The sequence below is a fragment of the uncultured Tateyamaria sp. genome, from assembly GCF_947503045.1.
Taxonomy (GTDB): Bacteria; Pseudomonadota; Alphaproteobacteria; order Rhodobacterales; family Rhodobacteraceae; genus Tateyamaria.
The window spans coordinates 1-54,863 of sequence record NZ_CANNCF010000001.1; the positions used below are offsets into that span (position 1 = coordinate 1).

At 61.8% G+C, this 54,863-nt stretch carries 57 protein-coding genes (1 of these 57 running past the window's edge); 23 read left to right on the forward strand and 34 right to left on the reverse strand.

The window, feature by feature from the left end:
• The 4 genes from Q1A89_RS00005 to Q1A89_RS00020 form a co-directional block, all read right to left on the reverse strand.
• The coding region (locus tag Q1A89_RS00005) for a hypothetical protein (RefSeq protein ID WP_299721879.1) at window positions 1-285 on the reverse strand (285 nt) is incomplete at its 3' end.
• Between the two features lie 48 nt (window positions 286-333).
• Complete coding sequence (locus Q1A89_RS00010) at window positions 334-1,233, reverse strand: HNH endonuclease (protein WP_299721882.1); 900 nt, start codon at window positions 1,231-1,233, stop codon at window positions 334-336.
• Window positions 1,234-1,335: 102 nt separating this feature from the next.
• The gene (locus tag Q1A89_RS00015) at window positions 1,336-1,632 is read right to left on the reverse strand and encodes a hypothetical protein (RefSeq protein WP_299721885.1); all 297 of its coding nucleotides are present in this window, start codon (window positions 1,630-1,632) and stop codon (window positions 1,336-1,338) included.
• Window positions 1,633-1,636: 4 nt separating this feature from the next.
• Entirely contained in the window at window positions 1,637-2,059 is a 423-nt protein-coding gene (locus Q1A89_RS00020) for a helix-turn-helix transcriptional regulator (RefSeq protein ID WP_299721888.1), read from the reverse strand.
• Between the two features lie 366 nt (window positions 2,060-2,425).
• On the opposite strand from Q1A89_RS00020, the gene Q1A89_RS00025 reads away from it, so the two are divergent.
• Window positions 2,426-3,520 carry a tyrosine-type recombinase/integrase gene (locus Q1A89_RS00025; protein ID WP_299721891.1) on the forward strand — a complete coding sequence of 365 codons (1,095 nt, stop codon included), beginning with the start codon at window positions 2,426-2,428 and terminating at the stop codon, window positions 3,518-3,520.
• A gap of 215 nt (window positions 3,521-3,735) precedes the next feature.
• Here the strand turns inward: Q1A89_RS00025 and Q1A89_RS00030 are convergent, their stop codons facing one another.
• The 5 genes from Q1A89_RS00030 to ilvD all read right to left on the reverse strand — a co-directional run bounded on the left by Q1A89_RS00030 (window position 3,736) and on the right by ilvD (window position 8,632).
• Window positions 3,736-4,422: a D-lyxose/D-mannose family sugar isomerase gene (locus tag Q1A89_RS00030; RefSeq protein ID WP_299721894.1), complete on the reverse strand. Its 687-nt coding sequence runs from the start codon at window positions 4,420-4,422 to the stop codon at window positions 3,736-3,738.
• 620 nt (window positions 4,423-5,042) lie between these two features.
• Window positions 5,043-5,414, reverse strand: a complete 372-nt coding sequence (locus tag Q1A89_RS00035; RefSeq protein WP_299721897.1) for a hypothetical protein — start codon at window positions 5,412-5,414, stop codon at window positions 5,043-5,045.
• Between the two features lie 13 nt (window positions 5,415-5,427).
• Window positions 5,428-6,201: a DUF6478 family protein gene (locus Q1A89_RS00040; RefSeq protein ID WP_299721900.1), complete on the reverse strand. Its 774-nt coding sequence runs from the start codon at window positions 6,199-6,201 to the stop codon at window positions 5,428-5,430.
• An 84-nt stretch (window positions 6,202-6,285) separates the two neighbouring features.
• The gene (locus Q1A89_RS00045) at window positions 6,286-6,888 is read right to left on the reverse strand and encodes a hypothetical protein (RefSeq protein ID WP_299721903.1); all 603 of its coding nucleotides are present in this window, start codon (window positions 6,886-6,888) and stop codon (window positions 6,286-6,288) included.
• Window positions 6,869-8,632 carry a dihydroxy-acid dehydratase gene (gene ilvD, locus Q1A89_RS00050; RefSeq protein WP_299721907.1) on the reverse strand — a complete coding sequence of 588 codons (1,764 nt, stop codon included), beginning with the start codon at window positions 8,630-8,632 and terminating at the stop codon, window positions 6,869-6,871. Before ilvD ends, Q1A89_RS00045 begins: the two co-directional genes overlap by 20 nt.
• Window positions 8,633-8,799: 167 nt before the next feature.
• Between ilvD and Q1A89_RS00055 the strand changes: the two genes are divergently transcribed.
• Genes Q1A89_RS00055 through Q1A89_RS00070 form a run of 4 tightly spaced genes read left to right on the forward strand, consistent with a single transcriptional unit; the run spans window position 8,800 to window position 15,047 of the window.
• A complete protein-coding gene (locus Q1A89_RS00055) occupies window positions 8,800-11,874 on the forward strand; it encodes an ABC transporter transmembrane domain-containing protein (protein ID WP_299721910.1) in 3,075 nt (1,024 codons plus the stop codon).
• Window positions 11,871-12,776: a CPBP family intramembrane glutamic endopeptidase gene (locus Q1A89_RS00060; protein WP_299721913.1), complete on the forward strand. Its 906-nt coding sequence runs from the start codon at window positions 11,871-11,873 to the stop codon at window positions 12,774-12,776. The genes Q1A89_RS00055 and Q1A89_RS00060 overlap by 4 nt, the downstream gene beginning before the upstream one ends.
• A 58-nt stretch (window positions 12,777-12,834) precedes the next feature.
• Window positions 12,835-13,770 carry an acetyl-CoA carboxylase, carboxyltransferase subunit beta gene (gene accD, locus Q1A89_RS00065; protein ID WP_299721916.1) on the forward strand — a complete coding sequence of 312 codons (936 nt, stop codon included), beginning with the start codon at window positions 12,835-12,837 and terminating at the stop codon, window positions 13,768-13,770.
• The gene (locus tag Q1A89_RS00070) at window positions 13,767-15,047 is read left to right on the forward strand and encodes a folylpolyglutamate synthase/dihydrofolate synthase family protein (protein ID WP_299721919.1); all 1,281 of its coding nucleotides are present in this window, start codon (window positions 13,767-13,769) and stop codon (window positions 15,045-15,047) included. The genes accD and Q1A89_RS00070 overlap by 4 nt, the downstream gene beginning before the upstream one ends.
• Here the strand turns inward: Q1A89_RS00070 and zapE are convergent.
• Window positions 15,044-16,099 carry a cell division protein ZapE gene (gene zapE / locus Q1A89_RS00075; protein WP_299721922.1) on the reverse strand — a complete coding sequence of 352 codons (1,056 nt, stop codon included), beginning with the start codon at window positions 16,097-16,099 and terminating at the stop codon, window positions 15,044-15,046. The genes Q1A89_RS00070 and zapE overlap by 4 nt on opposite strands.
• A gap of 137 nt (window positions 16,100-16,236) precedes the next feature.
• Between zapE and Q1A89_RS00080 the strand changes: the two genes are divergently transcribed.
• Window positions 16,237-17,478 carry an MFS transporter gene (locus tag Q1A89_RS00080; protein ID WP_299721925.1) on the forward strand — a complete coding sequence of 414 codons (1,242 nt, stop codon included), beginning with the start codon at window positions 16,237-16,239 and terminating at the stop codon, window positions 17,476-17,478.
• On the opposite strand, the gene Q1A89_RS00085 is transcribed toward Q1A89_RS00080, so the two are convergent.
• The 7 genes from Q1A89_RS00085 to mbfA all read right to left on the reverse strand — a co-directional run bounded on the left by Q1A89_RS00085 (window position 17,475) and on the right by mbfA (window position 23,215).
• Window positions 17,475-18,386 (reverse strand): alpha/beta hydrolase, encoded by a 912-nt coding sequence (locus Q1A89_RS00085; protein ID WP_299725995.1) that lies wholly within the window; start codon window positions 18,384-18,386, stop codon window positions 17,475-17,477. The genes Q1A89_RS00080 and Q1A89_RS00085 overlap by 4 nt on opposite strands.
• Window positions 18,386-19,297, reverse strand: a complete 912-nt coding sequence (locus Q1A89_RS00090; protein ID WP_299721928.1) for an ornithine cyclodeaminase — start codon at window positions 19,295-19,297, stop codon at window positions 18,386-18,388. The genes Q1A89_RS00085 and Q1A89_RS00090 overlap by 1 nt, the downstream gene beginning before the upstream one ends.
• Entirely contained in the window at window positions 19,294-19,914 is a 621-nt protein-coding gene (locus Q1A89_RS00095; RefSeq protein WP_299721931.1) for an HAD-IA family hydrolase, read from the reverse strand. The genes Q1A89_RS00090 and Q1A89_RS00095 overlap by 4 nt, the downstream gene beginning before the upstream one ends.
• Entirely contained in the window at window positions 19,911-20,360 is a 450-nt protein-coding gene (locus Q1A89_RS00100; RefSeq protein ID WP_299721934.1) for a YaiI/YqxD family protein, read from the reverse strand. Before Q1A89_RS00100 ends, Q1A89_RS00095 begins: the two co-directional genes overlap by 4 nt.
• Window positions 20,357-21,187 (reverse strand): S-formylglutathione hydrolase, encoded by an 831-nt coding sequence (fghA, locus tag Q1A89_RS00105; RefSeq protein ID WP_299721937.1) that lies wholly within the window; start codon window positions 21,185-21,187, stop codon window positions 20,357-20,359. The genes Q1A89_RS00100 and fghA overlap by 4 nt, the downstream gene beginning before the upstream one ends.
• Window positions 21,188-21,266: 79 nt before the next feature.
• Window positions 21,267-22,211 carry an AEC family transporter gene (locus Q1A89_RS00110; RefSeq protein ID WP_299721940.1) on the reverse strand — a complete coding sequence of 315 codons (945 nt, stop codon included), beginning with the start codon at window positions 22,209-22,211 and terminating at the stop codon, window positions 21,267-21,269.
• Between the two features lie 29 nt (window positions 22,212-22,240).
• A complete protein-coding gene (gene mbfA, locus Q1A89_RS00115; RefSeq protein ID WP_299721942.1) occupies window positions 22,241-23,215 on the reverse strand; it encodes an iron exporter MbfA in 975 nt (324 codons plus the stop codon).
• 139 nt (window positions 23,216-23,354) lie between these two features.
• Between mbfA and Q1A89_RS00120 the strand changes: the two genes are divergently transcribed.
• Together Q1A89_RS00120 and Q1A89_RS00125 are read left to right on the forward strand one after the other, a co-directional pair.
• On the forward strand, window positions 23,355-23,972 hold the full coding sequence (locus Q1A89_RS00120) for a TetR/AcrR family transcriptional regulator (RefSeq protein ID WP_299721945.1): 618 nt from the start codon (window positions 23,355-23,357) through the stop codon (window positions 23,970-23,972).
• Between the two features lie 96 nt (window positions 23,973-24,068).
• Window positions 24,069-25,727 (forward strand): DNA polymerase Y family protein, encoded by a 1,659-nt coding sequence (locus tag Q1A89_RS00125; protein WP_299721948.1) that lies wholly within the window; start codon window positions 24,069-24,071, stop codon window positions 25,725-25,727.
• Between the two features lie 317 nt (window positions 25,728-26,044).
• Here Q1A89_RS00125 and Q1A89_RS00130 read toward each other — a convergent pair whose 3' ends face one another.
• From Q1A89_RS00130 to paaI, 5 genes are all read right to left on the reverse strand, one after another.
• Window positions 26,045-26,944, reverse strand: coding sequence for a hypothetical protein (locus Q1A89_RS00130; protein WP_299721951.1), 900 nt, complete (start codon window positions 26,942-26,944; stop codon window positions 26,045-26,047).
• Window positions 26,945-26,947: 3 nt separating this feature from the next.
• Window positions 26,948-27,511 (reverse strand): acyltransferase, encoded by a 564-nt coding sequence (locus Q1A89_RS00135; protein ID WP_299721954.1) that lies wholly within the window; start codon window positions 27,509-27,511, stop codon window positions 26,948-26,950.
• A gap of 3 nt (window positions 27,512-27,514) precedes the next feature.
• The gene (gene rffA / locus Q1A89_RS00140; protein WP_299721957.1) at window positions 27,515-28,657 is read right to left on the reverse strand and encodes a dTDP-4-amino-4,6-dideoxygalactose transaminase; all 1,143 of its coding nucleotides are present in this window, start codon (window positions 28,655-28,657) and stop codon (window positions 27,515-27,517) included.
• A gap of 70 nt (window positions 28,658-28,727) precedes the next feature.
• A complete protein-coding gene (gene paaK, locus Q1A89_RS00145) occupies window positions 28,728-30,026 on the reverse strand; it encodes a phenylacetate--CoA ligase PaaK (RefSeq protein WP_299721960.1) in 1,299 nt (432 codons plus the stop codon).
• Window positions 30,023-30,457, reverse strand: coding sequence for a hydroxyphenylacetyl-CoA thioesterase PaaI (paaI, locus tag Q1A89_RS00150; RefSeq protein WP_299721964.1), 435 nt, complete (start codon window positions 30,455-30,457; stop codon window positions 30,023-30,025). Before paaI ends, paaK begins: the two co-directional genes overlap by 4 nt.
• Before the next feature lie 116 nt (window positions 30,458-30,573).
• On the opposite strand from paaI, the gene Q1A89_RS00155 reads away from it, so the two are divergent.
• Entirely contained in the window at window positions 30,574-30,921 is a 348-nt protein-coding gene (locus Q1A89_RS00155) for a DUF2794 domain-containing protein (RefSeq protein ID WP_299721967.1), read from the forward strand.
• Window positions 30,922-31,132: 211 nt separating this feature from the next.
• Here Q1A89_RS00155 and Q1A89_RS00160 read toward each other — a convergent pair whose 3' ends face one another.
• The 3 genes from Q1A89_RS00160 to Q1A89_RS00170 all read right to left on the reverse strand — a co-directional run bounded on the left by Q1A89_RS00160 (window position 31,133) and on the right by Q1A89_RS00170 (window position 33,816).
• Window positions 31,133-31,921: an NlpC/P60 family protein gene (locus Q1A89_RS00160; RefSeq protein WP_299721971.1), complete on the reverse strand. Its 789-nt coding sequence runs from the start codon at window positions 31,919-31,921 to the stop codon at window positions 31,133-31,135.
• Window positions 31,918-33,297, reverse strand: a complete 1,380-nt coding sequence (locus tag Q1A89_RS00165) for a M17 family metallopeptidase (protein WP_299721974.1) — start codon at window positions 33,295-33,297, stop codon at window positions 31,918-31,920. Before Q1A89_RS00165 ends, Q1A89_RS00160 begins: the two co-directional genes overlap by 4 nt.
• A gap of 138 nt (window positions 33,298-33,435) precedes the next feature.
• Window positions 33,436-33,816, reverse strand: a complete 381-nt coding sequence (locus tag Q1A89_RS00170) for a hypothetical protein (protein WP_299721977.1) — start codon at window positions 33,814-33,816, stop codon at window positions 33,436-33,438.
• 169 nt (window positions 33,817-33,985) lie between these two features.
• Between Q1A89_RS00170 and Q1A89_RS00175 the strand changes: the two genes are divergently transcribed.
• The 3 genes from Q1A89_RS00175 to Q1A89_RS00185 are packed head-to-tail and all read left to right on the forward strand — an operon-like array spanning window position 33,986 to window position 35,958.
• Complete coding sequence (locus Q1A89_RS00175) at window positions 33,986-34,636, forward strand: carbonic anhydrase (RefSeq protein WP_299721980.1); 651 nt, start codon at window positions 33,986-33,988, stop codon at window positions 34,634-34,636.
• Window positions 34,637-34,663: 27 nt separating this feature from the next.
• Window positions 34,664-35,641, forward strand: coding sequence for a sodium-dependent bicarbonate transport family permease (locus tag Q1A89_RS00180; RefSeq protein WP_299721983.1), 978 nt, complete (start codon window positions 34,664-34,666; stop codon window positions 35,639-35,641).
• A gap of 5 nt (window positions 35,642-35,646) precedes the next feature.
• On the forward strand, window positions 35,647-35,958 hold the full coding sequence (locus Q1A89_RS00185) for a transcriptional regulator (protein ID WP_299721986.1): 312 nt from the start codon (window positions 35,647-35,649) through the stop codon (window positions 35,956-35,958).
• A gap of 247 nt (window positions 35,959-36,205) precedes the next feature.
• Here Q1A89_RS00185 and Q1A89_RS00190 read toward each other — a convergent pair whose 3' ends face one another.
• From Q1A89_RS00190 to Q1A89_RS00205, 4 genes are all read right to left on the reverse strand, one after another.
• Window positions 36,206-36,412, reverse strand: a complete 207-nt coding sequence (locus tag Q1A89_RS00190; RefSeq protein WP_299721989.1) for a hypothetical protein — start codon at window positions 36,410-36,412, stop codon at window positions 36,206-36,208.
• A gap of 285 nt (window positions 36,413-36,697) precedes the next feature.
• Entirely contained in the window at window positions 36,698-38,314 is a 1,617-nt protein-coding gene (locus Q1A89_RS00195; RefSeq protein ID WP_299721991.1) for a DUF4139 domain-containing protein, read from the reverse strand.
• A gap of 117 nt (window positions 38,315-38,431) precedes the next feature.
• Window positions 38,432-39,454: an aspartate-semialdehyde dehydrogenase gene (locus Q1A89_RS00200; RefSeq protein WP_299721995.1), complete on the reverse strand. Its 1,023-nt coding sequence runs from the start codon at window positions 39,452-39,454 to the stop codon at window positions 38,432-38,434.
• Window positions 39,455-39,521: 67 nt separating this feature from the next.
• A complete protein-coding gene (locus tag Q1A89_RS00205) occupies window positions 39,522-40,694 on the reverse strand; it encodes an MFS transporter (protein ID WP_299721998.1) in 1,173 nt (390 codons plus the stop codon).
• Window positions 40,695-40,803: 109 nt separating this feature from the next.
• Here Q1A89_RS00205 and Q1A89_RS00210 point away from each other — a divergent pair, with 109 nt between their 5' ends.
• The gene (locus Q1A89_RS00210) at window positions 40,804-41,934 is read left to right on the forward strand and encodes a DUF3095 domain-containing protein (protein ID WP_299722001.1); all 1,131 of its coding nucleotides are present in this window, start codon (window positions 40,804-40,806) and stop codon (window positions 41,932-41,934) included.
• On the opposite strand, the gene Q1A89_RS00215 is transcribed toward Q1A89_RS00210, so the two are convergent.
• The 3 genes from Q1A89_RS00215 to Q1A89_RS00225 form a co-directional block, all read right to left on the reverse strand.
• The gene (locus Q1A89_RS00215) at window positions 41,931-42,707 is read right to left on the reverse strand and encodes an HpcH/HpaI aldolase/citrate lyase family protein (protein ID WP_299722004.1); all 777 of its coding nucleotides are present in this window, start codon (window positions 42,705-42,707) and stop codon (window positions 41,931-41,933) included. The genes Q1A89_RS00210 and Q1A89_RS00215 overlap by 4 nt on opposite strands.
• Window positions 42,708-42,862: 155 nt before the next feature.
• A complete protein-coding gene (locus tag Q1A89_RS00220; RefSeq protein WP_299725998.1) occupies window positions 42,863-43,537 on the reverse strand; it encodes a hypothetical protein in 675 nt (224 codons plus the stop codon).
• A gap of 1 nt (window position 43,538) precedes the next feature.
• Window positions 43,539-43,820: a hypothetical protein gene (locus Q1A89_RS00225; protein WP_299722007.1), complete on the reverse strand. Its 282-nt coding sequence runs from the start codon at window positions 43,818-43,820 to the stop codon at window positions 43,539-43,541.
• Between the two features lie 163 nt (window positions 43,821-43,983).
• Here Q1A89_RS00225 and Q1A89_RS00230 point away from each other — a divergent pair, with 163 nt between their 5' ends.
• From Q1A89_RS00230 to Q1A89_RS00265, 8 genes are all read left to right on the forward strand, one after another.
• A complete protein-coding gene (locus Q1A89_RS00230; RefSeq protein WP_299722010.1) occupies window positions 43,984-44,481 on the forward strand; it encodes a hypothetical protein in 498 nt (165 codons plus the stop codon).
• A gap of 198 nt (window positions 44,482-44,679) precedes the next feature.
• Complete coding sequence (locus Q1A89_RS00235) at window positions 44,680-45,270, forward strand: ribonuclease HII (protein ID WP_299722013.1); 591 nt, start codon at window positions 44,680-44,682, stop codon at window positions 45,268-45,270.
• A 112-nt stretch (window positions 45,271-45,382) separates the two neighbouring features.
• Window positions 45,383-46,483: a site-specific DNA-methyltransferase gene (locus Q1A89_RS00240; RefSeq protein ID WP_299722016.1), complete on the forward strand. Its 1,101-nt coding sequence runs from the start codon at window positions 45,383-45,385 to the stop codon at window positions 46,481-46,483.
• 147 nt (window positions 46,484-46,630) lie between these two features.
• Window positions 46,631-47,983 carry an adenylate/guanylate cyclase domain-containing protein gene (locus Q1A89_RS00245; protein ID WP_299722019.1) on the forward strand — a complete coding sequence of 451 codons (1,353 nt, stop codon included), beginning with the start codon at window positions 46,631-46,633 and terminating at the stop codon, window positions 47,981-47,983.
• Between the two features lie 388 nt (window positions 47,984-48,371).
• Window positions 48,372-48,854, forward strand: coding sequence for a hypothetical protein (locus tag Q1A89_RS00250; protein WP_299722022.1), 483 nt, complete (start codon window positions 48,372-48,374; stop codon window positions 48,852-48,854).
• Between the two features lie 92 nt (window positions 48,855-48,946).
• Window positions 48,947-49,396: a gluconate 2-dehydrogenase subunit 3 family protein gene (locus Q1A89_RS00255; protein ID WP_299722025.1), complete on the forward strand. Its 450-nt coding sequence runs from the start codon at window positions 48,947-48,949 to the stop codon at window positions 49,394-49,396.
• Entirely contained in the window at window positions 49,387-51,015 is a 1,629-nt protein-coding gene (locus Q1A89_RS00260; protein ID WP_299722028.1) for a GMC family oxidoreductase, read from the forward strand. The genes Q1A89_RS00255 and Q1A89_RS00260 overlap by 10 nt, the downstream gene beginning before the upstream one ends.
• A gap of 101 nt (window positions 51,016-51,116) precedes the next feature.
• Window positions 51,117-51,515 (forward strand): cytochrome c, encoded by a 399-nt coding sequence (locus tag Q1A89_RS00265; protein WP_299722031.1) that lies wholly within the window; start codon window positions 51,117-51,119, stop codon window positions 51,513-51,515.
• Window positions 51,516-51,519: 4 nt separating this feature from the next.
• Here the strand turns inward: Q1A89_RS00265 and Q1A89_RS00270 are convergent, their stop codons facing one another.
• Both Q1A89_RS00270 and mutY read right to left on the reverse strand, forming a co-directional pair.
• Window positions 51,520-52,656: an alkane 1-monooxygenase gene (locus Q1A89_RS00270; RefSeq protein WP_299722034.1), complete on the reverse strand. Its 1,137-nt coding sequence runs from the start codon at window positions 52,654-52,656 to the stop codon at window positions 51,520-51,522.
• A gap of 76 nt (window positions 52,657-52,732) precedes the next feature.
• Window positions 52,733-53,776 (reverse strand): A/G-specific adenine glycosylase, encoded by a 1,044-nt coding sequence (gene mutY / locus Q1A89_RS00275; RefSeq protein WP_299722037.1) that lies wholly within the window; start codon window positions 53,774-53,776, stop codon window positions 52,733-52,735.
• An 84-nt stretch (window positions 53,777-53,860) separates the two neighbouring features.
• Here mutY and Q1A89_RS00280 point away from each other — a divergent pair, with 84 nt between their 5' ends.
• Together Q1A89_RS00280 and Q1A89_RS00285 are read left to right on the forward strand one after the other, a co-directional pair.
• A complete protein-coding gene (locus tag Q1A89_RS00280) occupies window positions 53,861-54,382 on the forward strand; it encodes a DciA family protein (protein WP_299722040.1) in 522 nt (173 codons plus the stop codon).
• A protein-coding gene (locus Q1A89_RS00285) for a DsbA family protein (RefSeq protein ID WP_299722043.1) crosses the window boundary here: on the forward strand, window positions 54,379-54,863 show its 5' portion. Its footprint extends 214 nt past the window's final position; the window shows 485 of its 699 coding nt (coding positions 1-485); the start codon lies at window positions 54,379-54,381; its stop codon lies off the right edge, out of view. The genes Q1A89_RS00280 and Q1A89_RS00285 overlap by 4 nt, the downstream gene beginning before the upstream one ends.

Here is a 54,863-nt window from a genome sequence, read left to right on the forward strand (position 1 = left end):
CGTTTCGGTCCCATAGTCGGTCTCCTTTGTTGCAGTAAATGCTATCAAAGGAGCGGCATCAAACCGCGACAGATCCATACGGACCGAGGAATTTGGACGATCGACGCCATGAGTTTGGCGTCTAGCCATATGACCAAACAGCGAGCTCAAGAGTTCATTTTTGCGCGAGAAACGGAGGCCTTGGCTGCCGCTGATTTGGATATTCTTAAGCGTGCACTTGATCGCTAAGAATAGCTGCAAGACACTACAAAAGAAGAGTGTTTCCAGCGGATACGCGGCATCCAACGGCGAACATTCGTTGCTCTATCGGCCGATACTCTCTGAGTTGTGAAGCTATTGCTTGAAGCAATTCTCTCGATGCCAGACCACAAATTCTGTTCTAGGCTGGTTGGCCAGACGCTGAGGTGACAAAAGTCTTCCGGACGCATTGATCATAGCTGTTACGGCTTCTAGGTCGTTGCTTTGCCTCGACACGAGTATGGAAAGATCATCGGCAAGCCCGATCAGGCCTCTGTCAAACATCCAATGCGCGGTTCCGGATAAGGCTAACCCATTGCTCACGATATCAGGGCCGTCACTTTCTACCGGCCTGATATGGGCTGCCTCTACCTCAGCACGCCCGCCGCCATTAATCAGGCGCAGTCCTGTAATCGCGCAACGTTCGCCATAAGCGCGAAGAACATTTTTTCTGAAGTTGCGGTCGCGCACGGCACGGTTGGTCAACTGGTTGACGCGATCCCGCGCTGCAAGATGCTGAAAGGGTTCCTGCGAGTCTTGGAGTCCGGGCATCTGGCTTGTCGGATCTACCCGAGGTAGAAAATCATCGTCTTGGCCAAGCCCACGCTCCACGATCCGGGCGAAATCCTCTGCCGAGAGTGGCCGTACCGCAGCCTGAGCACGTCCGGAAATGTTCCCTAGATCATTCAAGACGCCTTGCTCAACGATGCCGTCAGTATCGCGGAATGGAACCGGGTCGCCAAAGTCGAGATAGGTCCCGGGTTCGATGACGGCCAGATACATATCTGAGCTGCGCGGATCCTCGATGATTTCTTGCACCTTAGCGACGGCAAAGTAGCCTTTGGTATTTTTTACTTTGGTGGGTTCAAGGTAGACGATCCAGTCGCCTTCACACTGCTGAACACGCGTCAGGTATTTTTTAGGGAACTGGTATCGTTCCGATGGGACGTCATCGTAGACAGAGTCTGTCCTGTGGATGAACACCCCGAACGTCACGCGAATTGGCCTCCCCGGCAGACAGGTTGGAGCCAAGACTTAATCGCATTGGACCGTTCCCCGCATGCCTGAAGAGCTGTGAAGCAGCGTTTTGTGTTTTGCTCACTCAGCAATCAAACGTTCCATTTTTTTGCTCGCGAAATGCAAGGTCAGAACTGAGCCGGTCAGCAATGGAACGAGAGCGCCCGCCACGGCAACACAGACGATCAGGCATGCTGTGAACCAACTGAAGTCGGTGCCGTTGGTAAAAAGGCTGAAATGAAGAAAGCCCGCCAGATACAAGGCGCTGACGCCCACATATACATCGTACAGAGGAGATAGCGGGTCGATAGCAGATCGTTGCGCTCGTTCCAAAGCCGCCCGGCGGATACGCTTCCAGCTTTCGCTTGGTTTTTGCATTTGCTTACTCCCTTACAAGTTCGATCCATGTGTGAACGTCATCGTCGGTTACTTCACGCCCTTCTATGTGTGACTGGTACCAGCGGGCGACGATGGCCCCGCGTTTCTCGCTTTTGATTTTGATGGCTTCCTCGTTGAGATGTTGATCGAGCGAGGTCTCAATCCTCTTGAGCGCGTCGAAGTCGTGGGCTGCGCGGACCGCCTTGGTTCCTAAGAGTATCCAGGCTGCGTCCACGTCGAACCGTTCAGCCATAGCGACCAGAGCTTCAATCGGCAGGCCGCGCTGGCCCTTTTCATAGCTGTGATATGCGCGATGAGAGACCCCAATCGCCTCTGCCATGGCGGTTTGAGTCAGGCCGACTTCATTGCGCGCAATCGCAAGGCGCGCACCCATGGCAGTGAAGACAGACTTAGAATCCTGCGCCATGCAAGGTTTCCTATTGACGAGACTGTCAAATCGCGCGAAACTGCACAAAATGACGTATAATTACATTCAAACCCATCTGACCACGTCAGAAGGTGCGGAACAAGCGATTCCATGCGTACAGCGAATTCAACTCTTCTGGATAAGGACGACTGAAATGGCAGAGATCGATAAAACAGACAGCTCGCAAATCTTAGGACTTGGGAAGACACCAGCTCAATGGGTTGAGATTATGGCAGAGCGAGAGATTGAAATCTCCGAACGCACATTGCGTGAGCGGGCAAATGACACCGGCGCGTTTTATCGGCTGGGGCGCACCATGCTGATCACACCTGCACAGATCGACACCATTTTTGAGAGAGGCCCGTCATGCCGACCAAAATCTATAAGCGGGGCCGATACTACTATGTCTACGGGACGATCGAATACAACGGCAGACCGATCTCACGTAAATACCGCGACAGCACTGGGTCGACTACAGAAGCAGGTGCACGGGACTGGCTAGCGCATGAGACCGAGTATCAAATTCGTCAGTACTTGCTTGGAGATGAGCCAAGCAAAACGTTTTCAGATGCCATCATGCTTTACAATGCCTCTCCGAAAGCGGCCAAGCAGTTGATCGAAATTGTTAAGGAGATTGGCGATACGCCACTAAGAGCAATTTCTGGTGCGCTGCTAAAAGGGTTAGGGCCAAAGCTGAAGCCGAAGGCATCTACCGATACATGGTGGCGTGAGATTGTGACACCCGCCAGTGCGGTGATCAACAACGCGCATGAGTTGGAGGGTACGCCGCTGATACGGGTGAAGCCGTATGACAAGTTCGAACGGATTGCCCAAGACAGGCGGCGTGGGAAGCTCAGCAGGGTGGAACGAACCCCAGCGGACAAGGAGTGGATCGAGGCATTTTGCAGCGCAGCCGATCCGTACAACGCGGCGTTGGTCCGGTTCATGTTCGAGACGGCGGCACGGATCGATCAAGCCGTGTCGTTGGAGCCTGACGATCTGCGGCCCGCCGAGAACAAGGTCAGGGTGAAGGCACAGAAGGGACACCCCGAGAGCTGGATCACCGTTTCGCCTCAAATGATGGACGAGCTGCTGGCATTGCCAGCGAAGCGGCCCAAGAATCGCAAGACTGGCAAGTTCATGAAGCCGCGTGTGTTCGGCTATGGAAGCTCGACTGGCTACAACACGCGATGGAAGACCATCTGCAAGCGTGCAGGCATCCAGTACCTGTCAGCCCACCCAGCGGGGCGACACGGGTTCTTCACTGAATTGGTAGTCCGCCAAGGGGTCGATCCAGTCACTGCAGCCAAGGCTGGACGCTGGTCAGACCCGAATTTACCCATGCGCATTTATGCCCACGCAGAGACAGATGAGGCTGATGTCAGGGCTCGTTTTCGTACAAACCATGTACAGGAAGACCTTGTACAGACACCCAAGAAACGGAAATCAAAGAAGGAATAGCGATATGAACGGTTCCCTCCTAAGGGGCAGGTTGCAGGTTCGAATCCTGCCGGGGTCGCCAGATGTGCTGAAAAACCGGGCAAAACCAGCATGTGACAGATGTGCGCTGCGTTGGCGGGCAGCAGGTGCCAAGTGATCGCAATTTGGTTCTGCACCGGTCGTTTAGACTTTGTTGATCAGAAAAAGCGCGTTCAATAACTATTTAGAAACAAGGTTCACTCCAGCCACGTCCGATAGTCGCTGACCAGCAGGCGCGTGGGGTCGACGTCTTCTTCGATGTTGGCAAAACGGCCAATCGGTTCTCGGAAAATATTATCCGTTTCATCGTCGTTCACGGTCGAGACTTCGCCAATCAGCACGTCGCCGCCGTCGCCCCAAAAGGCGTGCCAGTGGCCGGGCAACAGCGTGACGCTTTCTCCGGGGGCGAGGCGCAGTTTTTCACCGGGGCCAAAGTCGCGCCGGATGCCATCGCAATAGACCGTGCCGCCCTGATCTTCTGCAAACTGGCCTTGAGGGTCCGAGCCGAACAGTTCGACCACAAGCGTGGCGCCGCCACGGTTGATGATGTCCTCGGCCTTCAGGATATGGGTGTGCATCGGGCTGATCTGGTCCTGTTTGGAGATCAGCAGCTTTTCCGCATAACACATGCCACCACCGAGCTGCAGGTCGGCCAGCCGCCCATTGCGCAGGGTGAACAGGAACAGACCCATTGTGTCGTACTGGCCCGCGCCATAGTCGGTGATGTCCCAGCCGCACCGTGCATCGATCACGTTTTTCGCAACGTCCTTTTGGGCTTTGAACGCATCGGGGCTCCAATAGGCGAAGGGCGGCATGACAAACCCGAAAGAGCGCATGAAAGTGTCGGACTCGGCAATGATGTCGTTAATGCGAGAGCGTTTCATCGGCCGGAAACTCCTTTTGATTCATGCGTATCGGCGCGTCGTCTGCACCGCCATGGGTGTCCGTGCTGGATCATCATACAATCATGAGCCGCACTCTGAAATCTGTTTCCATTGGTCTTTTCCCAGCGGGAGGGAGCCGAGGGCGGGCAAGCCAATTGGATAGATAATGTCGGCGGCGCATCTGGGATTGACGGTGGGAACGGTCAGCCATGCGACCATCGAATACTCGGACATCAGCGTGGCGTCGGTCCATCGAAACACCTGATTCAGTCTGTCTTGCCTTGTCGCGCAATGCGGATTTGATCGCGCAGACATTTGTGGTCGAGTGGCCACAGAACCTCTGCGAGACGCTAATGGCGGCGGCGGTCGGCCGCCTGGCTAAGAGGCGCGCAAAGGTGCCATGCATCGCAGTATCCGCCCCGAACACATCGCGGTCACCGATCTGGGCGCGGGTCATCGCTATGGGGTCGCGCAGGTCAGTGACTGTCTCGGGGCAGACATTCCCACTATGTCGATTGCGCCCCCGCTGGGGTCGCTGACCGTGCGGACATCCGGGGGTACCCGGATGTCGAAGGGCTATGCGTTGGAGCAGACCGAACCGCCCTCGAAAGCGCCGCGCTTCAGGACGTTTCGGTGCAATGGCGACGGAAGGCGCGTTTCAGCATATCAAGCTCGGCGCGCAGCAACTCGACCTCTGCACGCAGATCATCGCCCAGAACCTCACCCGCGATCAGGGTAAAATGCCCAAGGGTCTCGTCATTTGTACCGTCCGAAATCACAAAGACCTGCACACCCTCTGAAATCGCCGAAACAGGGATCGGGACCTGCAACAACCACTGCCCCGCAGTGCTGGTTTCCTGCAGGTCGATGTCTGGCACGGTCACATCCAGATGGGTGACGCGAATTTGCGGCACGCCGCTGCCAGTCTGTTGCACCAGCCCTTCCCAGACGCCCTGGCGCATTTTGGTCGGTGTCAGTGTCAGGGTGCTCATGCGCGTTCCTCTCTCACAATGCCGCGCGCGGGCGGCGCGAGAACGTCAGATCGCGCAGGGTGATCTGGTTCATTTCAGGTCCCTCGAAAATCAGATCGATCCACGCTTTTTCAATCCGCTTTTCGTTCAGCTTGGAATAGGCGAGGTCAAATTCGACCGTCACATCCTGTTCGTTCAGAGGCAATTCGCGCACGATCTGTTCTGTATTGGGACCATGGCGGATGTTGAGCCGCCCAAAGATTTCCAGCGGCTTTTCCATCTCGACAATGGCGTTCATGCCCACAAGGTGGGTTTTGCGCAGCCCCTGCACGGCCACTGGCGGCAGGTCGATCACCAGCGACAGGAACGAGCCGTCGAATTTGAAAACATCCATCCGCAGCCCGTAAGGCGCGATGTCGCGTTCACGCTGGTTGCGGATCTGGCGCAACGTCAGTTCGCTCAGGGCGCAGTCGTGGAACACGGTCACTTCGCTGCCCAGCATGGATTTGGATTGCACGGATGACGCACTCGCCCCGGTCAGCGATCCGCGCCACATTTCCGGGCGCCACGCCCAGTCCGAATTATGCGGGCGCGAAAAATTGGTGGACCCGATGGCAGGCAGGGCCAGTCGCTCGTCGCCAATGTGGATCAGACGGTCAAGGTGGCTGCGCAGCAACCGGGCCGAACTGCGCAGGGCGCGCAAGTCACCAAGGCTGGCATCCTTGGCCGTGCGGGCGGCACGGGCCCAACGGCGCATCGCCCGCTTGTGCGCGAGTTTTTCGATATACCTGATCGTTTTGCCTGCCATGTACCTGCGCCGTCTCTGGCTGCCCCTGCTGTGTGGGCTTTCTTATCTATGCCAAAGGTTTCTTTGAAATAAACTGTGCAATTGTCAGTTCACCACGGGTTTTGCCTGCGTCGTTGCAGAATTGTCCTGAGCTTTGACGGCCTCGGCGGCGGTTTGGGCGCGGGTGCGGCGCATGGTCTGGGCCAGCAGATCCGGCGCGCGTTCGCCCAGGGCGGCTCCATCGGCGGGCTCGTAAATGGCCAATCCTACAACCTGGCCTCCGACCTGTCCGATGGCCCGCCAGTACACGTCCCGCATTTCGGCGCTGGGGGGCTTACCCTTGACTTGTAACAAGGTCAGCGTCTGGCCCTGACGGCGATCAAGGATGGTTTCATCTTCCGGTCCGGACACGGAAGCGCTGTCACCCGGCGCAACGGCGGCGGCGGTGATCAGGGCCAGTGGAGCCCCGAAGGTGGCCGTACCACCCAGCGTGTCACACCGCGCCATCAGCGCAAAGCGGGCGCGCAGGCTGCGTTTGTCGACGCAATACCCGACCGGAGGCACGATGGTCACCGCCCCCCGCGCCAGTTGCGCAAAGGGCAACCCGCTGCCCGGAGCCGCGCCGCCTGTGCTGGCGAAGTCATCGCAGCTTGCCAGGGCCAGACATATGGCCCCGGCGCAGAGCGCCTTAGAGATCCATGTAATCATGGCGTTCGGCCTTGGCGCCGGGATGAGTCACGGCCCCTTTATACGCGCCCCCGACAAGTTGAGCGTATTTCCACAACGCGCCGGAGCCATAAAGCGTCTCGCGCGGACCTGCCCACGCGGCTTTGCGTTCGGCCAGTTCCTCGTCCGAAAGATCGACGTTGATCGACCCTTCGATGGCGTTGATGGTGATCACATCCCCGTCTTTCAGCAACGCGATGGGTCCGCCATGGGCGGCCTCGGGGCCAACGTGGCCCACGCAGAACCCGCGCGTTGCACCGGAAAAGCGGCCATCGGTGATCAGCGCCACCTTCTTGCCCATGCCTTGCCCGGACAGGGCGGCAGTTGTGGCCAGCATCTCGCGCATGCCGGGACCGCCTGCAGGGCCTTCATTGCGGATGACGAACACATCGCCTTCGGCGTAAGTGCGGTTCTGCACGGATTCGAACGCATCCTGTTCGCACTCAAAGATGCGGGCCGGACCGGTAAAGATTTGGTGCTGAGGTTCGATCCCGGCGACTTTCACGATGGCACCTTCGGGGGCCACATTGCCCTTGAGGCCCACAACGCCGCCAGTCTTGGTGATCGGTGTTTCGACCGGATAGATGACCTTGCCATCCGCTTCGAGCGTGTTCTTGTCCAGCTCTTCGCCGATGGAATAGCCCGTGGCAGTCATGCAATCCTCGTGAATCAGACCGGCCTTGCGCAGTTCTTTCATCACCACAGGCACGCCGCCAACCTCATAGAGGTCCTTGGCCACATACTGCCCGCCAGGTTTGAGGTCGACGAAATAAGGCGTGTCGCGGAAGATTTCGCAGACGTCCTCAAGGAAAAAGTCGATGCCCGCCTCATGCGCCATGGCAGGCAGGTGCAGACCGGCATTGGTGGACCCGCCGGTGCAGGCCACGATGCGCGCGGCGTTTTCGAATGCTTCGCGGGTGCAGATGTCGCGGGCGCGGATGTTCTTTTCGATCAGGTTCATCACGGCCGCACCAGAAGCCTTGGCGTATTCATCGCGGGACTCATAAGGGGCGGGCGCGCCGGAGGAGTTGGGTAGCGCAAGGCCAATGGCCTCGGACACGCAGGCCATGGTGTTGGCGGTGAACTGGCCGCCACAGGCCCCGGCAGAGGGGCAGGCGACGCGTTCGAGAATTTCCAGCTCGGCCTCGGTCATCGTGCCGTTTTGCTGATGGCCGACAGCTTCGAACATGTCCTGCACGGTCAGGTCGCGGTCAAGATAGGCGGGGGGCACGGCGGCACCGGATGCCACACGACCCGGCAGAATCGATCCGCCATACAGGAACACGGAGGGCACGTTCAGACGGATCATCGCCATCATCATGCCCGGCAAGGATTTGTCGCAACCAGCCAGACCCACAATAGCGTCATAGCAGTGGCCGCGCATGGTCAACTCGACCGTGTCCGCAATCGCCTCGCGCGAGGCCAGGGACGAGCGCATGCCCTCATGGCCCATGGCGATGCCGTCGGTCACGGTGATGGTGGTGAATTCGCGCGGCGTGCCCGCAGCGCCCTTGACCCCGACCTTGACGGACTGGGCCTGACGGTTCAGCGCGATGTTGCAGGGGGCGGCCTCGTTCCAGCAGGTGGCGACACCAACGAGGGGCTGATGGATTTCTTCCTCGGTCATGCCCATGGCATAGTAATAGGACCGGTGCGGCGCGCGGGCGGGGCCCTCGGTCACATGGCGGCTGGGCAGCTTGGATTTGTCGAACTTGCCGTTTGGCATCGGGCCTCTCCCTCAAAACATTTGCACCGGAATAGCCATTGGTCCGCGCCGCCGCAAGCGCCACACGCGGTTGCATTGCACTGTGGGTGCCACTAGGTAAACCGAACGGTTCAGGCGGGCGCTCGGTCTCTGCCAGACCACCGGGCACAGCCGATCAGGACGATTGCATGGATTCCAGCCTTTTCGCTTTCATCTGGAAGCATTCCAAACGAGATCAGCTTTTGCTGCTGGCGCTGACCGTCGTGACGTTTCCGTTTCTCTACGTGACGCTGGAACTGCCCAAGCGGATCATCAACGATGCCATCGGTGCGACGGACAATATCGTCAATGTCTTCGGCATGGAACTGACCCAGATTCAGTTCCTGTTGGCGCTGTGCTTTGGTTATCTGGCCTCGGTTGTGTTGCATGGCCTGCTCAAGATGCGCCTGAACACCATGAAAGGTGTAACGGCCGAGCGGCTTTTGCGTCGCTTCCGGTTCCAATTGATTGCGCGGATGTTGCGCTTCCCGCGCAGTTATTTCCGTTCGACCTCGCAGGGCGAGCTGGTCAGCATGGTCACGTCCGAGGCCGAGCCTATGGGCGGGCTGATGGGGGATATGGTCGCCCAACCGGTCTTTCAGGCCGGTCAGATGTTCATCATCCTGATCTTTCTTTTTGTGCAATCCTTCTGGTTCGGGCTGGCCGGCATCGCTCTGATCCCTTTGCAGGCCTGGCTGATCCCGATGCTGCAGCGGCGCATCAACCTGCTGAACAAGGAACGTATCAAGGAAATGCGCGCGTTTTCGTCCGAGATTGGGGAAAGTGCGGCGGGAATCTCCGATCTGCGCACCAATGGTGGCCTGCGCTATCGCCTTGCGCAGTTCACCGACCGGTTGGGGCGGCTGTTCAGCATCCGCTTCCAGATCTACCAAAAGAAATTCTTCATGAAGTTTCTCAACAACTTCATCACCCAACTTACGCCCTTCTTTTTCTATTCGGTCGGGGGGTATCTCGCCATTCAGGGCGAGATCACGGTGGGCGCGCTGGTCGCGGCCCTCGCGGCCTACAAGGACCTGTCGAGCCCGTGGAAAGAGCTGTTGTTCTACTACAACCAGACGCAGGACATGGCCGTGCGCTGGGAGGTTGTGACCGAACGCTTTGCCCCCAAGGACATGATCGACGAGACGCTGTTTGAAGGCGAGCCGGAAGAGGTTCCGCATCTGCGCGGTGACATCGTCCTCAAGGACGTGACGGTGCGCACGTCGGACAACAACCCGGTGCTGGAAAACATCAACCTGACGATCCCGAAAGGCGCGCGCGTCGCCATTCAGGCCAAAAACCAGACCGAACGGACCGCACTGGCCGAATTGCTGACCCGCGAGGTGCTGCCGACGCGCGGCAAGATCGAAATGGCGGGCAATGATCTGTCCAAAATGCATCAGGCCGTGATCGCGGCGCGGATCGGCTACGCCCACTCGCGCCCCTACCTGTTTGACGGCACGCTTGGCTCGAACCTGTTGATGCCCCTGATGACCAGCCCACGCACGGTGGAATGGGTGCGCGACAAACGCGACCGCGAACAGAACGAGGCGATCCGGTCGGGCAACAGCCGTGACCGCATTGATGCCGACTGGGTTGATCCCGCACTTGCTGGCCTCAATGACGCGGACGATATCCGCCAATGGTGGTTCGAACTGGTGCAGGCGATGGGCATTGATGATTTCATGTTCCGGCGCATGCTGACCAGCCGGATTGACCCGGACATGCATCCGGACCTTGCCAAGGCGATTGTGGCCCTGCGCCCGATGGTCGAACAGCGGCTGCAGGACAAGGGTCTGATCGACGAGGTCCACCGCTTTGATCCCGACACTTTTAACCCGGCTGTACCGCTGGGGGGCAACCTGCTTTTTGCCTCGCCCAAGCGCGAAATCAGCCAGGAAGGGCTGGCCGCGAACACGGTGTTCATCAACCTGCTGTTCGAACACGGGCTGGCCGAACAGGGCATCGCGATCTCGCAGACCCTGATCGAGACCCTGCACCAGACCTTTGGCCGCGACGGGACGAGTCACCCACTGTTCACCGCGCTCAACATTGACGAGGCGATGTATGAGCGGCTAGTCGACATTGCGCAGCGCCGCCGTGAACGGGGCGATGTGGCACTCACGGATGACGAATTCGCGCTGCTGCTGACCGTGCCCTTTGCCTTTACCGCCGAACAGATCGGCCCGGCCTTTCCTGACAGCTTCAAGAAAGAGATCGTGGAAATCCGCAAGGCCAGCGGCGTGGCCCTGCGCTCGCAGACCGAGGATTTCTTTGTCGCCATCGACCCCGAAAACTACCTGCCGCGGCTGACGCTGCTGGAAAACGCGCTTTATGGGCGGATTTCGATGGTGGCAGGCCTCAAGGGGGAGTTGATCGAAGACCTCGTGGCCGACCTGATCAAGGACGAAGGGTTGCGTCGGCTCGTGGCGGAAACCGCCTTTGACATTCCGACCGGCCTTGGTGGCACCAACCTGCCAACCGTCTTTCATGAACGCGCGGCATTTTCACGGGCCGGGATCAAGCGGCCTGATGTCCTTGTGCTGGACCGGGCCCTTGCCTCGCACAGCGCCGAACAGCGGCGCAAGACACGCAACGCCCTGCGCGATCTGTTGCCCGATTCCACGCTGATCTTTCTCGAAGAGAAGTTTGATAACCCAGACGCCTACGATCTCTTTGTCGAAATCAAGGATGGGCGCATCGATGGGGTGCAGAGCAATGACGACGAAGAGGGCGATGACCTCAGCCGGAAATTGCGGGTGATTTCACGGACCGACCTGTTTTCCGAACTCAGCACCCGCAACCAGCGCCTGTTGGCCTTTGCCGCGCAGTGGTACACGGCAAAGGAGGGGCAGCGCATCTTTTCGATGGGCGAAAAACCGGACGCGGCTTATTTGTGCATCTCGGGTGCGGCGGTGATGACTTATGACACCGAAAATGGCGAACGCCCCGTCACCACGGTGGAGCCGGGACGGTTGATCGGTGACCTTGCCATCATCACGAATGAACCCCGCCAACTGCACCTGACGGCGACCAAGGAATCCGCCTTCCTGCGGATCGGGGCACCTGAATTCCGCGCGGTTGTGGAAAATGATCCGACGGTTTTGTTCAGCCTGTTGCAGACCGTGGCGGGGCACCTGACGGGGGCCGCCGAATTGTTGCGGCAGGCCAATATCGCCATTCCGCAGGACGAGGGGCCGCCTCCGCCGCCACTGGATGAATGAGCGTCTGGTCCTTTGACTATCACCCGCACGACCGCTTTGTCGCGCCTGCGCGCGGCACGGCGCAGATTTGGCGGTTGTCCTTTGGCCTTGTTTTGGCGGCAGGGATATTCCTTGTCCTGAGCAAGCTGATGCTTGAGACCATTTTCACGCTGATGGACCCCGTTTCGGTACGCGTGATCCTGTCGGATGGGCCAACTGCGCAGACGGCTGCCGGAATGCTGATCTTGCTGTGCCAACTGGGTCTTTTGTCAGTGGCCGCGGCCTGTGTAGTCGTCATGGTGCACAGCCGAAGCCCGGCCACGCTGATCGGCGAGCCGGGACTGGCGCTGCGGCAGTTTGTCGTTGTCGTCCTCGGAATGCTGGTCCTGATTGTGGTCCTTCTGATCTTGCCGCCTTATGGATTTGGCGCGCCACTCGAACTCAACATGAACGTGGGGCGCTGGCTGCTGTTGCTGCCCTTTTCACTGATCGCAGTGTTGATACAGACCAGCGCCGAAGAGATCTTTTTCCGTGGCTACATCCAGCAGCAACTGGCTGCCCGGTTTCGATCCCCGCTGATCTGGCTGATTGTGCCTGCCGTCTTGTTCGGCTTTGCCCACTACTTGCCCGAAAGCACCGGCAGCAATGCCTGGACGATTGTGGCCTGGGCCACGCTGTTCGGCATCCTGATGGCCGACCTCACGGCGCGGTCCGGCACGCTGGGTCCGGCCATTGCAGTGCACTTTGTCAACAACCTGTCGGCCATGCTGATCATCAGCGTTCCGGACGAGATGTCCGGCCTTGCGCTCTACTTGTTGCCCTTTGGCATGGGGGACGAGGCACAGATGGCGGCATGGCTTCCCGTCGACTTCGGCTTTGTGCTGGTCAGCTGGCTGGTGGCCCGTCTGGCCATCAGGGCCTGATTGCATTTGCGCCTTGGCCGGATTATCTGAAACATGAGCGACGCAGCAGGAAGACCCCATGAACTGGATCAGCAACTATGTCCGGCCCCGGATCAACTCGATCTTTTCGCGTCGCGAAACGCCGGACAACCTGTGGACCAAATGCGATGAGTGCGGCACGATGCTGTTTCATCGCGAACTCAGTGACAATCTGAACGTCTGCACCAATTGCGATCACCACATGGCAATCACCCCGCGCGACCGCTTTGGCGCGCTGTTTGATGGCGGGATCTATGCGCAGGTCACTGTGCCAGCGCCCATCGCCGACCCGCTGCAATTCCGCGATCAAAAGAAATACCCCGACCGCATGCGTGCCGCCCAAAAGGCCACCGGTGAAAGCGAAGCCATGCTCGTTGCCGCGGGCGAGATTGGCCGCACGCCGGTCATTGCGGCCGCGCAGGACTTTTCTTTTATGGGCGGGTCGATGGGCATGTATGTGGGCAACGCCATCATTGCCGCTGCGCAAGAGGCGGTGAAACTCAAGCGCCCACTGATCCTGTTTTCCGCCGCAGGCGGCGCGCGCATGCAGGAGGGCATCCTGAGCCTGATGCAGATGCCGCGCAGCACCGTTGCTGTACAGATGCTGAAAGAGGCAGGCCTGCCGTACATCGTCGTGCTGACCCACCCGACGACGGGCGGCGTGACGGCCTCCTATGCGATGCTGGGCGATGTGCATATCGCTGAACCCAACGCCCTGATCTGCTTTGCCGGGCCGCGCGTTATCGAACAGACCATCCGCGAAAAGCTGCCCGAAGGGTTCCAGCGCGCTGAATATCTGCTGGATCACGGCATGCTCGACCGCGTGACCAAGCGCACCGAAATGCGCGCCGAGCTGATCACGATCACCCGTATGCTGATGGGTCTGCCCCCAGCTGTGATGGCTGATCTGCCTGCGCCCACGACCCCGGTGTCCTCGGCCGAGGCCGAAATTGACGGCGACAGCGCCAAGCCATGACGGCCCCCAATTCGGACGCCATCCTTGCCCGGATGATGGCGTTGCACCCCAAGATCATCGACCTCACGCTGGATCGTGTCTGGCGGCTGCTGGATGCATTGGGCAATCCGCAAAACGACCTGCCGCCCGTGATCCATATCGCGGGAACCAACGGCAAGGGATCGACTCAAGCGATGATCCGCGCCGGGCTTGAGGCCGTGGGCCATCGTGTCCACGCCTACACCTCGCCGCATCTGGCCCGCTTTCACGAGCGCATCCGCCTCGCGGGCACCCTGATCACCGAAGAAGCGCTAACCGACCTGCTGGATGAGTGCTACGGTGCGAACGGTGGCGCGGACATCACCTATTTCGAGATTACGACTTGCGCGGCCATCCTCGCCTTTGCTCGCACGCCCGCGGATTACACGTTGCTTGAGGTTGGCCTTGGCGGGCGGCTGGACGCCACGAATGTGATCGACGCACCCGCGCTGACCATCATCACTCCCGTCTCGATGGATCACGAGGCCTTTCTGGGCAACACGATCGAGGCCATCGCGGGCGAAAAGGCGGGTATCATCAAACGCCGCGTGCCGGTTGTGGTCGGTCCGCAGGACGAGGCTGGGCTTGATGTGATCGAAGACCGCGCCAACCGCCTTGGCGCGCCGATCCTTGCTTATGGGCAGCACTGGCATGCCAGCCCCGAGCGGGACGGGATGATCTATCAGGATGAAACGGGCCTGCTCGACCTGCCGCGCCCGGTTTTGCCCGGCGATCACCAGATTCAGAACGCAGGCATGGCGCTAGCGGCCCTGCGGCATTTAGGCTGTGACGAGGCGGCGTGCCAGGCGGCAGTGACGCGTGCCGCATGGCCGGCCCGGATGCAGCGCCTGCGCACCGGCCCGCTGGCCGAGATGTCGGTCGCATCAGGGGCCGAGCTGTGGCTGGATGGCGGGCACAATCCGGCTGCAGGTAATGCGCTGGCCTCAACCCTGCGCGGCCTGCCCACGCGGCCCACACATATGATCTGCGGTATGCTGAATACCAAGGACGTGCGCGGATACCTTGCACCCCTCGCATCGGTTGCCGACAGCCTCACCGCGCTGTCGATCCCGGGTGAGGCGGCGACATTGCCCGCTGCGGACACAGCGCAAGCCGCGCGCGACGTGGGGTTGGACGCGACGGATGCGCCGGACATCAAGGCCGCATTGTCGTCGATCCTCGAAAAAGAGCCACAAGCGCGCGTACTGATCTGTGGCTCGCTTTACCTTGCGGGTGCCGTGCTGCGCGAAAACGGTTAGGCAGCCCACCCGTCGCTTTGCATCTCGCGCAGACGCGAGGCGGTGCGCTCAAATTCGAACGTGCCTTCGCCTTCGAGATACAGCATTTCCGGAAGTGCCGCGGCGGAACAGATCAGGCGCACATGCGCCTCGTAAAGCGCGTCGATCAGCGTCACAAACCGCTTGGCCTCGTTGAAATTGTTTCGCGAAAGACAAGGGATATCGTCGATCATCAGCACCTTGCAGGCCTCTGCAATGGCCAGAAAATCACCCGGACCCAGCGGCTGGGCGCACAGATCGTAAAAACTGGCGCGGCCCACACCATTGCGGAACTCGGGGATGGTGACGGTGCGCCCTTTCAGGGCGATGCCGAGAGGCTGCGCCTCGCCGCCCTTGAGGTCGGACCAGATCGCATCCATTTCGCGCCGAGCCGCGCCGCCCAGTGGCGTGAAATAGGTCGGGCTGCCGGTCAGGCGGTCTTGCCGGTAGTCCGTGGGCGAGGCGAGTTCCCACACCACCATCTTGTCCTTTAAAAGATCGATAAAGGGCACGAATAACTGCCGGTTCAGCCCGTCCTTGTAGAGGTCATCGGGAATGCGGTTCGATGTGGTCACCACCACGACCCCGGCGGCAAACAGCGCCTCGAACAGGCGCCCCACGATCATCGCGTCCGTGATGTCGCTGATCTGCATCTCGTCAAAGGCGAGAAGGCGAACCGAGGCGGCCACATCCGCCGCCACAGGTGCAATGGCATCGTCGACACCTGTCTTGCGGGCCTCGTGCATGGCGGCATGGATTTCCTGCATGAAGGCGTGAAAATGCACGCGCCGCGCCGGAGCCTCGACATGAGAGACAAAGAAATCCATGAGCATGGATTTGCCGCGCCCGACCCCGCCCCACAGATAGAGACCCTTGGGCGGCTCGGGTGCCTTGCGGAACAGCCCGCGCTTGACCGGTTCGGCGAGGGCCGCGCGGATACGCTCGAATTCAGGCAACACGGCCTCTTGGGCGTCGTCGCGTTTCAGCGTGCCTGCGGCGACAAGGGCCTGATATTCTGTGATCAAATCGTTCATACCCGTCCGTCCTAGCGCGCCACTGCCCGGCTGAAAAGCCAACACAGTTCACGGATCGTGATGCGCTGCGAAAATTTCCTGATTTGACGGCCTCCTCGGCTACGGTCACTCTGGCCAAACGTATTGGAGACCCGCCCATGACAAGCCGCACGCCCCTGTTCACACCCGTCCTGATCGTGGGCTGTGTGATCATCATCATCAGCTTTGCGGTGCGCGCGAGTTTCGGTGTCTTCCAGATCCCCATCGCCGACCAGTTCGGATGGGCAAGGACCGAGTTTTCGCTCGCAATCGCCATCCAGAACCTTGCCTGGGGCATCGGCCAGCCGCTCTTTGGCGCGCTTGCGGAAAAGATCGGGGATCGCCGCGCCATCATCATCGGGGCGCTGGTCTATGCGGTGGGGCTTGTGCTGTCGGCCTGGTCGGTGACGCCACTGGAACACCAGCTTTATGCGTGGCTCGTGGGCTTTGGCGTCGCTGGCACCGGCTTTGGCGTCATCCTTGCCGTGGTGGGTCGCGCCTCAAGCGAGGAAAACCGCTCGATGAGCCTCGCCATCGCAGCCGCCGCCGGGTCCGCCGGTCAGGTCTTTGGCCCGCCCGTGGCCGAGTGGTTGCTGGGTGTCATGGCCTGGCCCAGCGTGTTCATGATCTTTGCCGCGCTGATCCTCACCACGCTGCTGGCCTTGCCGATGATGCGGGTGCCGCAACCCGCCAGCAAAGCCGAGCTTGAGGAAAGCATGGGCGAAATCCTGATCAAAGCCCTGCGCGATCCGTCCTATTTCCTGATCTTCATCGGCTTTTTCTCCTGCGGGTATCAGATTGCGTTCATCACCGCGCACTTCCCCGCCTTCGTGACCGAACTATGCGGCCCGATCTTGCCTGGTGGGACTCTGGACAGTCTGGGCATCTCGACCACCTCTGCACTTGGGGCGGTGGCTATTTCGCTGATTGGGCTTGCCAACATCGCGGGCACGCTGGCCGCAGGCTGGGCGGGCAAACGCTATTCGAAAAAGTACCTGCTGGCGGGCATTTATGCCGGGCGCACGATCGTCGCGTCCCTGTTCATCCTGTTCCCGATCACGCCTACTACGGTGATCATTTTCTCGGTCGCCATGGGCACGCTGTGGCTGGCCACGGTGCCGCTGACCAGCGGTCTGGTCGCGCATATTTACGGGGTGCGCTACATGGGTACGCTCTATGGGATCGTCTTTTTCAGCCACCAGTTGGGTTCGTTTCTGGGGGTGTGGCTGGGTGGTCGGCTCTATGATCTTTATGGCACTTACACGCAGGTCTGGTGGATCGGTGTCGCCATTGGCGCCTTCAGCGCCATCGTGCACCTGCCGATCCGGGAACGGCCTATGGGCCGGGCGGTTCCGGCCTAACCGCGCGTGGCTTGCATCGCCTCAAGCACCTGATCAGTATGGGTGTAGGTCAGCCCGTGCCCGGCCCCGGGGATGATCACCTGCCGGGCGCGCGGGTTCCACTTGGCCAGCTTGTCCTTGCCGGTCGGGGCCACAACGTCATCCGCCGCACCCCAGATCGCGAGCACGGGCAGGCCAGCCTCGGCAATCGCCTTGTGCTCGGCCTTGGCCGTGCCCCTCAGCACGCCGCGCAAAGAGGACAGAATGGCCGGAAAATAACCGCGCCGATCCGTCTCGGCGTGCTGCATTTCATTGATCCCTTCGACACTGCCGGACAGGCCCGCCTCGGCGGCAATCCCCTTGCGCAGGGTGAACGGATACAGCAGCAAGAACAGCCAATCGCCGATCAGGGGCCAGTCAAGTGCTGCCCGGACGCGGCGGCCGGAGATTTCTTGCATCCCCGCCGGGGCGAGCAGGATCAACTGCCGGACCTTGCCGGGATAGGCGGCGGCAAAATGCGTCGCAATCGCCCCGCCCATGGAATAGCCCAGCACCGTCAGCGGCTCGTCCACCTGTTCGTGGGCCAAGAGGTCGGTCATCTGTTGAAGAAAGAATGCCGCGTCCTGTTTGCCCCGCACCGTGTCCGACAGGCCCCGGCCATAATGGTCATAGACCAGCACCCGGAACCCCATCAGCGCCAACCCCTTGGCCATGCCGCGCCAGACATAGGAGGACGTGCTGAGCCCATGGATACACAGGGCCACCGGCCCCCGTTCCGGCCCCAGCCAGGCGTAATGGGTGGTGCCCTGGGACAGCAGGGCGAACTTGCCCGGCGCCTCGCGGCGCTGCCGTTCCGAGACAGGGTTGCGCATCCACTCGATGGTCAGGGGGATCGCAAGGATGCCCAGCAGGATGATCACGACCCACATCACTGCGCGCGCCACCGATCAAGGATATAGCGGCTGGTCATCAGGTCCAGATGCGCGCCGCCGCCGTTCTTGAAGAGGGTGATGTCATCCGGCGCGCGCGTGAACGCAGGCAGGTCATAGTAGTCGGCCAGCAGGTGGTCGCGCGGGATAGTGCCCGCCTCCAGCGGGATTTTGACCTCGCCGATATGGCCCACGGTGGTGTTAAAGCTGTCAACAAACACGCGGGAGGCCAGCAAGGCCGCATCATCGACCTCGCGCATGTCAGGGCGATAGGCGCCGATGAGGTCGATATGCTGACCGGGACGCAGCCAAGCGCCCTTGATCAGCGGCTCGGTGGACATGGTGGCCGAGGTTACGATGTCGGCGGCATGGACCGCGTCGGCCAGATCGTCGGCCACAGCCATACCTGGGCGTTCCATCGCCATGGCCTCGGCGTTGGCGCGGGTGCGGTTCCACACGGTGAAATGCGCGCCCGGAAAGGCGGCTGAATAGGCGTCGTGAAGGGCGCGCCCCACGGTGCCCGCCCCCACGATCAGGATCGAACGGCTCGCCGGGTTGGCGAGGCGCCGGGCGGCCAGCAGACTGTCCCCGGCGGTTTTCCACTTGGTCACGAGGTGAAAATCGACAATCGCCTCAAGGGTGCCATCGGCGTCGGAATAGAGGGCCACGCCGCCATTGATCATCGGCGCACCCTTGGCCGGATTGCCGGGAAAGACGGTGGCGGTTTTGACGGCCATGCCCATCCCGTTGATCCAGGCTGCGCGAGACAAGAGCGTGTCGGGATCGCGATAGAGGAACGTATCGCCGATTTCCGCCTTGGGCAGTTCGTGCCCGGCCGCCAGCGCATCCGTCAGGCCAATCCAGTCGAGCAGCGCCTCGCCTTCTTCAAAGGGGATAAAAGGAATGTTCATGCGGCCTCTGCCCTGTCCAGCAACCCTTCGTCGACCAGACGGTCGGCCCAGCCTTGCGGGCCCTCAAACAGATGCGTGCGCCAGCCGCGCGCGTCGGCCGCAGCGATGTTGTCGGCCCGGTCGTCGGTAAAGATGAGGTCGGCCCCACCCATCCCGCTGGCCTCTTCGAGCATCTCATAGATCTGGGCGGCAGGCTTGATCACAGCCATATGCCCCGAGATGAAATCGCGGTCAAAGGCGCGCAGGAACGGGTAGTGGGTAGCGGCAAAGTCATAGCTTTGGATGCCGAAATTCGTGAGGGAAAAGACCGGGATTCCCTTGGCCTGCAACGCGCCCATCAGGCGGACGGAATGGTCGATCACGGGCGAGGCCATCTCGATCCAGCGGTCGTGCCACATGCGGATTTCGCTGTGCCAGTCGGGGTATTCCTCGGCCGCGGCATAAATCGTGTCGGTGAAGTGGTGGCCCAGATCCACCTTGTCGTTCATCGCGTGCAGATCGACGGCGGCGAACATGGCGCGACGCCGCTCCTCGCCGATGACGCTGTCATAGAACCGCTCGGGCTGCCATTCGATCAGCACATTGCCGATGTCGAAAACCACTGCCTTGATGCTCATCGCTGTGCTGCCCTCAATTCGCGTTCCAACGCGTCCAGAAAACGCGATCTGTCGGCTTTGGTAAAGCCTTTGCCGCCGCCCTGGCGGAATGGATCAGCTGCGCGCAGGTCGGCCATCAGGTCGCGGGTGGCCAGGACGTTGCCGATATTGGCCGCCGTCAGCGCCTCGCCGTTGTGTTTGAGAACCCGTGCGCCGGCCTCGACACATTTGGCGGCGAGCGGGATGTCACCGGTGATCACCACGTCGCCCGGGCCAGCCCGTTCGGCAATCCACATGTCGGCTACATCCGGGCCTGCATCCACGATCACGTTTTCAACCAGCGGGTTTTGCGAGGGGCGCAGACCGCCGTTGGAGACGACCTTCATCGCCACCTTGTGCCGCGTCGCCACGCGCTCGGCCTCGGCCTTGACCGGGCAGGCATCGGCATCAATGAACAGCGTAGTCACGCCCAAAGCTGCTCTGCATGAAAGGCCACGTGATCCTCCATGAAGGTCGAGATGAAGAAATAAGAGTGGTCATAGCCGGGCTGCATCCGGAACGTCATTTGCTGCCGGCGTGCGGCGGCAGCCTCGGCGAGCGCCTCAGGTTTGAGCAGGTCAAGGAACTGATCAGACGTGCCGGTATCGATCAGCATCGGTCCGCCAAACCCGTTTGCGCGCATCAGATGGGTGGCATCATGGGGCGACCATGCATCTTCATTGTTCCCCAAATATGCACCGAGCTGCTTGCGCCCCCAGTCGCTGGCGCAGGGGTTGGCGATGGGCGCAAAGGCCGACGCGGATGTGAACCGTCCCGGCGCGGACATTGCCATGGTCAGCGCCCCGTGCCCGCCCATCGAATGCCCCGTGATCGCCTGGCGGTCCATATCGAGCGCAAAGCTCTCGCCCAGAACGCCCGGCAATTCGTCCATGATGTAGTCCCACATCCGGTAATGCGGCGCCCACGGCTTTTCGGTGGCATTCACGTAGAACCCGGCGCCCTTGCCCAGATCATACGCCTCGTCATCGGCTACATCGTCGCCCCGCGGCGAGGTGTCGGGAAAGACCAGTGCGATCCCGTGTTCGGCAGCCCATCCCTGTGCGCCTGCCTTGGTCATCGCGTTTTCATGGGTGCAGGTCAGACCCGACAGATACCACAGCAGGGGCACCGGCCCCTCGCGCGCTTCGGCGGGCAGGAACAGACCGAATGTCATGTCGCAACCGCAGGCGGTCGAGGCGTGGGTGTAGACCCCTTGGGTGCCGTCAAAGCAGGCGTTTTCGGATTGGGTTTTCATCGCGCATGTCCTTTCGTTTGTTCATCGCTAGCGGGCGGGGGCGCATGCGGCAAGTTCAGGACGCCTCCGGCGGGCATATTTATGGAACAATGAAGGCCATGGGGCTGATCCATGCGATCACCGCCGTGAGGGTCGCGATGCTGAACGCCGTGGAAAACAGGATCGCTGCAGAGACCCGTTGCGGGGCCACGCCGTAGTGTTGTGCGAGCATGTAGATATTGCCCGCCACCGGCATTGCTGCGCAGGCGATGATCATGGCCGCCCCGAACGGTTCGACCCGAAACACGAACAGTGCATAGATCGCGACGGCCAGCGGGTGCAGCACCAGTTTGCAAAAGCTGAGCCAGCCCGCAATCTGTACCCGCTCGGCAGATTTCGAGGCGAGCGAGGCGCCGATGGCAAAGAGCGCGCCGGGCGTGGCTGCGGCACCAAGGATGCTGAGGAAGTCGTTCATCGGGGCGGGGATCGGGATGCTCAACCCGGCCCAGAGCAGACCGAGCGACATGGCCACGATCATCGGGTTCCTGATCAGGCCCAGCCCGATTGTGCGCAGGATCGAAAGGGACATCCGCCCATCCCGCCCGATGGTGATCAGGATCACGATGAGGCTGGAAAAGACGATCAGATCAGTCGCCAGCACCAGCATCACAGGCCCAATGGCCTCTGGTCCGAACAGCAGCGCAAGCATCGGCAGGCCGAGAAAGCCCGCATTGCCGATCACGGCGCATTGGGCCTCAACCGCGCCGGTCTGGAGGTCCAGCCGCCTGATCCGCGCCACTGCCGTGGCGATCAGGTAGACGACGAGCGTGCCGCACAGATAGGCGCCAACCAGCTTGCCGTCCCAGACCTTGGCCAGTTCCAGATTGGCGGCAAAGCGGAAAATCATCGCGGTCAGGGCAAAGTAGAACACGAATTTGGTGAGGTAAGCCGTCGCTTCCTCGGTGAAGAACCGGGTGCGTCCGGCCCAGTAGCCCAGACCGATCAGTGCGAAAAAGGGCAGAGTTTTGAACAGGATCGCCAGCATGCGCCCAGCTTTAGCGCGGGCGCGCGCCGCTAGCCACTGCCGATCAGCACGCCTGCTGCAAAAACCAGTGCCCCGCCCACGACAACCTGCAGGGTTGCCCGCCAGAACGGCGTGTCCATGTACTTGTTCTGGATCCATGCGATTGCCCAAAGTTCGATGAACACCACGACGATGGCGATGACCGTGGCCGTCCAGAAATCGGCAATCAGGTAGGGCAGGGCGTGACCCAATCCGCCCACGGTTGTCATGATCCCAGAGGCAAATCCGCGCTTGACCGGAGAGCCGCGCCCGGACAATTGCCCGTCATCAGAGGCCGCCTCGGTGAACCCCATCGAGATGCCTGCCCCCACGGAGGCAGCAAGTCCGACAAGGAAGGTGGTCCACGTGTCCTGCGTGGCAAAAGCGACGGCAAAGATGGGCGCCAGGGTCGACACCGACCCGTCCATCAGCCCGGCCAGACCCGGTTGCACATAGGTCAGAATGAACTGGCGGCGGTCCTTGTCATCTTCGGCGGCGCGGGTTTCATCATCCAGATGTTTGTCCTTGAGCGTGCCGGCCTTGCGTTCGTGCCCGGCCTCGGCCGCCGCCAGATCACCCAGCAGCTTGCGGGTGGCGGCATCCGAGGTGCGGGCGGCCGCAGCAGTATAGAACCGTTCGGCCTCGCGCTCCATCGCTTCGGCCTCGGCGCGGATGCGATCGAGGGACAGCGTCTCCATCAACCAGACGGGGCGGCGGGCATAGTAGCCGGACACATGTTCGCGCCGGATCAGCGGGATCACTTCACCAAAGCGCGCGCGGTGCAGCTCGATCAGGCGCTGGCGGTGGGTGTCTTCCTCGGCGGCCATGTCGTCAAAGATGGCGGCGCTGGCGGGATAGTCTTCACGCAGCCGCTCGCCATAGCCGCGATAGATGCTGGCATCGTCCTCTTCGGAGGAGATGGCAAGCGCCAGAATCTCCTGTTCGCTCAGGTCGTCAAAGCGTTTGCGCTGGGTTGTGAATCGCATGTGGTCGCCGTTCGTTTAGAATGATTCCAAACTATGATGGCGCGTCTGGCACAAGTTGCAACAGCGCTCACGCGGATTTTTCTGTCAGAACTGAACGGATCAGTTTATATTGCCTTCTGTCTTGGAGTGAAGGATGCCCATGAACGACGCCACGCCCATAGTCCGCAAGGGCCGGAAATTCGACCAGGTGCTTGAAGGTGCGCGGACTGTGTTCATGGCGGACGGGTTCGAAGGGGCCAGTGTCGATGACATCGCCAAACAGGCGGAGGTCAGCAAGGCCACCCTGTACAGTTATTTCCCGGACAAGCGGCTTTTGTTCATGGAAGTGGCCAATCAGGAATGTGCCCGCCAAAGCCGGGCAGCCATCGACACCATCGACATGAGTGCGGCCCCACGGGCGGTTCTGGCCCAGGTGGGGCGGCATTTCGTGCGCTTTATCACGTCGAAATTCGGCCAGCAGGTGTTTCGCATTTGCGTCGCCGAATCGGATCGGTTCCCTGAGATCGGGCGGGCTTTTTATCAGTCGGGCCCGGCCCGCATGCGGGCGGTGATGACCGAGTATTTTGCCGGTGCGATGGCCCGGGGCGAGTTGCAGATCGAGGATCTGACCCTTGCTGCGGACCAGTTTGGCGAGCTGTGCAAGTCCGACATCTGGCCGCGCCTGATGTTCGGGGTGATCCGCCAGGTGGACGAGGCCGATATCGACCGGGTGGTGGACGGTGCGGTCGAAACCTTCATGGCCCGCTACGGCACCTGACGCCGGATTTGCATATTTTCAGAACAATGAAGCAGCCTCGACTCGCGGGGGCGACTCGGCGTATTCAAAATGAGAACATAATGTGAACATCTTGCAATGCCCGACCGCCGTATCCTGTCCCTGTGGTTTCCCCGATTGGGGGCCGAACGTCTGATCCGGCGCCAGCCGGTGCTGGGCGATCAGCCGCTGGCCGTGGTGCAGGAGCAGCAGAACATGCAGCTTATCACGGCCCTGAACGCTGTTGCGCAATCCCATGGTTTGCAGGTCGGTCAACCGGTGCGCGACGCCCATGCGATGTGCCCCGGTCTGCTGACCTTTCCGCGCAGTGTGGCGGGCGAGACCCGGTTTCTGGAGGCCTTGCAGCGCTGGGCGGGCAAGTTTTCCCCATGGGTCGCGCCCGAAGCGGGGGACGCGCTGGTGGTTGATCTGACGGGCTGTGCCCATCTGTTCGGGGGTGAGGCGCAGTTGATGCAGGTGGTCGAGGATGATTGCACCGATCTGGGCCTCACTGTGCTGATGGGGCTGGCCGACACCCGCGGGGCCGCCTGGGCGCTGGCGCGTTATGCGGGCCGGGCGACCGGGTCGGACCGGACCGGTGACGCCATCGATCAGGAGGCCCGCGCCACCCGCTCGCGCGCAGGCAAGCGGCGGCATTGGACCAAGGGGGGTGCAGCCCCCACGGTCCGCACCCGCTTGGACAACACGCAGCGGATTGCGGCCCCCGGTCAGACCTATGGCGCGCTCAGCCCGCTGCCCATTGCCGCCCTGCGCCTAGAACCGGAGGTGAGCGCGCAGCTGGGCCGGTTGGGTCTGCGCCGGGTGGGTGATCTGCTGGGCCAGCCGCGCGCGGGGCTGGCGCGCCGGTTCGGGCGGGGGCTGGTGATGCGCCTTGATCAGGCGATGGGCAGCGCGCCCGAGCCGGTTTCTCCCGCCAAGCCGCCGGATCATTTTGCCGTTCGCATGACCTTGCCGGACCCCATTGGCCTTGCCGAAGACGTGATGGCTGGGATCGACCGGTTGTTGCCGCGCCTGTGCAAGGCGTTGGAAGACAAGGGAAAAGGTGCGCGCCGGGTCGCCCTGCAGGCCTATCGCAGTGACCACGGGGTCGAGGTGATCGAGGTGGGGCTGGCCCGCCCCAGCTTTGATCCTGCCCGCATCCGTCCGCTGCTGGAACTCAAGCTCGACGAGATCGATGCGGGCTTTGGCATCGACATGCTGCGCCTTGTGGCGGTGCAGGTCGAACCCTTGCATGACGCGGTGGTGGTGGGCCATTTGCAGGCCGGAGCGGCGGTGCAGGCGCGGCTGAACAAGACCAATGCGCTGGACGATCTGGTTGGGCGACTGGGCGCGCGGGTGGGGCTGGATGCGATCCGCCGCCTGCACCCGGCTGACAGTCATATCCCTGAAAAGTCACACCACATCCTGTCCGCTGCCTGGTCCAAACCGCATGAGGGGCCCTGGCCTGCGCCTACCAATCCCCGCCCGCTGCTGCTGTGGCCGCCCGAGCCCGTGCACGCCCCCGCCACCCCGCGCCTGCCCGAGACGTTCCGCTGGCGTGGGCGCGCGCTGACCCGCCTGCGCGCCATCGGCCCCGAGCGGCTGGCCCCGGAATGGTGGCTGGACGATCCCAACTGGCGCTCTGGCACGCGGGATTACTGGGTGACGGACACAGCCTGCGGCGCACGGCTGTGGCTGTTTTACGGACATGGCGGGGCGATGTCGGCGGGCTGGTTCTGTCAGGGCAGTTTTGCCTGAAGCGCGCAACGGGTGGGAACGGGTACGGGTCGTTAGCAGTGGAAGGGCAGGTTAACGTCATGAAAACAAGGCGAATCGGCGGGTCACAGCCCGTACACAACCTGTGCACACCTTGTGCACCGCATGGCATACGATTGCCGGGAAATGGCCGGGTTAACGGAGCGTGCGGTGGGGTTTGTTAAGGGAAGGTAAATGGGAAGGTTGCGGGAGTCGTCGTGCCACAGCGACCACTGGCGAACCATCGACAGCGCACTTTCTGACAGTAAAGCACATCAATCCGGTCAGCGGAGAGCAGAAGTGCCCGACACACTGCGGTGTCAGCCCCCGCCAAAAGCCGACTGTGTTCTGGCCACAAACGCCTCGACCGTCTGGCGGCTGTCACGTTCCTTTTCATCCAGCATGTCGCCGACCTGACTTTGAGTTGCGCGGGCATGATCCAGATCGTCAAGGCCGTAAGCGACGCCATAGCGCCCCATGGGGTGGGCGGCGACCCAGTCGTCACGGGAGGCATAAAGGCCGGGCACGATCACGCTCAGGCACCCGCAGATGGCCGCGAATTGCGAATACATCGTCGCCTCGTCATAGCTGTAGAACACGTCGCAGCGGTTAAAGACCTCGGCCACTTCGGCATGAGACATGCCGTCGATGCAGATGGCATTTTCGGTTTCCGGGATGCGTGGCTTGTCGTGGCCCTTGCGCACCATGTAGCACGCGCCCGCGCGGTCGGCGCGCTGTTCGTTGCGGTACATCGGGTTGCGGTTCCAGACATAAAGGTCGGGCGCGCCGCCGGTCAGGTCCGGCAGGTCCGACATCTCGCCGGCGCGAAAGAACATCTCGTTTTCGGTGAATGCGTAGGGGTCCTTGAGGCCGGGCCGGTACAGCAGCCAGCGCACCACATTGCGCGCACCGAGCGGGTTGCCAAGGGTCACCTCGGGGTAGACGACGATGCTGTCCGGGCGCAGGTCGCCTGACCGGGCGATACGCGTGTTCAGCTCGGGGTTCAGATCGAACTTTGGGGTCTTCCAGAGCGCGCTGGGCTTGCGCGACAGCTTTTTCAGCCATGCGGGCGTGCTGAGCTTTTCCATGGTCCAGGGCCATAGCCGCACATCCTCGCCCAGACTGTCCAGCACATGGGCGAGTTGATGCAGAAAGATCGCGCCGCCGCTGTCAGGGTCAAAGGACGGCGCGAAGATCAGGTAATTGGGCCGCTTTTTCACAGTTCAGCTTTCTTGCTGGTCAAGGTATTGGCGTTCCAGGTCCAGCAAATCCTGTTTGCGTGTCTTGATGCGTTTGGCGGGGGTGCCTGCGACGATGGTCCACGGTTCGGTCGAGTGTAGAACAACTGACCCCGCCCCGACAGCCGAGCCATCGCCCAGTTCGACACCCGGCCCGACCACCGCGTTGGTTCCGATGATCACGTGGCGGCCCAGGCGCACTGGCGCCATGTGTTCGGTTTTGAAGCCATCCGGCACCGTCGGGTTGGTCAGGGTCGCGCCGGAATAGTCGTCCGATTGGGAAAACACCTTGGCTCCATAGGCCATGCCCGCGAAATCACCGAGGGTCACGCCCGGCGCCCCACCCGCGACCAGACAGAGGGCCGCCACATGCACATTGCGCCCCATCGTAACGCGCCCGGATATGACGCAGAAATCGTCGATCCGGGTGTGATCGCCCAGCCGCATCTTTTCGGGTTCATAGATCGACGCCCTGTCGCTGATGCGCACGTTCTGGCCCAGGGCGGCAAAGCCCATCCGTGCCAGATCGTCCTCGCTGAGATATGCCATCGCCTACACCTGCCTGAACCAGTCGCGCACAACCGCGATGACCTCTTCGATGTCCTGATCCAGTGAAAAGAACATCGGCAGGCGCACGAGGCGGGCCGAGATATCATCTGTGACGCTCATCGATCCCGCAGTGCGCCCGAATTTCAGCCCCGCCGGTGCCGAATGCAGCGGCACGTAGTGGAACGGGGCCGTGATGCCGCGCGACTTCAGAAAGGCGATGAACGCGTCCCGCCGGTCGATGTCGGGCATCAAAAGGTAGAACATGTGCCCGTTGCCGGTCGTCTCGGGCGGCACTTTTGGCAGTTGCACACGGCCTTCTGCCGCGAGCGACGCGAAGGCGTCTTGGTAACGGTTGTATTGGGCCAGGCGGCGTTTGCGGATTTCACCCTCTTCGGCGAGCTGGCCAAAGAGAAAGGCCGCGATCAGCTCGCCCGGGAGAAAGGAGGAGCCGAGGTCGACCCATGTGTATTTGTCCACCTGTCCGCGAAAGAAGCGGGCGCGGTTGGTGCCCTTTTCACGAATGATTTCAGCCCGTTCCACCAGATCGGCGCGGTTGACGGTCAGCGCGCCGCCCTCGCCGCTGATGATATTCTTGGTCTCGTGAAAGCTAAAGGCAGCCATGTCGCCAAGCGACCCTGCTGGGCGGCCCTTGTAGGTCGAACCATAGGCTTGGGCGGCGTCCTCGATCAGTACCAGATCATGGTTTTTGGCGATGGCGGCAAGGGCGTCCATGTCGGCGGGAAAGCCTGCATAGTGTACGGCGATGATGGCGCGCGTGTGCGGAGTGACCGCAGCGGCAACAGCGGCCGGGTCGATGTTGAGCGTATCGGGGTCGATATCCACAAACACCGGTGTCGCCCCGCGCAGGGCCACGGCATTGGCGGTCGACACGAACGTGAACGAGGGCAGGATCACCTCGTCCCCGACCGTGAGATCACACAGGATTGCCGACATTTCGAGCGCGGCAGTGCAGGAATGGGTCAGCAGGGCCGCTTTGGCCCCGGTTGTGCGGGCGATTTCGGCGTTGCAGACCTTGGTATAGTGCCCGTCGCCAGACAACTGACCACGCGCGATGGCGTCCTCGACATAGGCCAGTTCGCGGCCCACGAGGGACGGTCGGTTGAAAGGAATTTTAGGCTGGGCCACCAGAGGCTCGATTTCGGTTGCTTATGACTGGTGGTATTTAAGGGTATCACTGTCGGAATGACCAGTGCCGTCATGTGCCCCGGCGATCCAGGATGCGCACGGCTTTGCCTTCGGAGCGGGCGACGCCGCCGGTTTCGGCCACGTCCACGCGGACGGATATCCCGATGCTCTGCTTGATCTGAGCGGCCAGTGCCTGACCGGCGGCGTTGCGGTCGGCGGAGTTGTCCGCCGCCTCGCACAGCACCCGCATCTGATCCATACGGTCTGGTCTGGTCAGTTCGATCTGGAAGTGGGGCGCGAGGCCGGGGGTGGCCATGATCGCCTCTTCGACCTGCGTGGGAAAGACGTTGACGCCGCGCAGGATGATCATGTCGTCGCTGCGCCCTGTGACCTTTTCCATCCGACGCATCGACCGCGCCGTTCCGGGCAGCAGGCGCGTGAGGTCACGGGTGCGGTAGCGGATGATGGGGAACGCCTCTTTGGTCAGCGAGGTGAAGACCAGTTCGCCGAGTTCTCCGTCGGCGACCGGTTCGCCGCTGTCGGGGTTGATGATTTCGGGGAAAAAGTGGTCTTCCCAGATGTGCAGCCCGTCTTTGGTTTCTACGCACTCCATGGACACGCCGGGGCCGATGACTTCGCTCAGGCCATAGATGTCGACTGCATGCATATCAAAGGCGGTCTCGATCTCGCGCCGCATGGCGTTGGTCCAGGGTTCGGCGCCGAAAATGCCGACCTGAAGGGAGGAGGCGCGCGGATCGATGCCCTGGGTGTTGAATTCATCGAGGATCGAGAGCGCGTAAGAGGGCGTCACCGTGATCCCCTTGGGCTGGAAATCGGTGATCAGACGCACCTGTCGTGGCGTCATCCCGCCCGAGATGGGCACGGTCGTGAGCCCCAGCGCATCGGCGCCAAGATGGATGCCAAGCCCGCCGGTGAACAGCCCGTAGCCATAGGCGTTGTGCAGCAGATCACCCGGTTGCAGCCCCGCCGCGCGGAGGGAGCGGGCGACCACTTGGCCCCAGTTGGCGAGGTCTTGGTCCGTGTAGCCGACCACCGTAGGCTGGCCCGTGGTGCCGGAGGAGGCATGAATGCGCGCGACTTCGTCCCGCGGCACGGCGAACATGCCAAACGGGTAATTGTCGCGCAGGTGCTGTTTGGCGGTGAAGGGGAATTTGGCGAGGTCCGAGAGGGACTTGAGGTCGTCCGGATGAATCCCTGCGGCGTCAAAGGCCGTGCGGTAGTGGGGGACGTTCTGGTAGGCGTGGGCCAGCGACCATTGCATGCGGGTCAGCTGGAGGGCGGTGATTTCGTCGCGGCTGGCGATCTCGATCGGATCCAGTGTGCTGCGATCGGGGGTGAGGTCTTTCATTGTGTATCCTCGTCGAAATGCTGGCCTGCGATGGTGCGTGACAGGCCCCGGAACAGGGCGATTTTCTGCCCCTCAGAGGTCGTGACCACCACGTCATAGGTACCCGAGCGCCCCGTGCGCGCCACCTCGATGGCGGTGGCGGTCAGGGTGTCGCCCGCCGGGGCAGGCGCGAGATAGGTGATCTGGTTGGATTGGGCCACCGTGAGCGCATTGTAGGTGTTGCAGGCAAAGGCAAAGGCGCTGTCGGCGAGGGTAAAGATCATGCCGCCATGGCAGATGCCATGCCCGTTCAGCATGTCGTCGCGCACAGGCATGGCAAGCGTGGCCGTGCCCGGGCCGATGGCGGTGAGGGTCATGCCAAGTGCCTGGCTGGCGCGGTCCTTGGCCCACATCCGCTCTGCACAGGTCTGGGCCCGTTGCTGGGGCGTCATTGCGGCCTCGTCTTCGTTGTGATTTTGGGCAGTGTTGCCCGGATTTGGAGCGCCGTTCAACTGCTCAGGCCACCGAGGACTTGAAATTGCGGCCTGTCCGGGCAAGTGTTGATCCAATGACGCTGCATATCCCACCTCCGTCCAATTCGGCCCAGATGCCCAGCCCGCAGGTGGCGTTTCACCGCACCGAGCTGGCGGTGATCCTGTCGCTGTACGGGCGCATGGTGGCGGCGGGAGAGTGGCGGGATTACGGGATTTCCTGTTTGCGCGAGGTGGCCGTGTTTTCGGTGTTTCGGCGCACGGCGGAAAACCCGCTTTACCGAATTGAAAAGCGACCCAAACTGCGGGACCGGCAGGGGATGTACGCGGTGATCGGGATCGACGGGCAGATCCTGCGCCGGGGCCATGATCTGAAGACCGTGCTGCGGGTGCTGGAGCGCAAGCTGATCCGCGCAGTGGAGTGATCCAATTGTCCGCTGACGCGGGCGCGATTCATTTTTGCTGATGAAGGGGCTTTGCCCCTTCAAACTTCCCCAGAGTTTTTTTGAGCCAAGTGAAGATGCAGGCGAGGACCGCTCCGGCTTCTCTGATTTGAAAAAATCCTCGGGGGGAGTCGCCTACAGGGCGACGGGGGGGCAGACAGCCCCCCTGCTGCGCTCGCCGCAGGCGGAATGTTCAGATCGTTAGCCGTTTATGGTTGGTCACGGGCCCTGTGTCCGTTGCCGCGATGCGCGCGAGGGCGGGCGCAATGTCTTCTTCGACCACTGCCATGTGGTGGGCATTGGCGTGGATCATCGTGCTGGGGCTGGTGATCAGGGCCACGTGGCCTTTCCAGAACAGCAGGTCGCCGGGCTCGTATGCGCTGCCTTCGGGCAAGTCATGGCCGGTATCGGCCTCCTGCATGTCGCTGTCGCCGGGGCAGGGCTGGCCGGCACGCAGCAGGGCGATCTGGATCAGGCCGGAGCAGTCGATGCCCGCCCGCGTGTTGCCGCCCCAGAGGTAAGGCGTGCCCAGAAACAGCCGCGCGGTTGTGATCGCGTCTGTGGCAGGTGCGGGGAGAGGGGTGACTTGCGCCTTGGGCACGTGGCCCAGTTCGGTTTCGATGAAATCGTCGCTTTCCCGTCGTGCCGCCAGTCGGGCGCCAAAGCTGAGCGTGGCGACTTCGGGCGCCTTGATCGAGGCCTTGCGGTAGGCGTGGGCGGCGGGGCGGCTGACCATATGGGTGGCAGCGACGGGGCCGCCGACGCTGCGCGCTGGGACAAAGCCGATATAGCCGTCGTGATCTGCGCGCACATAGGCGTGTGTATCATCCTCGCCCATCACCGTTACTTCGGCCCCGGCCAGCAACTGGCGGTCGCGCGCCCCGGAGGGCGTCCGGCACAGATCCACATGCGGCCAGGCGATGCGCCCGGGGCGGTCGACACCGAGATAGTCGGTGTTGGGTGTCAGGCGCGGATCGCTCACAGCTTGAGCGCGCGGGGCAGGGCGGCCAGCAGTGCCCGCGTGGCCTGTCCGACCCCACCCTTGGCCCGCGCGGGTGCGTCGCCGGGTTGCCAGCCGTAGATGTCGAAATGCATGTAGGGGCTGTGATCAACGAAACGGCGCAGGAACAGGGCGGCTGTGATCGATCCGGCAAATCCACCCTTGGGGGCGTTGTCGAGATCGGCGATGCCCGGTTCTATCATCGACTCGTAGGGCGCGTGAAAGGGCATGCGCCAGACGGGATCGGCCTGGGCGATGGCGGCCTCTTCCAGTGCTGCGGACAGGGCCGCATCATCGGTGTAATAGGGGGCCAGATCGGGGCCGACAGCGACGCGTGCCGCGCCGGTCAGCGTGGCCATCGAGATGATCAGATCGGGCTTGTCCTCATCCGCCAGCGCCAATGCGTCGGCCAGCACCAGCCGCCCTTCGGCGTCGGTGTTGTTGATTTCGACGGTGAGCCCTTTGCGCGAGGTCAGGATGTCTTGCGGGCGGAATGCATTGCCCGCCACGCTGTTTTCCACCGCCGGGATCAACACCCGCAGGCGCAGCGGCAATCCGGTGGCCATGATCATATGCGCAAGGCCGAGAACGGCGGCTGAACCGCCCATGTCCTTTTTCATCAGCCCCATCGACGCCCCGGGTTTGAGGTTGAGCCCGCCGGTGTCGAAACACACACCCTTGCCCACCAGCACCAGTTGCGGGCCGGAATTGCCCCAGGCCATGTCGATCAGCCGAGGGGCGCGGTCAGCGGCGCGCCCGACCGTGTGGATCATGGGGAAGTTGGCGGCCAGCAGGTCGTCGCCGGTGGTCACGCTGATCTCGGCCCCGAACTGGTCGGCGAGCACGCGGGCTGCGGCTTCGAGGTCCGGCGGGCCCATATCCGAGGCGGGCGTGTTGATCAGGGTACGGGTCAGGGCCTCGCCCTGTGCCTGCGCCTCGACCTGGGCGGCGTCAATGCCATCGGGTGCGATCAGTTGCGCGCCCATCGGCAGTTGCGATTTGTAACGGTCATAGCGGTAGCCTGCGAGGAGCCAGCCCAGTGCCTCGACCTCAAGCGTGGCCACATCAAGATCGGAGTGCAGCGCATAGATGCCGGCAGGCAGCCCTGCGGCCCCGGCGGCCAGATGAAAGCGGGCGCGGCGGCGCGATCTGGCACTGCCATAACCCACAGCCGCCATGCCCACGCCCCCTGCTCCGGGAAAGGTCAGCGCCTGCCCGAGCGCGCCGGTAAAACCGTGTACCTTGGCCCAGCCCTGCACCTCGGCGCCTTGCGCTTCCAACCACGGCGCGACGGCATCCTCGGCCAGCAGGTGCACGGGGATGGCAGCGGGATCATGTGAGGCAAAGGCAAGCGTCATCGAAGGCATCCTGTTGTGATGTGATGCGTGCGACCCTACGCGCTTTGACCGTTGCTGCAAGGGCGGGTGGTTGGAATCGCGGATCGCGGCCAGACCCGCCGGGGTTGGCCGCGATGCGTTCCAGAAATGATTGCGTCCCTAGATCGTGATGTCCTGCAAATCCCAGATCGCGGTCAGCGATTCCTCGCCCGTGCGCATCAGGCGCGACAGGGTGGCGGCCAGCGCGATCTGGTTGCGCGATTTGGCACAGGTCGCGACATCAGCTGCCACCTGCGCCATCACCTTCATCCCGATCTGGTCGGCAATGGCGATCAGCGACCGGCTTGCCTTGTGCAACCCATCGAGATCCCCGGCCCGGTACAGCCGGTCGCAATGGGCCATGCGCAGGGCAAGTTCCTCCATCGCGCGGCATACCACATCCTCCGCGGCTGCATGATCCATCTCTGAATAGAGCGCATCCAGGCGGTCGTGATCGACCTGTACATGCTCGGACAGCCGAAGCTGTGTGACGTTTGACACTTTACTCACCTCTTCTCACCCAATCTGGCGGACCCCCACGGTCTGGTCCGTGATCGCATAGGAGAGTTCCCAAATCGTTATGCCCGCCCTGTCTTTTCGCTCGAATTTGCCGACAATCCCGGGTAATCACATCCCTCAAAGACACTGAACGGACAGGCAGACTGACGCCATGCACAGGATCAAACCCCTTCCGACCTTTCTTTTGCAGCGCTATCAGGGGTGGAAGGCGACCACCTATGCCGAGAATTCGGCGTGGTATCGCCGCCTTGCCACCGAAGGGCAACGCCCGCGTGCCATGGTCATTTCCTGCTGTGACAGCCGGGTGCATGTGACCTCGATCTTTGGCGCGGATCAGGGCGAGTTTTTCATTCACCGCAATATCGCCAATCTGGTGCCCCCGTTCGAACCGGACGGCGATCACCATGGCACCTCGGCAGCGGTCGAATACGCCGTCACCGTCTTGCAGGTCGCCCATATCGTCGTGCTGGGCCATTCGCGCTGCGGCGGTGTGCAGGGCTGTATCGACATGTGCGAGGGTCGTGCGCCCGAACTGGAGGAAAAGACCAGTTTCGTGGGTAGATGGATGGATATTCTGCGCCCGAAATACGAACAGGTCGCCGATATTGCGGTCGAGGATGACAAATCCCAGCGCCTTGAACAGCTGGCCGTCGTCACCTCGATGGAGAACCTGATGACCTTCCCCTTTGTCGAAAGTCGCGTGAATGACGGCTCGCTCAGCATCCATGGTCTCTGGACGGATATTGCCGAAGGCGGCATGAGCCAGTTCATGGGCAAGACGCTTGATTTCCAGCCCGTTTAACCTGCCGGACCGTCAAAAGGGGTCCTCATGGATCAGATACTGAGCCTTGCGGCCACGAACCTTCTTTCGCCGATCATTCTCAGCTTTGCGCTGGGCGTGGCGGCCGCATTGGCCCGGTCCGATCTGAACATTCCCGAGGCGGTGGCCAAGGGCATGTCGATTTATCTGCTCTTTGCCATCGGTTTCAAAGGTGGGGTGAGCGTGGCCGATCACGGCATCGACGCCACATTGGCCCTGTCGCTGGTTGCCGGTGTGGTCCTGTCTGCCGTTTTGCCGCTGATCGCTTTTGCGCTGTTGCAGGTGATGGGCAGCCTGTCCCGCCTCGATGCAGCGGCGGTGGCGGCGCATTATGGTTCGATCTCGATCGTGACTTTTGTGGCAGCCACATCCGTGCTGAGTGGCAGCGGGATCGTGTCCGAAGGGTATATGGTTGCGGTGGCCGCAGCGATGGAGGCCCCGGCGATCCTGTCAGCCCTTTGGCTGATCACGCGCGGAGGCGATTCCCGGCGCATGGACAATGACCTTTTGCGCGAGATCATGCTGAACGGGTCCATCGTGCTGCTGGTCGGCAGCTTTTTCATCGGCTGGATCACCGGCGTTGACGGACTGGCCAAGATCGAGGCGTTCATCGTCTCGCCGTTTCAGGGGGTTTTGTGCCTGTTTCTGCTGGATATGGGCCTTGTTGCGGGGCGCGGCCTGCGCAGCAGTTCGGGTGTGCTGACCCCCGGCGTTCTGGCCTTTGGCGTGGTGATGCCGCTGGTGGGGGCGACCCTGGGGCTGGCCACGGGCCTTTTGCTGGGCGTCAGCACCGGGGGCGTGGCGCTGTTCATGGTGCTGTCGGCCTCGGCCAGTTACATCGCGGTGCCTGCGGCCATGCGCGTCGCCCTGCCTGAGGCCAATCCGTCGATCTACCTGACCCTGTCCCTTGGGGTCACCTTTCCGTTCAACCTGACGCTGGGCATCCCGATTTACGTGGCCGTGGCCAGCGCCCTTACCGGAGGATAGCCCTGATGGAGACCCACAAGGCCAAACGTGTGGCCATCATCATCGAACAGGTCATGCAGTCGCGTCTGACCGATGCGATGTCCAAGGCGGGCGTGACGGGGTGGAGCGTGCTGCCTGTGCTGGGCGGGTCCGGCCGATCCGGCGCGTGGAGCCGCGAAGGGCAGGTCACCCGGGGTGCAGGTATGGTGCAGGTCATTTGCGTGGTGCGTCCCGACCGGATCGACGCGCTGCTGGATGCCGCCTTTTCCGTGGTCGAGCGTCATATCGGCATTGTCACCATCGGCGATTGCGAAGTGCTGCGGGCCGAACGGTTCTGACCGCTTAGGACGACGCGCGCAAAAAAAGGGTGACGCGCCAGTGCTGGCACGCCACCCCGTCCACTCGTTACCATACTCCCGTCCGTTCGCTTGCATCACCGGCCTGTAGCCTTGGTGGAGCGGTTGGACACCCAATCCATCAACGCGCGAGATGGTATTGCGTTCCCTTGGGAATTTGCAGCAGGCCGCATACTGCCCATGCGGCCATGCTGTCACACCGTTTGTCCTGTCTCTGTCTGTGCGGAGATCAGGCGGCGCAGGGCATGCGGCCTGCAATCAGGCGGCGCGGCTGCTTGCTGACAATCCGAGGGCGCTTGCGCAGGGCAGGGCGCGCCAGATCATCTGCAAAAAGATCGCTGAGTTCTTGCCGCGACACGTTTGGCTTGGCCAGCGTGTCGATTGCGGTTTCGCCCTGTGTTACACCACGGACCAGCGTTTTTACCCAATTCATCATCCCACTCACCTCATTCAATATTGCCAGCCCCCCGGCTGGCTTGTTTCGTCCGATCCCCCGATCGGTTGATGAGACAGTTATGCGGGAGACAAATTACTAATTTCTTGCCGTGTTACCGGGGATTGTTCATACCTCTGTTAATCCCTATGGAACCCCATAAAGATCAAAGGCTTAGGTCAGAAAAATACATTGATAAAACTGTCTGGACCGCGGGTTTTCCCGGTTGGGGCATGAAAACACCCCGGTTCTGTTAACCCGCTGGTAACCCGATCCGGTCCGAAAACCTTACCGAAGCACCATGCCGTCGGGCCAGCGCAGCCGGGTTTCCAGCGTAATGGTCTGGGTCTGGCCTGCGGGCAGCGCGAATTGCCACTCGAGAATGCCGCGCTGGTCGTCCACCGCCGTCACATCCGGCGCTGGCGTCGCGTCCCAGTTGATCACCAGGTCTTCCTGTTCGGAATAGGGCACCGCGTCCTGCACAGTGACGTCCCACGTCTGGCCGGTGATGTTTTCGATGTCGATCCGCACGGCCTCGGTCTCTTCGTTGGACCGGCTGATGATGCCGCGATCCCCTTCGTTGCGGTCAAGCACGGTGCGGGTCAGGCGCAGCCCTTCGATGGGGCCAAAAAAGATGTCCGCATCGGCATTGGGGGGCAGGGTCTCCATCTGGGTTTCGCCCACCAGTTCGCCATCCACATAAAGAACCGCCTGTCCGGGCAGCAGGATTTCGGGTGATGTGTTGTCGAATTCGACCAGACGATAGGCATTCTCGTTGCGTGCGGGCACCGCGCGTGCGGACAGGGTGGCGTCAAAGCTGATCGTGTCGAGCGCGACGCGCACCACGTCCTCTTGGGTACGCACGGTGACTTTGCCGGGCAGGGTGTAGGTGACACCGATGCCAGACAGATCGACCGTCGCGCGTTCTTCGACGATGACGGGCGCTTCCATTTCCGCCATGGAATCCGCCATTACGCTTTGCGACCGCATGAGCGTGGGCGCGGGAGACGGTTTTTGGGGATCCTCGATCCGGCGCAGGATCGGCCACAGGTTGCCCGGTTCGGAGCCCGAAAACGGCGACAGGGTCGACAGGGTCAAATCAACGTCGATCCAGTTCTCGGCGCTGTATTGCTCTATATAGGCACCGCGTTCGATGCGCAGCGTGGTGTCGCCCTCCAGAAACAGGTTGTAGACGGGCGCCCATTTCACAGCACCGGTGGGATAGCGCAGAGTCAGCGTCGCAGGACCCGCCTGCGCGGCGACCACGCTGAGCGTCAATGTGGAGGGGGTGGTGTTGGGCGGTGTCACGGCCTCAAGCGCGGCGGCGGCCTCTTGCACGGCAAAGGCCAGATCATCGCGATCCTGACGCAAGGCCCGCGCCTCGGCTTCGGCGGCGCGCATTGCAGAACGTGCGGCGGTGCCGTCGCTGGCGATCAACTGGCCGATGGCGCGCAGGGTTTCCACATCCGTCGCCCCGTCATCGGGCAGGGTGATGCCGTTCAGAAACTTGATTTGGTCCTGCGCGGCCTGCGCCTGCGCCAATGCGACGGCAATGGCGTCATCGCGCTGGGCGAGCGCTTCGATTGCCTGATCCAGTGCGGCCTTAGCCGCCAGCCATTCGGGTGTGCGCGGCGCGCGGTAGGGCCCATCGCCATCCGTGTCCCAACTGCGCGTGGACAGGGTGGCGCCGCTCAGCGCGATGTCGATCACCGAGGGATCGAGATCGCCGTCCATGTCCGCGATGCGCAGATCGTGTTCCCCTGCAGGCATCTCGAACGTGACTGTGCGGGTCACGATGGCCCCCTGGGCATAGGCGGTCACTGCCACGGGCGGGGCGTTCAGCGTGATGGTCTCGGCCCAGGCAGGCAAGGGCAGGAACAGGGCAACAAGGGCAAGAGCGCGCATGGGGAGACCTTTCATTGGGACAGGTCCAGTGTGCACCCGTCCGCCCAAAAGAAAAGGGGCCATTTGGCCCCTCATTCCCCGCTGATCCGTAAGGCGGAGGTGTCCTCCGCCCGACTGTCAGCCTTTTTTCAGCACCCGGTTGCCCAGCAATTCGGCGATCTGGACCGCATTGAGGGCCGCGCCCTTGCGCAGGTTGTCCGACACGCACCAGAAGTTCAGCCCGTTTTCAATCGTGCTGTCCTGACGGATGCGGCTGATGAAGGTGGCATAGTCGCCGACGCATTCGATGGGCGAGACATAGCCGCCGTCTTCGCGCTTATCGATCACCATGATCCCCGGCGCCTCGCGCAGGATATCGCGGGCCTCATCCTCGTCCAGAAACTCTTCGAACTCGACGTTGACCGATTCGGAGTGACCGACAAAGACCGGCACCCGCACGCAGGTGGCCGTGACCTTGATGGCGGGGTCGACGATCTTTTTCGTCTCCACCATCATCTTCCACTCTTCCTTGGTGCTGCCGTCTTCCATGAACACGTCGATCTGCGGGATCACGTTGAAGGCGATCTGCTTTTGGAACTTTTTGGGCGGCACTTCGGACACCGGGTTGTAGATGGACTTGGTCTGATCCCAAAGCTCATCCGCCCCTTCCTTGCCCGAGCCGGACACCGACTGGTAGGTCGACACCACAACGCGCTTGATCGTGGCACGGTCGTGCAGCGGCTTGAGGGCCACAACCATCTGCGCGGTCGAGCAGTTGGGGTTGGCGATGATGTTCTTTTTGGCATAGCCCATGATCGCGTCCGGGTTTACCTCGGGCACGATCAGCGGGATGTCCGGGTCGTAGCGATAGAGCGACGAGTTATCGATCACCACACAACCTGCCTTGGCCGCAGCCGGGGCGTATTTCTTGGTCGCCTCCGATCCGACGGCAAACAACGCCATGTCCCAGCCCGTGAAGTCAAACGTATCGAGGTCCTTCGTCTTCAGCGTCTTGTCACCGAACGACACTTCCGTCCCCAGCGAACGGCGGCTTGCCAGAACGGCCAGCTCGTCCACGGGAAACTGGCGCTCGGCCAGGATGTTCAGCATTTCGCGGCCCACGTTACCGGTGGCGCCCGCGACGACGACACGATACCCCATGATAGTCTCCTTTTTCGGGTAGGTGCGTGGCCTTTATACCCAAAGATTGCTGGGGGAAAGGGCCGTCTCAGCCGGTTGTGTCACGGCTGCGTGCGTAGATGGCGAGCCCGATGGCAAGGGCGACCGCGAGAAAGGCAAAGATCGCCACATATGGCGCATCCGCCGCCCCGCCGGACCAGCTGGTGTGTATGCGCCCCGAGGCGAATTGCATCACCCCCACGCCGCCGATGCCAAAGAGGTTCATCAGAGTCACCCCGCGCCCGGTCAGGTGATCCGGAAAGAACCCGCGCGCATGGGCGATGATGACCGGAAAGCTGGCCCCGAAGAATCCGATTCCCGCCATGATCGCCACCGACAACCACGGATCGGTCGCGCTGAACGCAATCAGCAGGACCAGCAGCGCCGTGGTCATCACATTGCCACCAAAGACCACCCATTTGCGCGTGCCGAGGATGCGGTCGAGCGGCCCGTAGGCCAGTGTGCCTGCAATCATTGCAAGGCTCATCGCCAATGTGGCGATGCCAACCTGCGACACGGTCAGGGCAAAGACATCCGTGAGGTAAGGTCCGATCCAGAGGCCCCGCACCGCCCCGATGGGCGCATAGTTCACAAACATGATCGGCAACAGCAGCCACAGGACCGGCATGCGCAGCAGATCGAGCAACGATCCCTTGGCCTCTCCTTCGGGCTTGGCCGGGTCGTTTACACTGATCAGGATGCCAAGGGCGACGGCGGCGCAGGCCGCGGCCAGCACCCAAAGGGACGCACGCCAGCCAATGGTGTCTGCGGCAAAAGCCATCGGGTAAGACGAGATCAGATTGCCCAGCGTGCCCACCCCGATCATCATCGCCGCCAGCGTGGCAAACCGTGCGGGGGGAAAGGTGCGGGCAAAGATGTAGAAACTGGCCATCAGCACCGGCGAACAGCCGATGCCGATCAACAACATGGCGGCGTGAATATAGAGAGGGCCTTGCGCCACCGCAAACAGGGCGGCCCCGCCTGCGCCGCCGATCAGCAACAGCCAGCCCGCCGTGCGACGTGGCCCCAGCGTGTCGAGCGCCCAGCCCACGGGTATCTGCATCGCCGCAAAGGACAGGAACCACAGCCCCGACGCGGTTGCCAGCACATCCGGACCGGCCCCCAGATCAGCCTGCAACGGGGCGGTCAGAACGGCCAGAAATGCGCGAAAGAATTGGCTCAGCACATAGGCCAAAGCCAACAAGAACAATCCGATTTGCATAGGCCCTCCATCCCTGCCGCCTGCCTGACACGGGCAGCGGGGCACGTGCAAGAGAGATTGTCGGGGGGCGGCAGCGTGCTAGTATCCTTCACATATAGAGAGGTGCGGGATGTTTTATGACGAGTTGCCAAGGCGTGTGGCCTTTTCGGATATGGCGCAACCTGCCCTGTATACACCGCTGCCCGATGACTGGGTTGTGGGCACCTCGGACATCACCGGATCGACAGCGGCGATTGCCTCGGGCAAGTACAAGGTGGTCAACATGATCGGGGCGGCCGTGATCTCGGCCCAGATCAATGCGGCCGGGGGCAGGGCCTTTCCTTTTGTGTTTGGTGGCGACGGGGCCGCCTTTGCCCATCCGGCGGAATTCGCGGACGAGGCGCGCGCGGCATTGGCTGCCGTGCAGGTCTGGGCGCGCGAAGAGTTTGATATGGGTCTGCGGGTGGGTCTGTTTGACGTGGCCGACATCCGCAGGGCAGGGCACGAGGTGGCCGTGGCCCGCTATCAGGTGAACGATGGTCTGGATTACGCGATGTTCACCGGCGGCGGCGTGGTCTGGGCGGAATCGCAGATGAAAGCGGGTGTGGAGACGGTGCCTGTCGCCCCACCGGGCACGCAGCCCGACCTCACCGGTCTCAGTTGCCGCTGGAGCCATATGAAGACCCGCAATGGCACGATCCTGTCACTGCTGATCCAACCCCGCCCCGGCGTGTCGGCTGAGGCATTCGAAGCGGTCACACGTTCGGTTCTGGAGGCGGTCAGCCATCTGGAGCGCGACGGCCACCCGTCTCCTGCCGAAGGGCCGGGCACCGGCTGGCCCCCACCCGGTGCGATCCTCGAGGCCCATGCCAGCCACGGGACCATGCCCCTGGCCAAGCGCAAGCGCCAGATCCTGTTTGAGACGGCGATTGCCTGGGTTCTGCTCAAGACCAAGATCAAGCTGGGCGGGTTTGATCCCGCGCATTATCAGCGCACGGTCGGGAACAACGCCGATTTCCGCAAATTCGATGATGGTCTGAAAATGACGCTGGATTGCGATGCCGAGACGGTGGCGCGGCTCAAGGAACTGCTGGATGCGGCGCAGGCCGCAGGTACGGTGGATTACGGGATACACACGCAGGACGAGGCGATGATGACCTGCATCGTGCCCTCCATCATGGAGGACACCCATGTGCACTTTATCGACGGGGCGGCGGGTGGCTATACCCAAGCCGCGATGGCGATCAAGGGCTCCGCTTAGCCGCCCTTGGGCACCCATGTGCCAGCCAGTTCGCGCAGGGATTTGGCGAGGATCAGCAAATCGAGACCGGTGGCGACAAACCGTGCGCCCCAGTCGAGGCAATCCTGAGTGAATTCTGGTGTGGTGGCGAGAACGCCGGGCGCTTTGCCTGCGGCTTCGATCCGCTCGAACGCGCCTTTGATCGTGGCCTGCACCTCGGGATGGGTCAGCTGACCCATGAACCCCATGTCGGCAGAGAGGTCCGCGGGGCCAATGAACACGCCGTCGATGCCGTCAACCGCGAGGATATCATCCAGATTGGCGATGCCTGCGCGGTTTTCGACCTGAATGAGCAGGCAGACCTGATCATCGGCCGTTGGGCCGTAATCGGTGATTGCGCCAAAGCGCGAGCAGCGCGCGCCGGAATAGCCCACCCCGCGCCCGCCGGTCGGGGGGTAGCGCACATCGTTGACCAGTTGGGCCGCCTGTTCGGCGGTTTCGACCATCGGCACCAGCACGGTTTGCGCGCCTGCATCCAGCACCTGTTTCAAAATCCACGTCTCGCCCACGGGCACACGGACAGCGGCGTGGCTGTCGGAGGATTCCAGCGCCATCAACTGAAGGCGGATGCGGGTGATGTCATATGGTGTGTGTTCGCTGTCGATCAGCAGCCAGTCAAAGCCAGCGGTCCCCGCGATTTCGGTGGAGAGCGGGTCGCCAAGGCTGAGCCAGCAGCCGATGGTGGTCTCTCCGTTTTTGAGGGCGGCTTTGAACGGGTTGTGGGGTGCGGGCATGGGTGACTCCTTTGATTTGGTCGCACCCTAGACGCAGGTCAGCCCCCGTGACCACTGCAGAAATGCGGCGCTGACGCGCCACGCGATGTTTTGCATCTGGCTGCGCCAATTGCGTTTTGCGCTCCGCGCGGTGGTATTTTTGGTCAGAAGAAGCCTTAGAGCACTTTGATCACGTCTTTTTCCACGGCGAGCATATAGCCACGGCGTGCGATGTTCTTGACCAGCAACTCGCTGACGATCTGGTTGCCCAGCGTGTCGCGCAAGCGTTTGATGCGGGTGGCTCCGGCGGCCTCTTCGCAGTCGGCGGCATTGCGCCCCGAGATCACGCCTTCGATTTCCGAGCCCGACATGACTTCATCGTCCATCCGTGCCTCGGCCAGCACGGACATCGTTTCCATCGCGGCATCAGTGAGTTTGAACCCGAGGTTGTTGAGGTAGACGGTGTTTTCCTCGCGGCTGATCAGCAGGGAATTGACCTGAATGCCGACCCGCTCGATCTGCGCCATGCGCCGGTTGAAACTGACCAGCAGCACAAGAAAGACAAGCGCGGCGATCATCATCGCGGTGGCAAAGACCAGCAGCACGAAAATCACCACGCGGTAGCTGGCCAGCGTGTCTGAAAAGGCGGTGCCCGACTGGGCGAGGATTTCCAGCAGCTTGATTTCTGCCGGGCTGGTGAGGTCGGAGTTCTCGATGAAGATCCGTTCGACCCGGGCATCAAAGGCCCCTGCATCCGGAAGGGCCAGAAACAACAGCAACGCGGCCACCACCAGCAGCGAGACGATGCCCGCGATGCCGAAGGTCACCAGCCGCCCACCGGCGCGCCGCATATCAGAAGCGGAGGAAGTATTGTCCTGCACTGGCTTTCCTTTTGTCGAGGCCTTCGGGGCCGAAAACGGATTGGATTTGCAGCAGCGTCCAGCCGCGAGCAGACAGGCGCGGGCCCAGTTGCTGCGCCGCGTTCCTGGCGCTGCAATTGCCCGACACCTGCGCCACACCGTAATGCAGCCGCAGCGGGTTGTCCTGTTTTGCCTTGTAATCGGCATAGCACTGGGCCTGCGCGGCACTGGCGAGCGCAAGGATCAGGGTGAGGGAAAGCGTGATCTGTTTCATGTGCTCAAACTGCGCCGATTGCGCGAGATATTCAATAACATCAGCGCCCTGCCTGCGATGATATTCGATAACCGGGGGGCGTTATTGCCTGTCTGAGGGGGGTGCCCCCAATTTGGTTGCATCACAACGCGTTTCCGATCGCTCAGACAAAAGGACTGCCACCATGACCCTCCGTATCCACCGCCAATTCATCGCAACAATTGCCGCCATCGCCATTGCCATCACCGGATTTTCCGCCGCCCCCGCCCGTGCGGGCGATGATGAGCTGGCCGCGGCGCTGGCTGTCATCCTTGGTCTGGCCGTCGTGGGCACCGCGATCAACAAGCGCAAGGATGAGAAAAAGGCCCGCCAGCAGGCCCATACCTATCAGCCGCGGGCCAAACCGCGTCACGTCCAGCCGCAGCACGGCCATATCCAGCCCCGCCCCTTGCCCCGCCAGGTTGATCGCCGCCTGTTGCCGCAGCGCTGCCTGTTCAACCTTGAAACCGAGCGCGGTCGCAACATCCAGGGCTTTGGCCAGCGCTGTCTGAACCGCCACTACAACTTTACCAACACGCTGCCCCAGCAATGTCACCGCCGGGTGTGGACCCGTAACGGTCTGGGCCACGCCTATGGCGCGCGCTGCCTGAACAAGCACGGATACCAATTGGCCCGTCGCTAAGAGCGGGGCACAAGGCCACCCCTTCCCCTTTCGCGGGTGGCCAGACTGAAAGGGCGGTGTTCGGGCATCGCTCTTTTTTCTGTTCGGGGTCTGTTGCATTGCGCCACCTTGCGGTGGCACGCGATATTTGCACTTTCCTCTGGAAAGTGCGTTTTGTGCCTCCGGCGGTGGTATTTCCGGTCAGAAGAAGAGTGTGCTGTGCCTGATTTTGAATTCGAGACGCGCATCGGCGGCCGGGTGGCTGGTGTGGATGAGGTGGGCCGCGGCCCTTTGGCCGGGCCGGTCACGGCGGCGGCGGTCGTGCTGGATGTGGATGCGATCCCCACGGGTCTCGATGATTCCAAGAAGCTGTCGATGAAGAAGCGCGAGGCGCTCTGGGCCGAGATCATTGCGACAGCGGATGTGTCCGTCGCCCATGCTTCGGTGCGTGAGATCGAAGAGATGAACATTTTGCGCGCCGCCCATCTGGCGATGGTGCGGGCGGTGCGTGGTCTGCGCCACCCCCCCGACCATGTGCTGGTCGACGGCACCATGTTGCCGCGTGACCTCGCCCTGCCAGCGACCCCGATCGTGCGCGGTGATGCGCGATCTCTGTCCATTGCGGCGGCCTCAATTGTGGCCAAAATATGTCGCGACCGGATCATGGTGGATTTGGCGCAACAGCATCCCGGCTATGGCTGGGAGACCAACATGGGATACCCGTCAAAAAGCCACAGGTTGGCGCTGCAAAATCTTGGGGTAAGCCCACACCATAGACGTACCTTCAAGCCTGTCCACAACATGTTGTGACAAGGTTTTTTCTTAAGCACTTGATTCAAAAAAGAATTTGACCGCGAATCGTCAATGACTCATCCTGCTCTCAACCAACGAGTGCATAAAGCACCGGGACAGAGGCAGATAGATGACGAAACACGTAAAGGGCGCCGAGGCGCTTCCCTTGAACCAGATACTTGCGGGTGACTGTATTGATGTGATGAACAGTCTGCCCGAGGGCTCTGTTGATCTGATCTTTGCCGATCCGCCTTATAATCTTCAGTTGAAAGGGGATTTGCACCGCCCTGACAACAGCCGTGTGGACGCGGTGGATGATCACTGGGACCAGTTCAAGTCGTTCAAGGTCTATGACGATTTCACCACCGCCTGGCTCAAGGCCGCGCGCCGCTTGCTGAAACCCAATGGTGCAATCTGGGTCATTGGCAGCTATCACAACATTTTCCGCGTTGGGGCGTCGCTGCAGGACCAGGGATACTGGATTCTGAACGACGTGGTCTGGCGCAAGTCCAATCCGATGCCGAATTTCCGTGGCAAGCGATTCACCAACGCCCATGAGACGATGATCTGGGCGGGCAAGTCCGAAGACAGCAAATACACGTTCAACTACGAGGCTCTGAAGGCGCTGAACGAAGGTATCCAGATGCGCAGCGATTGGGTTCTGCCGATCTGCACCGGGCACGAGCGGCTGAAGGATGATCAGGGCGACAAGGCCCATCCAACCCAGAAACCCGAAAGCCTGCTGCACCGTGTGCTGGTCGGATCGACCAATCCTGGCGATGTGGTGCTTGATCCGTTCTTTGGCACCGGCACCACGGGCGCCGTGGCCAAGATGCTGGGCCGTGAATTCATCGGCATCGAACGGGAAGAGGCCTATCGCAAGGTTGCCGAAAAACGGATTGCGAAAGTGCGCAAGTTCGACCGCGAGGCGCTGACCGTCTCGGCCTCCAAACGCGCCGAGCCGCGTGTGCCCTTTGGCCAACTGGTCGAACGCGGCATGCTGCGCCCGGGCGAAGAGCTGTATTCCATGAACAAACGCCACAAGGCCAAGGTGCGGGCCGACGGCACCTTGATCGGCGACGATATCAAGGGGTCGATCCATCAGGTGGGGGCCCATCTGGAAGGCGCACCCAGCTGCAATGGCTGGACCTATTGGTGCTTCAAGCGTGAAGGCAAGGTCGTACCGATCGACGTGCTGCGCCAGCAAATCAGGGCTGAAATGCACGACTGACACAGTTTTATCCAACACCGCCAGGTGCCTGCGGCCTTGATACAAGGTCTCTCTGAGGCATCTCACCTCTGCCCCGCCTCTTTTGGCGGGGCTTTTTTGTTAATGCGCGTTACATTCGGCGCGACAGAGGCAAAAGGCGCATGGACCATGGTCGAAATCAGCAACACATTTGTAAGTGCCGGGCGCGCTGCAAACGACAAGCCGGTGCCGCAACACCGCCACGCGCAGGAAGCGCTGGCACGCAACAAGCGCGAAGGCATGGATCTGGCCGTAAAGGCCCGTGTCGCAGCATTGAGCGTTACGGCGGTGCTCTTGGTGTTTCTCAATCCGAATTGGGATGTGATCTGGTATTTGGGCCTGCTGGTCTGTCTGGTTCTGGTGGGTCTGGCGCAACGCCGTGTCGGGCAGGTGGGTCAGTCGCGCGCAGAACTGGGTTTGCTGTTTGTCGACCTCGCATTGATGACTGTGGCGCTGTTGATGCCCAATCCGCTGCAGCGCGAGACTTTGCCGACCGCATTGATCTACCAATTTGATGTGTTTCAGTATTTCTACATCCTTCTTGCCGCCGGGGTTCTGTCCTATTCGTGGCGGACCGTTGTAGCCATCGGCACATGGACCTGCAGCATGTGGATGGTCGGGGCGACCAGCGTGTGGCTGTTCGGGGTGCAGATACCCTCCGTTTCGGCGGCGGCACTGGGGTTGTTCCCTGCCTCTGCCGACCTGTCGCGGCAATTGGACCCCAATCTGGTGCATTGGGACTTGCGTATTCAGGAGATCGTGGTGTTTTTCATCGTTGCGGTCATTCTGGCCGTCACGGTGCGCCGCTATCAGAACCTCGTGCTTAACAGTGCCGAGATGGCCCGCGAACGGGCGAACCTGTCGCGCTATTTCTCACCCACAGTGGTTGACGAGTTGTCGCACAAGGACGAACCGCTTGGACAGGTGCGCACCCATAACGCTGCGATCCTGTTCGCCGACATCGCCGGGTTTACGGCCTATGCCGACGGGCGCGACCCGCAGGATGTGATCGACACGCTGCGCGCGTTTCACCGCGAGATGGAGGGCGAAGTGTTCCGCCACGGCGGCACCCTCGACAAGTATCTGGGCGATGGGCTGATGGCGAGCTTTGGCACGCCGATGCCCAAACCGGACGATGCCGCGCGCGCCTTGGCTTGCGTGCAGGCGATGGTCGAGCGGATGCAAGAACTGAACGCCAAGCGCCGTGCGGCGGGGCAGCCCGAAATCGACGCACGGTTCGGGCTGCATTACGGGCAGGTTGTTCTGGGTGACATCGGTGCAAACCGGCTGGAGTTTGCGGTACTTGGGGACACGGTCAATCTGGCAAGCCGGCTTGAGGCGTTGACGCGCGCCATGAACGTCAGGGTGGTGGCGAGCGACGCGCTTGTGTGTGCTGCGGGTGCATCCAGGGATTTGCAACGCGCCCCGGATCAGGCCGTTCGCGGCGTGGCACAGCCAGTCGCGGTCTGGGTGCACCAATAGGGTCCTGGCGGTCGACAAGTACCGCAAACAAGGCCAAAGAGTGGTGATTCGGCGTCGAATCCACAGGCAACCTTCAATCTGTGATTGATGTCACGCACGGTCATCCCGTCATGGTTGTTGTGACACACAGAGATCATCAATCGCGTCCCATCGGCGGATATTGGCCGTCAAAAGTGTGATTTTTTGCATCACTCTTAGTGCAATCGACAGAAAGATTGGACGCCACAAGATGACTTGGTTTCATTAATGGGCTAAATCTTGCCCAAGATGGATCGCCATAAGCGGGAATTCACAGTTCCCCCCAAGAGAAGAGTGAAAAGATTAGATGTCCCAAACGTTTTTTGCTTCCGCCGCTGTTGCAACTGCACTTGCCCTTCCTTCGCTTGCGATGGCCGGGTCCACCCCAATCCCGCCCGTTACCACAACGACGACCACATTCGCTGAAACCAGCGAAACGACCCTCTTTGCCGGGTTCGCGCTGACCATTGGATCTGGCGGTGACGGTGTCGAAGGTATACTGGGCGTCGCGCATGGCGACATTGATCTGGATGGTGACGTGACCGGTGCCAAGGCCACGCTGCACTTTGACGTGCTGGGTGGATTTGCGCTGAACAAGGCGAAACTGACCGGCCTGTTCGGCAATAACTCGATTCAGACCGAAGTCGGTGGCGGTTACAGCTTCAAGAACAGATCGCCATTTGCTGTGCTTGGTACCAACGGCGAATATTTCGCCGCCGGATCCGACATCTACTTTGATGGATCGTTCGAAGGCTACCTCGCCCTACACACCATCGGTCAGCTTTCGCTGGATTCGGCGACGACAACTACAACCAGCACGCCAATTGCGTCTCCAATTCTCTCTGTCGAATAAAAGCCGGACCATTTGCACATGATCCAACGGGTGTCTGACATGAAGACGCCAAAGGGGATGTGATGCTTTCGATCTCCCGCAGGCGCGTTCTGATGAGCGCGCTTGCTGCCAGCCTGTCCCCTCCGGCCTTTGCCCAGCAGATTGCGGCAACCGAAGGCGAAATAGACGCCAAAACCCTCGCCGCATATCTGGACATTCTGCTGCCTGCCGATGAACACACGCCCGCGGCCAGTGCGTTGGGGATCGAGGGTGACATCATAGGATTTGCCCGGCAACTGACCCAATTCAACCAATTGCTGGTTCTTGGCACACAATGGCTGAACCAGACCGGGCAGGGGCCGTTCCATGCCCTGTCGCTGTCCGATCAGGGCCGTGTTGTGGACTGGATGCGCGCCGCGGATCGCAACTTTATCCCCGGGCGCTTCTTTCTGCTGGTGCGGTTGACCGGGGTGGAATTCTACTATTCGCGCCCCGAGGCTGTCGCCGGGTTTGATCTGAACCCGGCTCCGCAACCGGCTGGATACCCTCCGCCATGGCAATAGATGCAGTCATTATCGGCGCCGGGGCTGGTGGGGCAGCGGCCGCATGGCGGCTGTGCAATCACGGCCTGAAGGTCCTGATCCTCGAGGCCGGTCCACGCTTTGATCCGGCCACGGACTACCCGCTGACCAACACAGATTGGGAACGCACGGGCTTTCCGATCAAACCCGGATCGACCGGAGCCGTGTCTTACGGCGACTTGGGCGCGCTTGATCCTGCGGATGCGGACCTTGCCTCGTGGAACGCGGTCAGCGGGCGGCAAGTGAACAGCACAAAACGGCCCCCCAGTGCCACGGGCTACGCGCATGTGCAGGGCGTCGGCGGCAGCACGCTGCAATATGTCGGCGAAGCGCACCGGCTGAACCCCGCTGCCTTCCGCCTGCAATCGGATCACGGAGCGGGCGCGGACTGGCCGCTGTCCTTTGCCGATCTCGAGCCCCACTACCGTACAATCGAGGCCGAGATTGGCGTCGCGGGTGCCCCTATCGCCGGCGCCCGTTGGTCTGCGCAAGACCATCTGCAACCGGCCCACCCGCTCAGCACTTCTGCGCGCGTCTTGCGCGATGCAGGCACGCGGATGGGCATGGCATGGGAAACCAACACCCGTGCCGCCCTGTCCGAACCCAAGGACAACCGGCCCAATTGCAACTATTGCGGCAACTGCACGCGGGGCTGCCCACTGGGGGATAAGGGATCGGCGGACGTGACCTTTATCCGCAAGGCCGAGGCGACGGGGCGATTGACCATCCACACCGGCGCGCAGGTGACCCGGCTGATCATGGGCGCAAACGGGCGGGTGCGCGCGGTGAGTGGCGTGCGGGACGGCGCGCCGTTTGAACAGGACACCCCGATCCTGATCCTCGCAGGCGGAGCGGTGCAAACCCCGCGCCTGCTGCTGGCCAATGACATGGCGAACGGCTCGGGGCAGGTGGGCCGCAACTTTATGGAGACGCTGGCATGGACCAGCGCGGGGCTGCTGCCCGGCCTGACCAACAGCCACAAGGGACTGCCTGCAGATGCGGTGTCGTGGACCTACAACGCGCAGGATGCCGTGCCGGGCGTGGTGGGCGGTTGCCGCTTTACCGCCTCGACACAGGAAACCGGGCTGCTGGGGCCGATGGCCTATGCCAGCCGGATCCTCGATGGCTATGGCCCGGCCTTCAAGGCGCAGATGCGGAACGTTTTCGGCTCGGCCATCGCAGTAGCGGGCACGGGTGAGACGATCCCTGATGAGCGCAGCTTTGTCGCGCTTGATCCCCAACGGGTGGACGCGGCTGGGGTTCCTTTTGCGCAAATCAACTCGGTGCTGACGGACAACTCGCTGGCCCTGTTGCGCTTTATGGCCAGCCAATGCCGCGCGATCCTTACAGAGGCAGGCGTGACCGAACTGGCCGAGGAAAACGGGGTCTGGGACAGGTTCACCTCGACCCACGTTTTTGGCACCTGCCGGATGGGTGCGGATGCGGCCACATCCGTTGTCGACCCGTTCGGGCGGTCCCATGACATCGACAACCTCTATATCGTTGATGCCAGCACCTTCCCCAGCAGCGGTGGCGGCGAGGCGCCCGTGTCGACGATTCAGGCGCTGGCGCTGCGCATGGCTGACCGGCTGGTGGCCTGAGCCACCGCACACATTTTCCCCTCGTCGAATTGATCCTGATCAGGGCAGGCGATGCCGCACGGCCCTAACCTCATGGTGATCAATTCCATGGGAGAGCATCAATGAAACATCTGCTTGCTGGCATTCTTGCAGCACTCGGACTGGCAGGCGCGGCCACAGCCGAAGACGCCCAAAACGGAGAGGCCCTGTTCCAGTCCCATTGTGCCGTCTGCCACGGTCTGGGCGCGCGTGGGGATGGGCCGATGGCGACAGTGCTGCTGATCAAGCCCCCGGACCTCACGCAACTGACGGCGCGGAATGGCGGGGTCTATCCCATCGCGCGAATCGTGATGCGCATCGACGGGCGCGACCCGCTGGTCAGCCACGGCTCACCCATGCCGGTCTATGGCCCATTTTTTGACGTCGATTTCGTTCCGTTGAAGGCAGAGACGGGACAACCGATCATGACCAGCACGCCGGTTTCTGATCTTTTGGCCTATCTGCGCGGCGTGCAGGAATAGCGCCTCAACGAGGCAGCGGGTTGGCTGCCTTGTTATAGGCCGTCCAGTCGGTGATCTCGGGGTAGTACATGCCCCGCCACTTGCGCACGCGCGGGTTCATCACCCGCCGCCAGACATGGGGCAACATCGCCGCAATGGTCATCACCGAATAGCCATAGGGCAACTGCGGCGCATCCGCTTCGGTATAGGTCTGCAGCACCGGAAAACGCCGGTCGGGCTTGTAGTGGTGATCGGAATGGCGCTGCAGGTTGATCAGCAGCCAGTTCGAGACCTTTTGCGCCGAGTTCCAGGAATGCCGCGGCTGGACGTGCTCATATTTGCCGTCGCCGAGATGTTTGCGGGTCAGCCCGTAATGCTCGACGTAGTTGACCAGCTCAAGCTGCCAGATCGCGACACCCGCCTGCACGGCAAACAGGCCCACGCCCGACCAGCCCCCAAGGGCAAAGGCCAGCAGCAGGCAGATCAGTTGCAGGTAGGCGTATTTCCAGAACGGGTTGGAAAAGTCGGTGGCAGAGAGGTTCTTGCGCGCCAGCATCGCCTTTTCCGCATTCCACGCAGACAGGAAGCACTGTTTCAGAACGCGCGGATAAAAGCGGTAAAAGCTCTCGTTCATGCGCGCGGTGACCGGGTCCCGCGGGGTGGCCACATAACGGTGATGCACCAGCAGATGCTCCGAGCGGAAATGCGAATACAGCACCATCGCCAGCAGTGCATCAGCCATCCAGCGTTCAACCTTGTTCTTCTGGTGCATCAGCTCGTGGCTGTAGTTGATGCCGATCGTGCCGGTGATGACGCCGACCCCAAAGAAGACGCCGATCTTTTCCCATGAATTCAAATGCGTGGCCGGGGCAACATAGGCGATCAGGCCAAACAGAAGCACAAACTGCACAGGGGCCCAAGCGTTGGTGATGGCGCGATACCAGAACAGGTCGTCCTCTGGCGCGTCTGGATCGGCATTGTCGGTGTTCAGTCCGACGGCCAGGTCAAGAAAGGAAAACAGGTACCACGTGGTCAACGGCAGCAAGAGCAGCGCCCACCCACCATACATGGCCGTGATGATCGCCAGCGGGATCAGCAGAAAGGACATGGCAAAGGGCAGAGCTGGTCCCAGCTTGGCCATGGATTGGGAAGGCTGTGTCATGTGGGGTCCTCATTGCGCGCGCCGGGATCATAGGCCCAGCCCGCCACCGCTGCCAAGCGTGACGCAGCGCCGCTATTCAATTGTGCACCAGATCGTAGGCTTTGCGCATCACCGTGGGCAGGTCTGAGGGACGGAACTGGTCGCGCGGCAAAAACGCACCCACATCGGGCGTTTGCGTTGTGACGGTCGCGGTCATCACATCCAGGATCAGGTGGAAATGGGTGAAGGTGTGGCGCACCTCGTCACCTACTTTTTGCCATTCGGTTTCAATCGGTTGGCCGGTGGGCCGGGGCAGGGTGACATCGACCCAGTCCGAACCGGGCCAGCCCAGCATGCCCCCCAACAACCCGCTGTCGGGTCGGGTTTCCAGCAGCCACGCCCCGTCACTGCGCTGTGCAAGGTAGACGGTGCCATGGCGCACGGGCTTCGCCTTTTTCGGGGTCTTCTTGGGCAATTCACCCGCCGTGCCTGCCACCCGCGCCGCACAGGGTTCACGCCATGGGCAAATCCCGCAAGCGGGCGATTTGGGTGAACAGATCGTCGCCCCAAGGTCCATCACCGCCTGCGCGTAGTCTCCGGGGCGCTGATCGGGGGTCAGACGTTCGGCATGGGCGGTCAGGATGGGCTTGGCCGCAGGCAATGGCGTGTGTTCATCAAACATGCGTGCCATCACCCGCTCGACGTTGCCGTCGACAACCACGTGGCGCTGATCAAAGGCGATCGAGGAAATGGCAGCAGCGGTATAGGGTCCGATCCCCGGCAGCTTCAGCAATGCGGCGTGATCCGCCGGAAAGGCGCCACCATGCTCGGCCACCACAACCCGCGCGCATTTCAGCAGGTTGCGGGCGCGGGCATAGTACCCAAGGCCCGCCCATTCGCCCATGACGTCACTGTCCTCGGCGGCAGCAAGGTCTGCAACCGTGGGCCAGCGCGCCATGAAGCGTTGGAAATAAGCGGTGACGGCGGCGACGGTGGTCTGTTGCAGCATGATCTCGGACATCCAGACTGCGTATGGATCGGGGCGGATGCCAGCCTTTTTGTCGGCAGGCGACACGCGCCACGGCATCGCGCGGGCATGGACATCGTACCAGCCCAGCAGATCGTCGCTCAGGTCACGCAAGATTTATGTCTCCCGGCGTTCTCACTGCTGGTTGCTCACGCTGTCATCCTCTATGCTCACGGCCAAGTGAAGAGGAACATAGTCATGGCCCCGCGCCGCGCCAGTACAAAAGGGTTCACCCGGACAGCATCGCTGCTGACGGGGCGGATTCGCGCGGCGAGCGAAAGCCGGGGCTTTGCCCAAAGCCGCCTGCTGACAGACTGGGCCGAAGTGGCCGGGGCGGACGTCGCCGCAGTCTCCCGCCCGGTCGAGGTCAGCTATGGGCGTGGCGGCATGGGGGCGACGCTGACGCTGCTGACCACCGGCGCGCAGGCCCCAATGCTTGAAATGCAAAAGGAACAGCTGCGCACCCGCGTGAACGCGGTTTATGGCTACAACGCCATCGCGCGCATCCGGATCACACAGACCGCCGCCACCGGATTTGCCGAGGGGCAGGTGGCGTTTGAGACCAAACCCAAAGACACGACACCCAAGGCGCCAAGCCCGGACATGCAGGCCGCGGCCAGCAGCGTTGTCGCCCCAGTCGCTGATGACGGGCTGCGCCACGCGCTTGAACAGCTGGGTGCCCACATACTCACGAAAGAAAAGCAAGGAACACGCACATGAATCGCATTCTCCCCGTGCTGGCCGTGGCCATCGGTGTGGCCGGATATTTCTGGTACGCCTCGACCTCTGGCAGCGGGCAATCGCCCCAGGAACAGGCCCAGGCCGAACGGCTGCTTGGCGCGGCCAATGCCCAGACGGCCGATGCGGACGTAGACACCTCCAGTGTCGTCGAAATGCAGCTTGGCAACCCGGATGCGCCGGTCACCGTGATCGAATACGCCAGCTACACCTGCCCGCACTGCGCCTCGTTCCACGCGGGCAACTACAAGCAGCTCAAGGCGGATTACATCGACACCGGCAAGATCAACTTTGTCTACCGCGAAGTCTACTTTGACCGCTTTGGCCTCTGGGCCTCGGCCATCGCGCGCTGCGCAGGCACGCCCGAGGCGTTCTTTGGCATCACCGACATGCTCTATACCGCGCAAAGCGATTGGGCCCGTGCGGGTGGCGGAGACCCCGCCGCCATCGCGGATGAATTGCG

What these genes read in the sequence shown, in the direction of transcription:
- Q1A89_RS00015 (WP_299721885.1), bottom strand. Translation starts at nt 1,632, where the DNA reads ATGCAAAAACCAAGCGAAAGCTGGAAGCGTATCCGCCGGGCGGCTTTG.
- Q1A89_RS00020 (WP_299721888.1), bottom strand. Translation starts at nt 2,059, where the DNA reads ATGGCGCAGGATTCTAAGTCTGTCTTCACTGCCATGGGTGCGCGCCTT.
- Q1A89_RS00025 (WP_299721891.1), top strand. Translation starts at nt 2,426, where the DNA reads ATGCCGACCAAAATCTATAAGCGGGGCCGATACTACTATGTCTACGGG.
- Q1A89_RS00030 (WP_299721894.1), bottom strand. Translation starts at nt 4,422, where the DNA reads ATGAAACGCTCTCGCATTAACGACATCATTGCCGAGTCCGACACTTTC.
- Q1A89_RS00035 (WP_299721897.1), bottom strand. Translation starts at nt 5,414, where the DNA reads ATGAGCACCCTGACACTGACACCGACCAAAATGCGCCAGGGCGTCTGG.
- Q1A89_RS00040 (WP_299721900.1), bottom strand. Translation starts at nt 6,201, where the DNA reads ATGGCAGGCAAAACGATCAGGTATATCGAAAAACTCGCGCACAAGCGG.
- Q1A89_RS00045 (WP_299721903.1), bottom strand. Translation starts at nt 6,888, where the DNA reads ATGATTACATGGATCTCTAAGGCGCTCTGCGCCGGGGCCATATGTCTG.
- ilvD (WP_299721907.1), bottom strand. Translation starts at nt 8,632, where the DNA reads ATGCCAAACGGCAAGTTCGACAAATCCAAGCTGCCCAGCCGCCATGTG.
- Q1A89_RS00055 (WP_299721910.1), top strand. Translation starts at nt 8,800, where the DNA reads ATGGATTCCAGCCTTTTCGCTTTCATCTGGAAGCATTCCAAACGAGAT.
- Q1A89_RS00060 (WP_299721913.1), top strand. Translation starts at nt 11,871, where the DNA reads ATGAGCGTCTGGTCCTTTGACTATCACCCGCACGACCGCTTTGTCGCG.
- accD (WP_299721916.1), top strand. Translation starts at nt 12,835, where the DNA reads ATGAACTGGATCAGCAACTATGTCCGGCCCCGGATCAACTCGATCTTT.
- Q1A89_RS00070 (WP_299721919.1), top strand. Translation starts at nt 13,767, where the DNA reads ATGACGGCCCCCAATTCGGACGCCATCCTTGCCCGGATGATGGCGTTG.
- zapE (WP_299721922.1), bottom strand. Translation starts at nt 16,099, where the DNA reads ATGAACGATTTGATCACAGAATATCAGGCCCTTGTCGCCGCAGGCACG.
- Q1A89_RS00080 (WP_299721925.1), top strand. Translation starts at nt 16,237, where the DNA reads ATGACAAGCCGCACGCCCCTGTTCACACCCGTCCTGATCGTGGGCTGT.
- Q1A89_RS00085 (WP_299725995.1), bottom strand. Translation starts at nt 18,386, where the DNA reads ATGTGGGTCGTGATCATCCTGCTGGGCATCCTTGCGATCCCCCTGACC.
- Q1A89_RS00090 (WP_299721928.1), bottom strand. Translation starts at nt 19,297, where the DNA reads ATGAACATTCCTTTTATCCCCTTTGAAGAAGGCGAGGCGCTGCTCGAC.
- Q1A89_RS00095 (WP_299721931.1), bottom strand. Translation starts at nt 19,914, where the DNA reads ATGAGCATCAAGGCAGTGGTTTTCGACATCGGCAATGTGCTGATCGAA.
- fghA (WP_299721937.1), bottom strand. Translation starts at nt 21,187, where the DNA reads ATGAAAACCCAATCCGAAAACGCCTGCTTTGACGGCACCCAAGGGGTC.
- Q1A89_RS00110 (WP_299721940.1), bottom strand. Translation starts at nt 22,211, where the DNA reads ATGCTGGCGATCCTGTTCAAAACTCTGCCCTTTTTCGCACTGATCGGT.
- mbfA (WP_299721942.1), bottom strand. Translation starts at nt 23,215, where the DNA reads ATGCGATTCACAACCCAGCGCAAACGCTTTGACGACCTGAGCGAACAG.
- Q1A89_RS00120 (WP_299721945.1), top strand. Translation starts at nt 23,355, where the DNA reads ATGAACGACGCCACGCCCATAGTCCGCAAGGGCCGGAAATTCGACCAG.
- Q1A89_RS00125 (WP_299721948.1), top strand. Translation starts at nt 24,069, where the DNA reads ATGCCCGACCGCCGTATCCTGTCCCTGTGGTTTCCCCGATTGGGGGCC.
- Q1A89_RS00135 (WP_299721954.1), bottom strand. Translation starts at nt 27,511, where the DNA reads ATGGCATATCTCAGCGAGGACGATCTGGCACGGATGGGCTTTGCCGCC.
- paaK (WP_299721960.1), bottom strand. Translation starts at nt 30,026, where the DNA reads ATGAAAGACCTCACCCCCGATCGCAGCACACTGGATCCGATCGAGATC.
- paaI (WP_299721964.1), bottom strand. Translation starts at nt 30,457, where the DNA reads ATGACGCCCCAGCAACGGGCCCAGACCTGTGCAGAGCGGATGTGGGCC.
- Q1A89_RS00155 (WP_299721967.1), top strand. Translation starts at nt 30,574, where the DNA reads ATGACGCTGCATATCCCACCTCCGTCCAATTCGGCCCAGATGCCCAGC.
- Q1A89_RS00165 (WP_299721974.1), bottom strand. Translation starts at nt 33,297, where the DNA reads ATGACGCTTGCCTTTGCCTCACATGATCCCGCTGCCATCCCCGTGCAC.
- Q1A89_RS00175 (WP_299721980.1), top strand. Translation starts at nt 33,986, where the DNA reads ATGCACAGGATCAAACCCCTTCCGACCTTTCTTTTGCAGCGCTATCAG.
- Q1A89_RS00180 (WP_299721983.1), top strand. Translation starts at nt 34,664, where the DNA reads ATGGATCAGATACTGAGCCTTGCGGCCACGAACCTTCTTTCGCCGATC.
- Q1A89_RS00185 (WP_299721986.1), top strand. Translation starts at nt 35,647, where the DNA reads ATGGAGACCCACAAGGCCAAACGTGTGGCCATCATCATCGAACAGGTC.
- Q1A89_RS00190 (WP_299721989.1), bottom strand. Translation starts at nt 36,412, where the DNA reads ATGATGAATTGGGTAAAAACGCTGGTCCGTGGTGTAACACAGGGCGAA.
- Q1A89_RS00195 (WP_299721991.1), bottom strand. Translation starts at nt 38,314, where the DNA reads ATGCGCGCTCTTGCCCTTGTTGCCCTGTTCCTGCCCTTGCCTGCCTGG.
- Q1A89_RS00200 (WP_299721995.1), bottom strand. Translation starts at nt 39,454, where the DNA reads ATGGGGTATCGTGTCGTCGTCGCGGGCGCCACCGGTAACGTGGGCCGC.
- Q1A89_RS00205 (WP_299721998.1), bottom strand. Translation starts at nt 40,694, where the DNA reads ATGCAAATCGGATTGTTCTTGTTGGCTTTGGCCTATGTGCTGAGCCAA.
- Q1A89_RS00210 (WP_299722001.1), top strand. Translation starts at nt 40,804, where the DNA reads ATGTTTTATGACGAGTTGCCAAGGCGTGTGGCCTTTTCGGATATGGCG.
- Q1A89_RS00215 (WP_299722004.1), bottom strand. Translation starts at nt 42,707, where the DNA reads ATGCCCGCACCCCACAACCCGTTCAAAGCCGCCCTCAAAAACGGAGAG.
- Q1A89_RS00220 (WP_299725998.1), bottom strand. Translation starts at nt 43,537, where the DNA reads ATGCGGCGCGCCGGTGGGCGGCTGGTGACCTTCGGCATCGCGGGCATC.
- Q1A89_RS00225 (WP_299722007.1), bottom strand. Translation starts at nt 43,820, where the DNA reads ATGAAACAGATCACGCTTTCCCTCACCCTGATCCTTGCGCTCGCCAGT.
- Q1A89_RS00230 (WP_299722010.1), top strand. Translation starts at nt 43,984, where the DNA reads ATGACCCTCCGTATCCACCGCCAATTCATCGCAACAATTGCCGCCATC.
- Q1A89_RS00240 (WP_299722016.1), top strand. Translation starts at nt 45,383, where the DNA reads ATGACGAAACACGTAAAGGGCGCCGAGGCGCTTCCCTTGAACCAGATA.
- Q1A89_RS00245 (WP_299722019.1), top strand. Translation starts at nt 46,631, where the DNA reads ATGGTCGAAATCAGCAACACATTTGTAAGTGCCGGGCGCGCTGCAAAC.
- Q1A89_RS00250 (WP_299722022.1), top strand. Translation starts at nt 48,372, where the DNA reads ATGGCCGGGTCCACCCCAATCCCGCCCGTTACCACAACGACGACCACA.
- Q1A89_RS00255 (WP_299722025.1), top strand. Translation starts at nt 48,947, where the DNA reads ATGAGCGCGCTTGCTGCCAGCCTGTCCCCTCCGGCCTTTGCCCAGCAG.
- Q1A89_RS00260 (WP_299722028.1), top strand. Translation starts at nt 49,387, where the DNA reads ATGGCAATAGATGCAGTCATTATCGGCGCCGGGGCTGGTGGGGCAGCG.
- Q1A89_RS00265 (WP_299722031.1), top strand. Translation starts at nt 51,117, where the DNA reads ATGAAACATCTGCTTGCTGGCATTCTTGCAGCACTCGGACTGGCAGGC.
- Q1A89_RS00270 (WP_299722034.1), bottom strand. Translation starts at nt 52,656, where the DNA reads ATGACACAGCCTTCCCAATCCATGGCCAAGCTGGGACCAGCTCTGCCC.
- Q1A89_RS00280 (WP_299722040.1), top strand. Translation starts at nt 53,861, where the DNA reads ATGGCCCCGCGCCGCGCCAGTACAAAAGGGTTCACCCGGACAGCATCG.